The organism is Spiroplasma sp. NBRC 100390, assembly GCF_001886495.1.
Classification (GTDB): domain Bacteria; phylum Bacillota_I; class Bacilli_A; order Mycoplasmatales; family Mycoplasmataceae; genus Spiroplasma.
Map to the genome: position 1 here is coordinate 230687 of NZ_CP018022.1, position 57671 is coordinate 288357.

Annotated in this window: 72 protein-coding genes and 1 riboswitch (2 of these 73 running past the window's edge); of the genes, 69 read left to right on the top strand and 3 right to left on the bottom strand. The window is 30.6% G+C overall.

What is annotated here, in order from left to right; genetic code table 4:
• From dnaB to S100390_RS01015, 3 genes are all read left to right on the top strand, one after another.
• On the top strand, positions 1-571 hold the end of the coding sequence (gene dnaB / locus S100390_RS01005) for a replicative DNA helicase (RefSeq protein WP_070406453.1). 803 nt of this gene lie to the left of the window's left edge; the window shows 571 of its 1374 coding nt (coding positions 804-1374); its start codon lies off the left edge, out of view; the stop codon is at positions 569-571.
• A 65-nt stretch (positions 572-636) separates the two neighbouring features.
• Positions 637-1851 carry a lipoprotein gene (locus tag S100390_RS01010; protein ID WP_070406454.1) on the top strand — a complete coding sequence of 405 codons (1215 nt, stop codon included), beginning with the start codon at positions 637-639 and terminating at the stop codon, positions 1849-1851.
• Entirely contained in the window at positions 1851-2318 is a 468-nt protein-coding gene (locus S100390_RS01015; protein WP_070406455.1) for a 23S rRNA (pseudouridine(1915)-N(3))-methyltransferase RlmH, read from the top strand. The genes S100390_RS01010 and S100390_RS01015 overlap by 1 nt, the downstream gene beginning before the upstream one ends.
• Positions 2319-2354: 36 nt before the next feature.
• Here S100390_RS01015 and S100390_RS01020 read toward each other — a convergent pair whose 3' ends face one another.
• Positions 2355-2840, bottom strand: coding sequence for a hypothetical protein (locus tag S100390_RS01020; RefSeq protein ID WP_070406456.1), 486 nt, complete (start codon positions 2838-2840; stop codon positions 2355-2357).
• Between the two features lie 309 nt (positions 2841-3149).
• Between S100390_RS01020 and rpsJ the strand changes: the two genes are divergently transcribed.
• The 30 genes from rpsJ (at position 3150) to S100390_RS01170 (ending at position 19068) form a co-directional block, all read left to right on the top strand.
• Complete coding sequence (rpsJ, locus tag S100390_RS01025; RefSeq protein ID WP_040092918.1) at positions 3150-3458, top strand: 30S ribosomal protein S10; 309 nt, start codon at positions 3150-3152, stop codon at positions 3456-3458.
• A 64-nt stretch (positions 3459-3522) separates the two neighbouring features.
• Positions 3523-4293, top strand: a complete 771-nt coding sequence (rplC, locus tag S100390_RS01030; protein WP_070406457.1) for a 50S ribosomal protein L3 — start codon at positions 3523-3525, stop codon at positions 4291-4293.
• A gap of 22 nt (positions 4294-4315) precedes the next feature.
• Complete coding sequence (gene rplD / locus S100390_RS01035) at positions 4316-4942, top strand: 50S ribosomal protein L4 (protein WP_070406458.1); 627 nt, start codon at positions 4316-4318, stop codon at positions 4940-4942.
• Positions 4942-5229, top strand: a complete 288-nt coding sequence (gene rplW, locus S100390_RS01040) for a 50S ribosomal protein L23 (protein ID WP_070406459.1) — start codon at positions 4942-4944, stop codon at positions 5227-5229. Before rplD ends, rplW begins: the two co-directional genes overlap by 1 nt.
• 55 nt (positions 5230-5284) lie before the next feature.
• The gene (gene rplB, locus S100390_RS01045; protein ID WP_070406460.1) at positions 5285-6121 is read left to right on the top strand and encodes a 50S ribosomal protein L2; all 837 of its coding nucleotides are present in this window, start codon (positions 5285-5287) and stop codon (positions 6119-6121) included.
• A gap of 85 nt (positions 6122-6206) precedes the next feature.
• On the top strand, positions 6207-6482 hold the full coding sequence (gene rpsS / locus S100390_RS01050) for a 30S ribosomal protein S19 (RefSeq protein WP_040092927.1): 276 nt from the start codon (positions 6207-6209) through the stop codon (positions 6480-6482).
• A 28-nt stretch (positions 6483-6510) separates the two neighbouring features.
• Positions 6511-6849 (top strand): 50S ribosomal protein L22, encoded by a 339-nt coding sequence (gene rplV, locus S100390_RS01055; RefSeq protein WP_070406461.1) that lies wholly within the window; start codon positions 6511-6513, stop codon positions 6847-6849.
• 19 nt (positions 6850-6868) lie between these two features.
• Positions 6869-7627 (top strand): 30S ribosomal protein S3, encoded by a 759-nt coding sequence (gene rpsC / locus S100390_RS01060; RefSeq protein WP_070406462.1) that lies wholly within the window; start codon positions 6869-6871, stop codon positions 7625-7627.
• Entirely contained in the window at positions 7627-8040 is a 414-nt protein-coding gene (gene rplP, locus S100390_RS01065; protein ID WP_070406463.1) for a 50S ribosomal protein L16, read from the top strand. The genes rpsC and rplP overlap by 1 nt, the downstream gene beginning before the upstream one ends.
• Position 8041: 1 nt before the next feature.
• Positions 8042-9160 (top strand): 50S ribosomal protein L29, encoded by a 1119-nt coding sequence (gene rpmC, locus S100390_RS01070; protein WP_070406464.1) that lies wholly within the window; start codon positions 8042-8044, stop codon positions 9158-9160.
• Positions 9157-9417, top strand: coding sequence for a 30S ribosomal protein S17 (gene rpsQ, locus S100390_RS01075; RefSeq protein WP_197490518.1), 261 nt, complete (start codon positions 9157-9159; stop codon positions 9415-9417). Before rpmC ends, rpsQ begins: the two co-directional genes overlap by 4 nt.
• 19 nt (positions 9418-9436) lie before the next feature.
• Positions 9437-9805, top strand: coding sequence for a 50S ribosomal protein L14 (gene rplN, locus S100390_RS01080; RefSeq protein ID WP_070406466.1), 369 nt, complete (start codon positions 9437-9439; stop codon positions 9803-9805).
• 13 nt (positions 9806-9818) lie between these two features.
• A complete protein-coding gene (gene rplX, locus S100390_RS01085; RefSeq protein ID WP_070406467.1) occupies positions 9819-10139 on the top strand; it encodes a 50S ribosomal protein L24 in 321 nt (106 codons plus the stop codon).
• 21 nt (positions 10140-10160) lie between these two features.
• Complete coding sequence (rplE, locus tag S100390_RS01090; protein ID WP_070406468.1) at positions 10161-10703, top strand: 50S ribosomal protein L5; 543 nt, start codon at positions 10161-10163, stop codon at positions 10701-10703.
• Positions 10704-10715: 12 nt separating this feature from the next.
• Positions 10716-10901: a type Z 30S ribosomal protein S14 gene (locus S100390_RS01095; protein WP_070406469.1), complete on the top strand. Its 186-nt coding sequence runs from the start codon at positions 10716-10718 to the stop codon at positions 10899-10901.
• Positions 10902-10920: 19 nt separating this feature from the next.
• A complete protein-coding gene (rpsH, locus tag S100390_RS01100; RefSeq protein WP_070406470.1) occupies positions 10921-11310 on the top strand; it encodes a 30S ribosomal protein S8 in 390 nt (129 codons plus the stop codon).
• 24 nt (positions 11311-11334) lie between these two features.
• Positions 11335-11874: a 50S ribosomal protein L6 gene (gene rplF / locus S100390_RS01105; RefSeq protein ID WP_070406471.1), complete on the top strand. Its 540-nt coding sequence runs from the start codon at positions 11335-11337 to the stop codon at positions 11872-11874.
• Between the two features lie 21 nt (positions 11875-11895).
• Positions 11896-12261 carry a 50S ribosomal protein L18 gene (rplR, locus tag S100390_RS01110; protein ID WP_070406472.1) on the top strand — a complete coding sequence of 122 codons (366 nt, stop codon included), beginning with the start codon at positions 11896-11898 and terminating at the stop codon, positions 12259-12261.
• Positions 12262-12279: 18 nt separating this feature from the next.
• The gene (gene rpsE, locus S100390_RS01115; RefSeq protein WP_071890198.1) at positions 12280-12897 is read left to right on the top strand and encodes a 30S ribosomal protein S5; all 618 of its coding nucleotides are present in this window, start codon (positions 12280-12282) and stop codon (positions 12895-12897) included.
• 12 nt (positions 12898-12909) lie between these two features.
• Positions 12910-13347 (top strand): 50S ribosomal protein L15, encoded by a 438-nt coding sequence (gene rplO, locus S100390_RS01120; RefSeq protein ID WP_070406473.1) that lies wholly within the window; start codon positions 12910-12912, stop codon positions 13345-13347.
• Positions 13347-14774 carry a preprotein translocase subunit SecY gene (gene secY, locus S100390_RS01125; protein ID WP_070406474.1) on the top strand — a complete coding sequence of 476 codons (1428 nt, stop codon included), beginning with the start codon at positions 13347-13349 and terminating at the stop codon, positions 14772-14774. Before rplO ends, secY begins: the two co-directional genes overlap by 1 nt.
• Before the next feature lie 18 nt (positions 14775-14792).
• Positions 14793-15431, top strand: coding sequence for an adenylate kinase (locus tag S100390_RS01130; protein ID WP_070406475.1), 639 nt, complete (start codon positions 14793-14795; stop codon positions 15429-15431).
• Between the two features lie 24 nt (positions 15432-15455).
• Positions 15456-15674: a translation initiation factor IF-1 gene (infA, locus tag S100390_RS01135; RefSeq protein WP_040092948.1), complete on the top strand. Its 219-nt coding sequence runs from the start codon at positions 15456-15458 to the stop codon at positions 15672-15674.
• A gap of 40 nt (positions 15675-15714) precedes the next feature.
• Positions 15715-15828 carry a 50S ribosomal protein L36 gene (rpmJ, locus tag S100390_RS01140; RefSeq protein WP_004028447.1) on the top strand — a complete coding sequence of 38 codons (114 nt, stop codon included), beginning with the start codon at positions 15715-15717 and terminating at the stop codon, positions 15826-15828.
• 17 nt (positions 15829-15845) lie between these two features.
• Positions 15846-16211 carry a 30S ribosomal protein S13 gene (gene rpsM / locus S100390_RS01145; protein ID WP_040092949.1) on the top strand — a complete coding sequence of 122 codons (366 nt, stop codon included), beginning with the start codon at positions 15846-15848 and terminating at the stop codon, positions 16209-16211.
• Positions 16212-16229: 18 nt separating this feature from the next.
• Positions 16230-16619: a 30S ribosomal protein S11 gene (gene rpsK / locus S100390_RS01150; RefSeq protein ID WP_070406476.1), complete on the top strand. Its 390-nt coding sequence runs from the start codon at positions 16230-16232 to the stop codon at positions 16617-16619.
• 15 nt (positions 16620-16634) lie between these two features.
• The gene (locus tag S100390_RS01155; RefSeq protein ID WP_070406477.1) at positions 16635-17588 is read left to right on the top strand and encodes a DNA-directed RNA polymerase subunit alpha; all 954 of its coding nucleotides are present in this window, start codon (positions 16635-16637) and stop codon (positions 17586-17588) included.
• 18 nt (positions 17589-17606) lie between these two features.
• Positions 17607-17966, top strand: coding sequence for a 50S ribosomal protein L17 (gene rplQ, locus S100390_RS01160; RefSeq protein ID WP_040092952.1), 360 nt, complete (start codon positions 17607-17609; stop codon positions 17964-17966).
• Between the two features lie 70 nt (positions 17967-18036).
• Positions 18037-18780, top strand: coding sequence for a type I methionyl aminopeptidase (map, locus tag S100390_RS01165; protein ID WP_070406478.1), 744 nt, complete (start codon positions 18037-18039; stop codon positions 18778-18780).
• A 105-nt stretch (positions 18781-18885) separates the two neighbouring features.
• Positions 18886-19068, top strand: a complete 183-nt coding sequence (locus S100390_RS01170) for a hypothetical protein (RefSeq protein WP_231918058.1) — start codon at positions 18886-18888, stop codon at positions 19066-19068.
• A 41-nt stretch (positions 19069-19109) separates the two neighbouring features.
• Here S100390_RS01170 and S100390_RS01175 read toward each other — a convergent pair whose 3' ends face one another.
• A complete protein-coding gene (locus tag S100390_RS01175) occupies positions 19110-19598 on the bottom strand; it encodes a hypothetical protein (protein WP_070406480.1) in 489 nt (162 codons plus the stop codon).
• Between the two features lie 127 nt (positions 19599-19725).
• Between S100390_RS01175 and S100390_RS01180 the strand changes: the two genes are divergently transcribed.
• The 29 genes from S100390_RS01180 (at position 19726) to S100390_RS01320 (ending at position 45608) form a co-directional block, all read left to right on the top strand.
• Positions 19726-20697 carry a glycosyltransferase family 2 protein gene (locus tag S100390_RS01180; protein ID WP_070406481.1) on the top strand — a complete coding sequence of 324 codons (972 nt, stop codon included), beginning with the start codon at positions 19726-19728 and terminating at the stop codon, positions 20695-20697.
• A gap of 6 nt (positions 20698-20703) precedes the next feature.
• Positions 20704-21465 (top strand): RDD family protein, encoded by a 762-nt coding sequence (locus S100390_RS01185; RefSeq protein WP_231918059.1) that lies wholly within the window; start codon positions 20704-20706, stop codon positions 21463-21465.
• Positions 21466-21503: 38 nt separating this feature from the next.
• Positions 21504-23696, top strand: coding sequence for an ATP-dependent helicase (locus S100390_RS01190; protein ID WP_070406482.1), 2193 nt, complete (start codon positions 21504-21506; stop codon positions 23694-23696).
• A gap of 15 nt (positions 23697-23711) precedes the next feature.
• On the top strand, positions 23712-24620 hold the full coding sequence (locus S100390_RS01195) for a LacI family DNA-binding transcriptional regulator (protein ID WP_070406483.1): 909 nt from the start codon (positions 23712-23714) through the stop codon (positions 24618-24620).
• An 84-nt stretch (positions 24621-24704) separates the two neighbouring features.
• Complete coding sequence (locus S100390_RS01200) at positions 24705-24968, top strand: HPr family phosphocarrier protein (RefSeq protein WP_070406484.1); 264 nt, start codon at positions 24705-24707, stop codon at positions 24966-24968.
• A gap of 134 nt (positions 24969-25102) precedes the next feature.
• Complete coding sequence (gene tsaD / locus S100390_RS01205; RefSeq protein WP_070406485.1) at positions 25103-26059, top strand: tRNA (adenosine(37)-N6)-threonylcarbamoyltransferase complex transferase subunit TsaD; 957 nt, start codon at positions 25103-25105, stop codon at positions 26057-26059.
• 6 nt (positions 26060-26065) lie between these two features.
• On the top strand, positions 26066-26881 hold the full coding sequence (locus S100390_RS01210; RefSeq protein ID WP_070406486.1) for a MurR/RpiR family transcriptional regulator: 816 nt from the start codon (positions 26066-26068) through the stop codon (positions 26879-26881).
• A 3-nt stretch (positions 26882-26884) separates the two neighbouring features.
• Positions 26885-27715, top strand: a complete 831-nt coding sequence (locus tag S100390_RS01215; RefSeq protein ID WP_070406487.1) for a MurR/RpiR family transcriptional regulator — start codon at positions 26885-26887, stop codon at positions 27713-27715.
• A gap of 78 nt (positions 27716-27793) precedes the next feature.
• Entirely contained in the window at positions 27794-28504 is a 711-nt protein-coding gene (gene deoD, locus S100390_RS01220) for a purine-nucleoside phosphorylase (protein WP_070406488.1), read from the top strand.
• 21 nt (positions 28505-28525) lie between these two features.
• Positions 28526-29893 (top strand): asparagine--tRNA ligase, encoded by a 1368-nt coding sequence (asnS, locus tag S100390_RS01225; protein ID WP_070406489.1) that lies wholly within the window; start codon positions 28526-28528, stop codon positions 29891-29893.
• A 122-nt stretch (positions 29894-30015) separates the two neighbouring features.
• Positions 30016-30333 (top strand): helix-turn-helix domain-containing protein, encoded by a 318-nt coding sequence (locus tag S100390_RS01230; protein WP_070406490.1) that lies wholly within the window; start codon positions 30016-30018, stop codon positions 30331-30333.
• A gap of 162 nt (positions 30334-30495) precedes the next feature.
• On the top strand, positions 30496-30984 hold the full coding sequence (locus tag S100390_RS01235) for a hypothetical protein (RefSeq protein WP_070406491.1): 489 nt from the start codon (positions 30496-30498) through the stop codon (positions 30982-30984).
• Positions 30984-31460, top strand: a complete 477-nt coding sequence (locus S100390_RS01240) for a hypothetical protein (protein ID WP_070406492.1) — start codon at positions 30984-30986, stop codon at positions 31458-31460. Before S100390_RS01235 ends, S100390_RS01240 begins: the two co-directional genes overlap by 1 nt.
• Entirely contained in the window at positions 31460-31951 is a 492-nt protein-coding gene (locus S100390_RS01245; protein ID WP_156768767.1) for a hypothetical protein, read from the top strand. The genes S100390_RS01240 and S100390_RS01245 overlap by 1 nt, the downstream gene beginning before the upstream one ends.
• A gap of 32 nt (positions 31952-31983) precedes the next feature.
• Positions 31984-32805 (top strand): hypothetical protein, encoded by an 822-nt coding sequence (locus tag S100390_RS01250; protein ID WP_070406494.1) that lies wholly within the window; start codon positions 31984-31986, stop codon positions 32803-32805.
• A 219-nt stretch (positions 32806-33024) separates the two neighbouring features.
• Positions 33025-34500, top strand: coding sequence for a hypothetical protein (locus S100390_RS01255; protein WP_070406495.1), 1476 nt, complete (start codon positions 33025-33027; stop codon positions 34498-34500).
• Between the two features lie 483 nt (positions 34501-34983).
• A complete protein-coding gene (rpsP, locus tag S100390_RS01260; protein ID WP_197490520.1) occupies positions 34984-35274 on the top strand; it encodes a 30S ribosomal protein S16 in 291 nt (96 codons plus the stop codon).
• Between the two features lie 30 nt (positions 35275-35304).
• The gene (locus tag S100390_RS01265; RefSeq protein ID WP_070407245.1) at positions 35305-35556 is read left to right on the top strand and encodes a hypothetical protein; all 252 of its coding nucleotides are present in this window, start codon (positions 35305-35307) and stop codon (positions 35554-35556) included.
• On the top strand, positions 35557-36048 hold the full coding sequence (gene rimM, locus S100390_RS01270; RefSeq protein ID WP_070406497.1) for a ribosome maturation factor RimM: 492 nt from the start codon (positions 35557-35559) through the stop codon (positions 36046-36048).
• Positions 36049-36774 carry a tRNA (guanosine(37)-N1)-methyltransferase TrmD gene (gene trmD, locus S100390_RS01275; RefSeq protein WP_070406498.1) on the top strand — a complete coding sequence of 242 codons (726 nt, stop codon included), beginning with the start codon at positions 36049-36051 and terminating at the stop codon, positions 36772-36774. It begins immediately after the preceding gene.
• A 35-nt stretch (positions 36775-36809) separates the two neighbouring features.
• A complete protein-coding gene (rplS, locus tag S100390_RS01280) occupies positions 36810-37166 on the top strand; it encodes a 50S ribosomal protein L19 (RefSeq protein WP_070406499.1) in 357 nt (118 codons plus the stop codon).
• Between the two features lie 65 nt (positions 37167-37231).
• Positions 37232-38080, top strand: a complete 849-nt coding sequence (locus S100390_RS01285) for a ribosome biogenesis GTPase RsgA (protein WP_070406500.1) — start codon at positions 37232-37234, stop codon at positions 38078-38080.
• A gap of 55 nt (positions 38081-38135) precedes the next feature.
• Entirely contained in the window at positions 38136-39014 is an 879-nt protein-coding gene (gene ylqF, locus S100390_RS01290) for a ribosome biogenesis GTPase YlqF (protein WP_070406501.1), read from the top strand.
• 3 nt (positions 39015-39017) lie between these two features.
• A complete protein-coding gene (locus S100390_RS01295; RefSeq protein ID WP_070406502.1) occupies positions 39018-39641 on the top strand; it encodes a ribonuclease HII in 624 nt (207 codons plus the stop codon).
• 77 nt (positions 39642-39718) lie between these two features.
• The gene (locus S100390_RS01300) at positions 39719-40456 is read left to right on the top strand and encodes a DNA-processing protein DprA (RefSeq protein WP_070406503.1); all 738 of its coding nucleotides are present in this window, start codon (positions 39719-39721) and stop codon (positions 40454-40456) included.
• 124 nt (positions 40457-40580) lie between these two features.
• A riboswitch (purine riboswitch) is annotated at positions 40581-40678 on the top strand.
• A gap of 114 nt (positions 40679-40792) precedes the next feature.
• Positions 40793-41311 carry a hypoxanthine phosphoribosyltransferase gene (gene hpt / locus S100390_RS01305; RefSeq protein ID WP_070407246.1) on the top strand — a complete coding sequence of 173 codons (519 nt, stop codon included), beginning with the start codon at positions 40793-40795 and terminating at the stop codon, positions 41309-41311.
• On the top strand, positions 41312-42850 hold the full coding sequence (gene guaA / locus S100390_RS01310) for a glutamine-hydrolyzing GMP synthase (protein WP_070406504.1): 1539 nt from the start codon (positions 41312-41314) through the stop codon (positions 42848-42850).
• Between the two features lie 297 nt (positions 42851-43147).
• The gene (locus tag S100390_RS01315; RefSeq protein WP_070406505.1) at positions 43148-43735 is read left to right on the top strand and encodes a hypothetical protein; all 588 of its coding nucleotides are present in this window, start codon (positions 43148-43150) and stop codon (positions 43733-43735) included.
• 367 nt (positions 43736-44102) lie between these two features.
• Positions 44103-45608 (top strand): uracil-xanthine permease family protein, encoded by a 1506-nt coding sequence (locus tag S100390_RS01320; protein WP_070406506.1) that lies wholly within the window; start codon positions 44103-44105, stop codon positions 45606-45608.
• 68 nt (positions 45609-45676) lie between these two features.
• On the opposite strand, the gene S100390_RS01325 is transcribed toward S100390_RS01320, so the two are convergent.
• Positions 45677-46504, bottom strand: coding sequence for a serine protease (locus tag S100390_RS01325; protein ID WP_070406507.1), 828 nt, complete (start codon positions 46502-46504; stop codon positions 45677-45679).
• 260 nt (positions 46505-46764) lie between these two features.
• Between S100390_RS01325 and S100390_RS01330 the strand changes: the two genes are divergently transcribed.
• The 7 genes from S100390_RS01330 to S100390_RS05515 all read left to right on the top strand — a co-directional run.
• Positions 46765-49719 (top strand): chromosome segregation protein SMC, encoded by a 2955-nt coding sequence (locus S100390_RS01330; RefSeq protein ID WP_070406508.1) that lies wholly within the window; start codon positions 46765-46767, stop codon positions 49717-49719.
• 92 nt (positions 49720-49811) lie between these two features.
• On the top strand, positions 49812-51134 hold the full coding sequence (gene ptsS / locus S100390_RS01335) for a phosphate ABC transporter substrate-binding protein (RefSeq protein ID WP_070406509.1): 1323 nt from the start codon (positions 49812-49814) through the stop codon (positions 51132-51134).
• Positions 51135-51136: 2 nt separating this feature from the next.
• A complete protein-coding gene (gene pstA, locus S100390_RS01340; protein WP_083258384.1) occupies positions 51137-53239 on the top strand; it encodes a phosphate ABC transporter permease PstA in 2103 nt (700 codons plus the stop codon).
• Positions 53239-54048, top strand: coding sequence for a phosphate ABC transporter ATP-binding protein PstB (gene pstB / locus S100390_RS01345; RefSeq protein ID WP_070406510.1), 810 nt, complete (start codon positions 53239-53241; stop codon positions 54046-54048). The genes pstA and pstB overlap by 1 nt, the downstream gene beginning before the upstream one ends.
• A gap of 20 nt (positions 54049-54068) precedes the next feature.
• A complete protein-coding gene (phoU, locus tag S100390_RS01350) occupies positions 54069-54728 on the top strand; it encodes a phosphate signaling complex protein PhoU (RefSeq protein WP_070406511.1) in 660 nt (219 codons plus the stop codon).
• 130 nt (positions 54729-54858) lie between these two features.
• Complete coding sequence (locus tag S100390_RS01355; protein WP_070406512.1) at positions 54859-56535, top strand: phospho-sugar mutase; 1677 nt, start codon at positions 54859-54861, stop codon at positions 56533-56535.
• Between the two features lie 39 nt (positions 56536-56574).
• Positions 56575-57671, top strand: the beginning of a protein-coding gene (locus tag S100390_RS05515; protein ID WP_070406513.1) for a 2-oxo acid dehydrogenase subunit E2. It continues 1159 nt past the right edge of the window; the window shows 1097 of its 2256 coding nt (coding positions 1-1097); it begins with the start codon at positions 56575-56577; its stop codon lies beyond the right edge, outside the window.

Genomic DNA, 57671 nt, shown 5'->3' on the forward strand with positions numbered 1-57671 from the left:
AGGTTTACAAACGCGTGATTGAGAAAACATTACCAAAGCTGCTGATTTTTTAAAACAAACTAAATTGTTTATTGATGATACGCCAGGATTAAAAGTTATTGAATTACAATCAAAACTTCGAAAACTATGTCGTGAAAATGAAGTTGGATTAGTTGTCATTGATTATTTACAATTATTAAGTACAGGAACACATTTTGGTGATTCACGTCAGCAAGAAGTTTCAACTATTTCACGACAATTAAAAGCTTTAGCACGAGAATTAGAAATACCAATTATTTGTTTATCACAGTTATCACGATCAGTTGAAAAACGAGAAGATAAACGGCCAATTATGTCAGATTTACGTGACTCGGGGGCAATTGAACAAGATGCTGATATTATTATGTTTTTATTTCGAGAAGACTACTATGCAACACATGATCCAAATAATTTAGATGTTCCATTGGAAACAGAAAAAGCACAATTAATTTTATCAAAACATCGAAATGGGCCAACAGGTAGTGTTGAATTATTATTTGTAAAAAAACATGGTTCATTTGCTGATTATGGTTTGCAAAATTCTAAAATTTAGGTTAACATTTTAGATAGTAGCAGATGCAATTATATTAAATAAACGCTTAGGAAAAGAGGTCTAAAATGCGTAAATTATTATCACTTTTTACAGCAACAACTTTAATCACAACATCAACAACTTCACTTGTTGCTTGTAATACAACACCGCAAGGAAATCCGGTGCCTGTTTTTGTATATAATGGGAATCAAAAATTCAGTCATGCGCCAACAGTAACTGGAAAGTCAGTTAATGGAATTGATAATGCCGCTGAATCCGGGAAAGATGAAACAGGAGCTCCTTATGAATATGGTTTACAAGGGGGAAGAATGGGATTAATTAGTAATGTCATTGTTCCATTTTTAACGGGAATAAATTTAACAAAAGACAATAGTAAGACAACGGGAAAAGGAGCAAACTGAACACCTGAACAAATTGCGGCAGGATTGCAAGGACAAAAAGATAATATTATTACAAATGCAAAGACTGATGGTTCTGATCCGTTTGATAATACAAAAAAGATTGACCAAAAAACATTATGAAAAGAATTCTTTGCCAACTATTCAACTAGTTATGATTCATATTTTGAACAAGTAGGTGTAGTTGCAAATGAAAATCCAGCTGTTTTAGATCATACTAATCAAAATTTGATGACAATGACTGGTAATGCAGAAAAAACATCAAATAAGGATTGAGTGAAAGATCATACTTGAGGTACTAAGAAGGGGCCATACACACCGCCATCATTAAAAACTTTATCTCCAGTTGCGACAATTTTAGACTGATTAAATGATCCAAATAATAATTATAGTAAAGGGTTTGACCAAATTAATGAAAACCGTGGGTATCAATCAGCTCGTTATATTGCAATAACAATTCCAAATGTAACAATTCGCTTTGAATTTCAGGGTGAGCATAAACGCTTTACTTTTTCAGCGACAATTGATAAATTAGTTGCTTATGCTAATTACTTGGTTTATAAAAATCCAAATAGTAGTACGGACAAACCAACATATGCACATCAATGGTTTTTCCTTAGTTATGGTTTTTATGATTTTAGTACATTAAAAAATGATGATTATCATGACTATAATTTTAAGATTCCAGGTCTTAATATCGATCCAAATATTAGTATTGCCTTAGGATATGTTAAAAAGGGTGATAAGGATGGGATTTTAACAGCTGATGAAGATAAGAAAGTTGATAAAGAAGGTCAATTTCCGACATTATCACCAGATTATGCCTTTCCTGATTTAAAATGAAGAATTAATGTTGATTCAATGACAGATCAATACAATTAATGGATATTAAAATTTTAACAGTTGGTTCATTAGATAAAACTTTTTTGGTAACTGGATGTGCAATGTTTCTGGAACGCATCAAACATTATGCTAAAATAGAAGTCATTGAGATTAAAGAAATTATTAATAAAAATGAACAAGTGGCAATTAATGAACAAACAGCATTAGTCATAAAAAAAGTTTTAGATTATCCGGATTATTACAAAGTATTATTAGCTTTGAATGGCCAACAATTAACAAGTGAAAAAATTGCTGCTTTAATAGCAGATGTCAAAGATTTTAAAAAAGCAAAGTTAATGTTTATTATTGGTGGTAGTCATGGTTTTAATTCGGTAATCCAAACACAGGTTACTTTTCAATTAAGTTTTGGTGCAATAACATTACCGCACCAATTATGCCGTTTAATTTTATTAGAACAAATTTATCGTGGTTTTAAAATTATTAATAATGAAGTTTATCATAAATAAATTAGCAGTATAAAAAGTTCCCCTTTTTATATTTTTTTATTTTTTGACTCTTTTTTTCGGTTGTGTTCCTTGTCTCATCATTTCAATTTTTCGTTTTCGTGCTAATTCAGAAAGACCAGTTGTATTTTTTTCTAATAATAATTGACGATAATACGGACTATTTTTTTTCGCTAGTTTAACAACTTTAACACGGTCGGCAACAGTCATATTATTAACATCAATATAATTAGGGTCATCGGTTTTAAAAGCTTGTTTTCTTAATTGGTTATTCTTTTTTTGGGCATTTAATAGGATTTTATACATTGGATTATTTTTATCAATTATTTTTTTCTTATCAAGTTGTGGTTTTTTAGTTGTCTTGCGGTATACTTCATGGGCTCGTGATGTTTTACGTGCTAAATTATCAAACTCAATTTTAACTATTTGGGCTTTAAATTCCTGGATTTTTTCATAACGTAAATCATGCTCAACATTTGTTGATTTTTTTCATATGATGGTTTTATCATCTTTTTTGTTTGCCATTTTTCTCCTCACCTTTTGTTACTTTTATACAATAATAATTATAACGAGATTAAAAAAAGAATAAAAGGTAAGATAATATTTTTCTGTTATTGGGTATTATGAGCACAATAAGGACCATTAATTTCACTGCTTTTTAGATATTAATTTTTATTATTTTTTTCAAAAAATACTTGCATTATTGATTTTTATCCAATAAAATAAATTAGCATGTATATTCTGTGGAAACATCTTTTGTGGTCTATCTTTGATACACTGATAGGCGTTGTCAATGTTTACACAAAAAATATAAATAAATTAGGAGGAAAAGTAATGGCTCAAACTAAAATGAGAATAAAATTAAAAGGTTATGATCACCGTGTGGTTGATCAATCAATTCAAAAAATCATTGAAGCAGCCCAAGCCGCAGGAGTAAAAGTTAAAGGACCAATTCCTTTACCAACTGATCGTGAAATCATTACTATTTTACGTGCAACTCATAAATACAAAGATTCGAGAGAACAATTTGAAATGAGAACACATAAAAGAATTATTGACATCATTAATCCTGATGGTCCAAAAGTAATTGATACTTTAAAACGTGTTCAATTACCAAGTGGTGTTGAAATTGAAATGAAATAAATAACCGTTCTTAAATTTAATTTATCAGCAAGATATACATGACGTATTTTCAAGGAGGAAAGAAATGAAAGGAATCTTAGGACGCAAAATTGGTATGACACAAGTTTTTGCTACCGATGGTAGATTAATACCAGTTACAGTAGTTGAAGTACAACCTAATGTTGTTTTACAAGTATTAACTAAAGAAAAAAATGGTTATCAAGCACTTCAAATAGCTGTCGAAGATAAAAGAATTAACTTGGTTTCAAAACCAGACCAAGGACAATTTAAAAAAGCGAATACAACACCTAAGCGCTTCGTTAAAGAAATCAGAAACATGGATGGCTATAATTCTGGCGATATTATTAAAGCTGATATCTTTACTGCTGGGGAATTCGTTGATGTAACCGGAACTTCAAAAGGAAAAGGATTTACAGGTTCAATCAAACGACACAACTATTCGCGTGGACCAATGGGCCATGGGTCAGGATACCACCGTGGAGTTGGGTCAATGGGACCAATTGCTCCAAACCGCATTTTAAAATCGAAAAAAATGCCAGGACATATGGGAACTGAAAAAGTAACAATTCAAAATTTAGAAGTAGTTGCAATTGATACGGTAAAAAACGCCTTATTAGTAAAAGGTTCAATTCCGGGACCAAACAAACAGTTTGTAGTTATTAAAGAAACAATCAAAGGTTTAACACCAAAAACACCAACAGAGCTAATTAAAAGAACTGTTGACCCAAAAACACCAGAATCCGAAATTAAAACAGAAAAACCAGTTGACACAGTTGCTGAAGCACCTGTTGAAGCAGCACCAGCAACTGATGCACCAGCATCGGTTGCAGAATAGTTTTGTAGAAAGGAATTTTAGAATGAAATTACAAGTACTTGATGCGAAGGGAAGTAGCATTAAAGAAATTAGTGTAAATAAGACAATCTGAGGGATTGAGCCACATCAACAAGCAATGTTTGATGCTGTTGTCGCGCAACAAGCTTCAATGCGTCAAGGCACACACAAAACTAAAACAAGAACTGAAGTATCTGGTGGGGGAAGAAAACCTTGAAGACAAAAAGGTACTGGTCGTGCTCGCCAAGGGTCAATTAGAGCACCACAATGAAAAGGAGGAGGGATTGTATTTGGTCCAACTCCAGAAAAAAATTACTTGAAACATGTTAATAAAAAAGTAAGAAAATTAGCAATTAAATCGGCGTTATCATTAAAAACACAAGATAAAAATTTAGTGGTAATTGATCAATTTGGAATTGAACAACCTTCAACAAAAGCAATGGTTGAGGTTTTAAATAATTTAAAAGTTAATGATGAAAAATTACTAATCATTACAACAGAAGGTGATGAAGTTAATTTTAAATCATCACGTAATATTAAAAAAATAAATATAATTACATCCGCTGGAATTAACGTTTATGATTTGCTAAATGCTGACAAGTTATTAATAACAGAACAAGCAGTAAAAGCAATTGAGGAGGTGTACGCATAATGCATATTACAAATGTCATTAAAAAACCAATTTTATCAGAAAAAACATATCGTAATATGGCTGATGGTGTTTACACTTTTGAAGTAGCACGTACTGCTAACAAAGTTCAAATTAAAAAAGCTTTTGAGAAAATCTTTGAAGTAAAGGTTGAAAAAGTTAATGTTATTAATTATGACCCAAAAGAAAAGAAAATGGGAAAATTTGTTGGAGAAACAACTTATACAAAACGTGCAATCATTAAATTAAAACCAGGAGAAAAATTAGATTTATTAGGAGAAGATAAATAATTCCAGGAGACACTATCTGGGACTGTTTATTGGCGAAATAGGAGGATAAATAAAAATGCCAATTAAGAGTTTTAAACCAGTTACACCGAGTCGTCGTAATATGACAACATTAGATTATTCCGTACTAACAACTGATCGTCCGGAAAAATCATTAATTGAGACTCGGAAAAGACATGCTGGTCGTAATAACCAAGGGGTTATTACCACAAGACATAAAGGTGGCGGTCATAAAGTTAAATATCGAATTATTGACTTTAAGCGAAATAAAGATGATATTGTTGGCAAAATTGTCACAATTGAATATGATCCAAATCGTAATGCCTTTATTTGTTTAGTTAATTATGTTGACGGTGAAAAAAGATACATCTTAGCACCAAAAACAATTAAAGTTGGAATGCAAATTATTAGTGGTGAGAAAACTGATATTAAAGTTGGAAACTGCATGCAATTAAAAAACATTCCAGAAGGGACAGTACTTCATAATTTAGAATTACGTCCTGGCAAAGGTGGACAATTAGCGCGTGCAGCGGGTTCATCAGTTCAATTACTAGGGAAAGATGAAGATGGTAAATATGTTACAATTCGACTAACTTCTGGTGAAGTTCGCAAGGTTTTAGCTGAATGTCGAGCAACTATCGGAGAAGTTGGAAATGAAGACTATGGCTTAGTAAATTGAGGAAAAGCAGGACGTAACCGTTGACGCGGAATTCGCCCAACTGTTCGTGGATCAGTTATGAACCCGAATGATCACCCACATGGAGGAGGAGAAGGAAAAGCTCCTGTTGGGCGTAAAGCACCAATGACACCATGAGGTAAAAAAGCATTAGGAGTAAAAACTCGTAATAAGAAAAAAGCTTCAACTAAACTAATTGTTAGAAGACGTACTAAATAATCTTGCTAATTAGAGTCAAATATGACTAACAGTAGTTGAAAGTAAAGATTAAAATTAGAGAGATTATTTAAAAGGAGGTACAACAATGTCACGAAGTCTAAAAAAAGGACCATTTGTTGATAAACATTTGCAAAAAAAAGTTGAAGCATTAAATGCAATAAATAAAAAAGAAGTTGTTAAGACTTGATCAAGAAGAAGCGTTATTTTCCCTGAATTTATTGGTCATACATTTGCCGTACATAACGGGAAAGAACATATTCCCGTTTATGTTACTGAAGATATGGTTGGTCATAAATTAGGAGAATTCTCACCAACGAGAAAATTTGGTGGCCATGGCGATGATAAGAAAAAGAAAAAATAATTAAATTCAGAAAGTGAGTATTATATAAATGGATGTAAGAGCAAACTTAAGAAGTATTCGAATATCGCCACGAAAAGTTAGATTGGTTGCCGATTTAATTCGTAACAAAAAAGTGGGAGACGCAATAGTTATTCTTAACAACACAAACAAAAAATCATCAGTACCAGTTCAAAAATTAGTAAAGTCAGCAGTAGCAAATGCTGTTAACAATAATGGGTTGGATGCTGATCGCTTATTTATTAAAGAAATCTTCGTTAACGAAGGACCAACATTAAAACGATTCCGTCCTCGTGCCCACGGACGAGCATATGAAATTTTAAAGAGAACAAGTCACATCACAGTTACTGTTAGTGATGGGCAGCAATAAGAAAGGAAGATAACAAGATATGGGTCAAAAAGTTAGTCCAACTGGATTACGTGTTGGAGTTATTAAAACATGAGATTCAAGATGATATGCTGAAAAGCAAGATTATGTGAATTGATTGCATCAAGATATCAAAATTAGAAAAGCTCTAATGAAAAAATTAAAAGGAGCTAGTGTTTCTAAAATTGAAATTGAGCGAACAAAAAAAGAAATTGTTATCTTTATTAGAACTGCTCGTGTTGGTGTTGTCTTAGGGCAAGAAGGAAAAAACATCGCAGAATTAGTAAAACTAGTAAGAGTTACAATTGGTGATCGTAAAATGGAAGTAAAAATTAATGTTGTTGAAATTAAAAACCCTGATACTGATGCACAATTAGTCGCAAATACAATTGCGGAACAAATTGTTAATCGTGCATCATTTAGAACTGTGCAAAAGTTAGCAATTAAAAAAGCAATGAAAGCTGGTGCTCAAGGGATTAAAACTTCTGTCGCAGGACGTTTAGGTGGCGTTGATATGGCTCGTACCGAAGGATATACCGAAGGAACAGTGCCATTAGCTACTTTGCGTAGTGATATTGATTATGCTTTGGCTGAAGCTTTGACAACTTATGGTCAAATTGGTGTTAAGGTTTGAATTTGTAAAGGTGAAATTTTAAGTAAAGATTTAGTCACAACTAGTGATGAAAAACCAAAATTTGAACGAAGAGATTTTGATCGTTCAAATAATAATCGTCGTGAGTATCCACCAAGATCACATTCTGCTCCTAAGGAGGCAAAATAATGTTAGTACCAAAAAGAACGAAATATCGTCGTCCACATCGGATTAAATACGAAGGAAAAGCAAAAGGGAATACTAAGGTTGATTTTGGAGAATTTGGATTACAATCACTAGACGGAGCATGAATTACAAACCGTCAAATCGAAGCAGCACGGATTGCCATGACTCGTTATATGAAACGTTGAGGAAAGGTTTGAATTAGAATTTTTCCCCATATGGCAAAAACCAAAAAACCATTAGAAGTACGGATGGGATCAGGAAAAGGTTCACCAGAAGAATGAGTAGCAGTAGTTAAAACGGGAACTGTTATGTTTGAAGTGGCAGGAGTTTCAGAAGAAACAGCCCGTGAAGCGTTACGTTTAGCAATGCATAAATTACCGGTGAGATGTAAGATTATAAAAAAAGGAGAAGAGTAAGATGAATGATTTAAACAAAAAATCAGTTGAAGAGTTAAAAAAACTGGAAGAAGAATCACGCGCTGAATTATTTGCTTTAAGATTTCAATCAGCTATGGGAAACTTGGAAAAACCACATCGCATTCCTGAATTAAGAAAGCAAATTGCTCGCATTTTAACAATCTTATCTTCTCGTAAAAAAGCTGGTGAAAACACGGCAATTAATGTCAAAATTAATTTAAGTGAAACATACGCTAAAATTGAAAAAGAATCACAGGAATTTGCAAAACAACGCAAAGCTAAAATTGATGAAATAATGGCAGCACAAGAAGCTTCAGAAGACAACATGGCAAGTTTAATGGATTTACCATTAACTGATGCGATGGAAATAAGTGATGAAGCAGTAAATCTTGAAACATCTGCTCAAGCGGATGACAAAAAATCAGCAGCGCCAAAAGCAGAGACAACAAAAAAAGTTGAGCCAGCGCTGGCTAAAAAATCAGCAGCACCATTGAAAGAAAGTAAATCAGCTGCTGAAAAAACAACAGAGCCAGTGGTAAAAAAACCAGCGGACAAAAAATCAGTAGCCCCTGTGGCAAAGAAAGAAGCTGACCAAGCGGCGTCAAAAGCAGCACCAAGGGTGAAAGCAACGCCAACAGCAGCTTCAAAAACCCCTGTGGCAAAGAAAGAATCTGCTAAACCAGCAGGGGCAAAAGATGCTGCTTTAAAATCTTTAATTAAAAAGAACGAAGCAGCAAAAGCAGCAAGTAAACCAACTGCTCCAACAACAAGTAATAAATCAACAGTAACCGTTAAATCAGTTACTTCGGCAAAAGCAGAAATTGAAGTGTCAAAAGTAACAAAAAAACCAGCGGGAACTAATACTGCAAAAAAAGATGTGGAACTTAATGCTAAAGAAAAATTAGCCGCAATGAAAAGTTCAATTTCAATCGGAACTGCAAAAGGTCGCGGCACAGGTGTTAAAATCAATTTAGATTTAAAAGCAAAAGACCCAAAAGCATCAGAGTATACTTATGGGACAAATTGAAAAGAAAACCGTGATAAAATTTTAACTGCAGGAAAAACAACAAAAAAAGCCGATGATAAAACAACCACTAAGAAAGGGACAGGGAAAAAATAATGGAAAGAAATAGTCGAAAAGTGCTACAAGGCCGCGTTATTTCAGATAAAAGTGAAAAAACAATTACTGTTTTAGTTGAAACATACAAAAACCACCCATTATATAAGAAACGTGTTAGATATTCAAAAAAATATTTAGCACACGATGAACTCGAACAAGCACATATTGGTGATAAGGTAAGTATTATGGAAACACGACCTTTATCAAAAACTAAACACTTTCGTTTAATTGAAGTTATTGAAAAAGCAATTGGTTAATTAAGAAGAGGAAAAGAAAATGATCCAACAAGAATCAAGATTAAAAGTTGCCGATAACTCCGGAGCAAAAGAAGTGTTAGTAATTAAAAACTTAGGTGGTTCATGACGTAAGTTTACTAATATTGGGGATATTGTTGTATGTACCATTAAAAAGGCCACTCCCGGTGGAATTGTTAAAAAAGGGCAAATTGTTAAAGCAGTTATTGTTCGCACAAAACGCGGATTAAAAAGAACCGATGGAACACAAATTCAATTTTCAGAAAATGCAGTAGTTTTAATTAAAGACGATAAAACACCACGGGGAACACGTATTTTTGGTCCAATTGCCCGTGAAGTTAAGGATGCTGGATTTGGAAAAATCGCATCATTAGCACCAGAAGTATTATAGGAGGGACTAAGTTATGAGTAAAGTTAAATTTAAAAAAGGTGACTTAGTCAAAGTTGTAACGGGAAAACACAAAGGGACTGAAGGACCAATCATCCGTGTTTTACGTGAAAAAAATCGTGTTGTAATTGAAGGAATTACCAACATTAAACATGTTAAACCTTCACAAGATAACACAGAAGGAGGAATTCAACAAGTTCCTGCTTCAATTCATATTTCAAATGTTGCATTAATTGATCCAAAGAACAAAAAAGAAATTACTAAAATCAGTTATCAAGTTGCTGATAGTGGTAAAAAAGTTCGCATTGCTCGTAAGTCAAAAGCGCATTTAGCGTAAAGAAAGGAATAATTATTAATAATGAATGTTGATTTAGAAAAAAAATATAAAGATGTAATTGTTAAAGAGTTATTCAAAGAGCAAGGTTATCAGTCAATTATGCAAGTTCCTGTTGTTAAAAAAATTGTTGTTAACATGGGAGCTGGCGATGCAGCACAAAATAGTAAAGTAATCGAAGATATTACAAATGAATTAGCGTTAATTACTGGGTTACATCCAGTTGTTACCAAAGCAAAAGGTTCAATTGCGGCTTTCAAATTACGTGAAGGAATGCCAATTGGAGCAAAAGTTACATTACGTGGTAAAAAAATGTATCAGTTTTTAGATAAACTAATTAATATTGCTTTACCACGAGTAAGAGATTTCCGTGGAGTTAGTTTAGACGCTTTTGATGGGCGTGGAAATTACACCCTAGGAATTAAAGAACAAATTATTTTTCCCGAAATTGACTATGATAAAGTTAAAAAAATTCGCGGAATGGATATCACAATTGTCACAAATGCAACTAATAATAGCGACGCTCATGCATTATTAGTCAAAATGGGAATGCCATTTAAAAAATAGGAGGAAAGAAATATGGCCAAAAAATCATTAAAAGTTAAACAACAACGCCATCCAAAATTCAAGGTAAGAGGTTATACTCGTTGTGGAAACTGTGGGCGACCTCATGCTGTGTTACGTAAATTTAATTTATGTCGTTTATGCTTTAGAACTTTAGCATACAAAGGACAAATTCCTGGGGTTAGAAAAGCTTCATGATAGAAAGAGAGACTAATTAATTATGATGATTGATACAATCGCTGATATGTTAACAAGAATTCGAAACGCTAACCAACGTTTACACAAAAGTGTGAACATGCCTTCAAGTAAAATGAAAGTAAGAATTGCTGAGATTTTAAAAGAAGAAGGTTACGTTGAAGATTTTAAAGTATCAGGAGATGTGAAAAAAGAATTAAGTTTAACTTTAAAATACAAAGGAAAAACAAAAGTTATTTCAGGATTAAAAAGAATCTCAAAACCAGGATTAAGAGTTTATGTAACCGTTGAAAAAGTACCTCAAGTTTTAAATGGGATGGGAATTGCAATTATTTCAACAAGCCAAGGAATTATGACTGACAAAGCAGCAAAACATGCTCACTTAGGTGGGGAAGTTATTGCTTATGTTTGATAGCAAACTTTAAAGGAGAACAGAAAAATGTCTCGAATTGGTAATAGAGAGTTAAAAATTCCAACAGGTGTCGAAGTAACAATTCAACCAAACAATGTTATTGTCAAAAGTACAAAAGGGCAATTAGAACAAGCAATCCCAAGTGTTATTACAGTTAACGCAAAAGATGGCATTGTGACAACAGAAAGAGCAAATGACGTGAAACATAGTAAGCAACTACACGGAACCATCAATTCTTTAATTCAAGGAATGTTGGAAGGTGTTAGCAAAGGTTTCAAAAAAGAATTAGAAATTAATGGGGTTGGTTATCGTGCTGCTTTAGCAGGTGATAAATTAACCTTAAACTTAGGATATTCACATCCAATTGAATATAAAATTCCACAAGGAATTACCATTACCCTTCCCAAACCAACACAAATTGTTGTTGAAGGAATTTCAAAACAATTAGTTGGGGAAGTAGCAGCTAACATTAGAAATTATCGTAAACCTGAACCTTACAAAGGAAAAGGGGTTAAATACAAAGATGAACATATTATTCGTAAAGAAGGGAAATCTGCTGGTAAATAGCAGAAGAGAGGAAGAACAACAATGGCAAATTCACAAAGTCAAAGTCGAAGCGCAAAACGTAAAAAAAGACATTTCCGTGTTCGCGCAAAAATTAATGGTACTTCTGCAATTCCCCGTCTAAATGTGTTCAAGTCAAATGGGCATTTCTATGCCCAATTAATTGATGATGTTAAGCAAACAACAATTGTTGCTGCCTCAACATTAAAAATGGCAGATTTAAAATCAACAAGCAATATTGTTGCAGCAAAAAAAGTTGGAACTGATATTGCAAAAAAAGCACTTGATAAAAAAGTTACAACGGTAGTATTTGATCGTGGTGGGTATTTATACCATGGTAAAGTAAAAGCATTTGCAGAAGCTGCGCGTGAAGCAGGATTAAAATTTTAAAAGGAGCAATAAGAAAATATGGCAGAGAATAAAGCAGGTTTAACACCAAATACTGGGACACCAACATCAGGGCAACCACCAAAAGGCGATTTTTCACGAAATAATCCTCGCCAACCACATCAACGTTCAGAACGAAACTTTGATCGTCGTGGTGAGGATAATATGTTTGAAGAAAAAGTAGTAACAATTCGTCGTGTGACAAAAGTTACTAAAGGAGGACGCCACTTCCGTTTTGCGGCAGTTGTTGTTATTGGTGATAAAAAAGGTCGTGTTGGGTTTGGAACTGGAAAAGCAAATGAAGTTCCTGATGCAATTAAAAAAGCAATTAAAGAAGCAAAAAAACAATTAGTAAAAGTGCCTTTAGTTGGAACAACAGTTCCCCATGAAATTATTGGTCATTTTGGAGCCGGCAAGGTTTTAATTAAACCAGCGCGAAAAGGAACCGGAGTTATTGCCGGGGGACCAGCGCGGGCAGTAATTGAACTAGCAGGTTTAGCAGATGTTTATACAAAATCATTAGGATCAAATACACCAATTAATATGATTAGAGCAACATTAGATGGTTTACGCAATTTACGAACAGTTGAACAAATTGCTAAATTACGTGGTAAAACCCCTGAAGAATTACAAGGATAAGAGGTAAGGAAGATGAAATTAAACGAATTACAATATACCGAAGGGGCTCGTCACAGTAAAAAACGTTTAGGACGAGGAACTTCATCAGGACTTGGAAAAACTTCAGGGAAAGGTCATAAGGGGCAAAATGCTCGTACTGGAGGTGGAGTTCGCCCTGGTTTTGAAGGGGGACAAACACCGATCTTTCGTCGGTTACCAAAAGTTGGGTTTACTAACATTTCAACAAAAACTTATGTTTTATTAAATTTAAATGATTTAGAAAAACTAGGTTTAAATGATGTTAACCATCAAACATTAGTTGCAAAAAAAGTGCTAAAAAATGAAAAAGAATTAATTAAAATCTTAGGGAATGGTACAATATCTAAGAGTGTTAATGTCAAAGTTAACAAAGTTTCACAAACTGCAAAAGCAGCAATTGAAAAAGCTGGAGGAAAAGTGGAGGTAATATAGTGAAAACTAAGGTGAAAAAAAGAAAAGCAATCCGTAAAAATGGTGATGTTGATATTGTTAAATCATCAAATTTCTTTGTTAAAAATAAAGATTTGATGAAACGAATTGGCTTTACCTTATTAGTTTTAGTTTTAATTCGCTTGGGAAGTTATTTAACAGTCCCAGGTGTGACAATTTCACAAAACTTCCAAGATTTATCAAACAATGATCAGTTCTTTAGTTTGATTTCAATGTTGGGAGGAGGAACGCTTGGGAAGTTTTCAATTTTAGCTTTAGGAGTTTCACCATATATTACTGCTTCAATTATTGTGCAGTTGTTATCAACGGACGTTATTCCCCCTCTATCACGTTGAGCAAAGAGTGGGGAGCGCGGGCGTAAAAAATTAGATCGTTTAACAAAATGATTAACAATTCCTTTTGCAATTATGCAAGGAATTGCAACAATTTTTACTATGGCAAACCAAGGAATCATTTCACCAAAATGAGATTCATCTGATTTTGGAACAGGAAGTCCAATCTTCTATTATTTATTAGTACCAACCGCTTTAATTGCCGGGACAATGTTAATGTTATGATTAGCGGATCAAATGACAATTAAAGGAATTGGAAATGGAGTTTCGTTAATTATTTTTGCTGGGATTGTTGCACAATTACCAAACAATTTACAAACAACATTTAAGTTTTGAATTTCAGGACAAGAAGATATTAACTTATTATTTACTGGAATTTTAAAATTCTTAGTTTATGTTGTAATGTTCTTATTAGTGGTTCTGTTCGTTGTAATGTTAAATGAATCAGAACGTAAATTACCAATTCAGCAAACCGGAAGTGGGTTAGCATCGGGTGATGAAAATAATCGTCCTTTCTTACCCTTAAAAATTAATTCCGCAGGAGTTATTCCAGTTATTTTTGCCTCAGCATTAATTTCAGCGCCAATTACTGTCGCTCAAATTATTAGTGTTAGCAATCCAACCAATGGCTTTGTCCAATTTACGAATAATTACTTATCGTTTAGTACATGGCCAGGAATTATCATTTATGCTGTGTTAACAATTTTATTTACGTTCTTGTATTCACAAGTACAGATGAATCCAGAGAAGATTGCAGAAAACTTTCAAAAGGCCGGAACCTTTATTCCGGGGGTTCGTCCTGGGAAAGAAACCGAAAAATACATTAAAGGAACAATTAATCGTTTAAGTATTTTGGGGTCATTCTTTTTAGCGGCAATTGCGATTTTACCATATGTTATTAGTAAGTTAACATCATTACCAAGTGCGTTAGCAATTGGGGGAACAGGATTAATTATTATGGTGTCAGTTGCGCTAGAAACAATGCGTCAAGTTAAAGGTCGTATTACCCAACAAGCTTTTATTGACAAAAAGTCACAAAAATTAGAAGATGAAACAAAAGATTCATACTTATGATAGAAAGCCAGAGGACAAGCAATGCGAAACATTATTTTGTTAGGAGCGCCAGGTAGTGGGAAAGGAACCCAGTCTGAGCATTTAGTAAAACAATTTGGCTTTACGCATCTTTCAACGGGAAATATTATTCGTGATAATATTGATCGGAAAACATCATTGGGGTTGCTTTGCCAGCAGTATTCAGAGCAAGGGAAATTAGTGCCTGATGATTTGATGATTCAAATGGTAGAACAACATTTGCAAACAATCAGTGGTGATTTAATTTGAGATGGTTTTCCGCGGACAATTACGCAAGCAGAAAAATTAGACCAGTTATTACAAAAGTTAAATAGTAAAATTGATCATACTTTATATTTTGAAATTGATGAAAAAAAATTGGTTGATCGAATTGTTGGACGGTTAACTTGTCCAACTTGTGGACGTACGTATCATCAAACGGCGTTTCCACCAAAAGTACAATGAGTTTGTGATGATGATCAAACACCATTAGTACAACGTAAAGATGATAGTGAAGAAAAAATTAAGATTAGGTTAGCAGCTTATCAAAATGATACAGCACCTTTAGTACAGTATTATTTGAACCAGCAAGTACTAACCGTTATTGATGCTGATATGGAAGGACATGCTGTATGAGATCAAATTATGGCAGTTCTAAAATAACGGGGATTGGAGGTAATAGATAAAATGGCCAAAACTGATTTATTAGAAGTACAAGGAACAATTTTAGAAGTATTACCAAATACAATGTTTAAGGTGAAATTAGAAAATGGGGCAGTTATTTTAGCTCACGTTTCGGGTAAAATCCGGATGAATTACATTCGCATTTTACCCGGGGATGCAGTAGTTGTCGAAATGTCACCTTATGACTTAGAACGTGGGCGGATTATTTTTAGACATAAATAAAAGGATAACAAAAGAAAACTTTGGTAAAGGAGAATACACGATGAAAGTAAGATCATCAGTTAAAAAAATCTGCGACAAATGTCGTGTAATTAGAAGAAAAGGGCGTGTGATGATAATTTGTTCACAACCAAAACATAAACAACGACAAGGTTAAGAAAGGATGGGAAGAAAATGGCACGTATTGGCGGAGTGGATATTCCAAATGATAAGCGCGTTGTAATTGCATTAACTTACATTTATGGAATTGGAAAACCACAATCACAAAAAATTTTAAAAGAAGCAAAAATATCAGAAGATATTCGTGTAAAAGATTTATCAGAAGATGAATTAACAACAATTAGGAATGAAATTGCAAAACTAAAAACCGAAGGTGACTTACGACGTGAAGTTGCTTTAAATATTAAACGATTAATGGAAATTGGGAGTTATCGTGGGATGCGTCATCGTAAAAGCTTACCAGCACGCGGACAATCTTCAAAGCAAAATGCTCGTACGGTTAAAGGACCACGTAAAACGGTTGCTAATAAGAAAAAATAATGGATAAGGAGAAGAATTATGGCTGTTAAAAAAACAACGAATAAGAAAAAAGTTAAGAAAAATGTTCTAAAAGGAATTGCACATATTCATTCAACTTTCAATAATACAATCGTTACAATTTCCGATGAAGCAGGTAATGTAATTTCATGATCATCAGCAGGAGCAATGGGTTTTAAAGGAAGTAAGAAATCAACGCCTTATGCGGCGCAGATGGTTGCTGAAGCTGCTGGTAAAGCAAGTCAAGAACACGGAATGAATAGTGTTCAAGTTGAAGTAAAAGGACCAGGTCCAGGGCGGGATGCTGCGGTCCGTAGTATTCAAGCAATTGGATTAGAAATCACTTCAATTAAAGATGTAACGCCAATTCCTCATAATGGGGCAAGACCACCAAAAAGACCAAGAGGATAGGAGAAGGATTAGGCGATGAAACAATTTATTAGACCAGAATTTAAATTACAAGCAGAAGATAAAGCAAATAATTATGGAAAGTTTTTAGTAGAACCCTTAGAACGAGGGTTTGGGGTGACATTGGGGAATGCCTTACGCCGAACATTGTTATCAGCAACACCAGGGGCTGCTGTTTTTGCAGTTCGCATTAAAGGGGCTTCGCATGAATTTACGGCTATTCCCGGCGTTGTTGAACATGTTACGAAAATAATTTTAAATATTAAAAATTTAGTATTAAAAATTAACCAAGATATTATTCCGGATGGTGAATCAGTAATCTTAAAGGTTGTTTCTTCAAAAGAAGGAGAAGTTTACGCAAAAGATTTAGTGGTTCCAACAGGAGTTGAAATTATTAATGAACACTTATTATTAGCAACAATTGCTAAAGGTGGCGAATTAGAATTAGAATTACATGCTCGTAATTCGCGTGGTTATAAATCATTTACGGACAATAAGAAAGAAAAAAAATATGCTGATTTAATCGTGATTGATTCAAACTATTGTCCAATTCAACGTGTTGCATATAATGTTGAACCAACAAAAGTTGGGAAAAATGCGGATTTAGAAAAATTAGAATTAGAAATTCAAACTGATAGTTCAATTACACCGGTTAATGCGGTTGCAATGGCGGCAAAGGTTATTACTGAGCACTTAGAATTCTTTGTTAATTTAAACGATGCAATTAAAGCAACGCAAATTATTTCATCAGAAACAGAAACCGAAGAAGATGAATTAGATCGTAGTATTGATGAGTTAGAATTTACGCAGCGTTCACAAAACTGTTTAAAACGAGCAAAAATTGATACCCTACGTGATTTGGTTTCAAAAACAGAAGATGAAATTCAAGATATTCGAAACTTAGGAAAAAAATCACTAACAGAAATCAAAGACAAAGTGGCCCATTTAGGTTTACACTTTCGTCGTGATTAGGAAAGGAGGAATCTTATCATGTCATACCAACAAAAAAGAGGAAAGAATACCGCTTGACGAAATGGTTTAATGCGTAATTTAGCAACAGAATTAATTATTAATGAACGATTAGAAATTACTGAAACACGAGCAAAAGAATTACGTCGTCACGTTGATAAATTAATTACCTTAGGAAAGCGTCAAGACTTACATGCTCGTCGTCGTGCCGCTAGTTTTTTACGCGATATTGATGCGAATGAAAAAGAAACAGCATTGCAAAAGTTATTTAACGGTGTTGCAAAAAAATATCAAAACCGTAATGGAGGCTATACGCGCATTTTAAAATTAGATAATCGCAAAGGAGATAACGCTCCAATGGTGATTATTGAATTAGTATAAAAGAAAAACTAACAGTATCGTTAGTTTTTTTCTTTTTATGATAAAATAAAAAAAGAAATGGAGTCAAAAGATGATTACAATTAAAACTGAACAAGAAATTGAATACATGCGGCAAGCTGGTGTTGTTTTAAGACAAATTCATCAAGAATTACGAGCAATGATTAAACCAGGGGTAACAGGAATGATGCTTAATCAACGGGCAGAAGAAATTATTGCAGCGCATAATTGTCAACCTAATTTTAAGGGATTATATGGTTTTCCCGCTGCAATTTGTGTCTCATTAAATACTGTCTTAGTGCACGGGATTCCTAACAATGTCCCGTTACAAGCGGGTGATCTTGTTTCTATTGATGCGGGATGTGCTTACAAAGGATACAACAGTGATGGCGCTTTTACGGTTATTGTTGGTAATGAAGCAAATCCAGAACATGTTAAATTATTAACTGTTACGGAAACTGCTTTAGCAAAAGCAATTGCAATTTTAAAACCCGATGTTCGTATTGGTGATATTGGGGCGGTGATTCAAACTTATGTTGAAGGAGAAGGCTTTTACTTACCAACTGAATTTACTGGCCACGGGATTGGCCGTGCCTTACATGAAGAACCAATGATTCCCAATGTTGGGGTTGTTGGAACTGGGATGCGGTTACAAGCAGGAATGACAATTTGTATTGAACCAATGGTGCAAATTGGTACTAAGGCAATTAAAATGTTATCCGATGGATGAACCCCCGTTTCTGCTTTAGGATTAGGCAGTGCTCATTTTGAACATACAATCTTAATTACGGAAACTGGTTCTGAGATTTTAACATAACAATTTTTTATTATTTTAGGAATTTTTTATTTAAAAATTGAAAAGTAATTTAATATCGTGTATCATAAAGAAATAGGGCTTAATAGTTTATTATGAGGGGAGATAATGATGGGATTTAAACAAAGAAATTGAACTTGAAAAATTAATATTTTTGGTAAGCATATTAAAGCGGGGTCAGGAAAACATGATCCGTTTGATTATGGGCGTGTCAAAAAAATGGCGCGCGAAGAAGCAAAACAACAACGATTAGAAGCAAAACAAAATCGTAATAATAATTATAATTTTTAAAACCATACTTAAAATTAAGTATGGTTTTTTCTTTTTTATAATTAGAACTGTTTTAGATTAGGTAAATGATAAAGATCAGCAATTTTTTTATAAATCATGGTTTGACAATCTTCATCGGTATAACCATCGAAACAAAAAATACCAACAAAATAATAACCAATTCCCATTTCTTTTTCATTTAATTTTGCAAAGGTGACAAATTGTGTTTGCTTTTGAATTTGTTGTTCACCAAGTTTTTTTCGTTTGCTAAGTGCTTTGGTACTATCAAATTGATAAAGATATTGACCGTCAGGAGCCATATAATTGGCATAGCCCTTTTTAATTTCAGTTGCAAGTCGCTGTGGGAGTGTAATATTTGGAAATCATACTTGTTGATGATCATTAATAGTATAACCACTTCTTAAAGTTGAAAGGTGATTTTCATCGGTAAAAAGAGCACTTAAAACATCAAAGATTGTACGAAAAATAATATCATCGGTTGTTTTAATTTCTCTTTGCTGTAAAATTTTTTGTAATGTTTCATTTCCCATTTTAGAACCTCGATTTTTAGAACATTTAAGTTTAACTATGTTCTTTTGTTGTCTAATATAATAATTATACTAAAAAAGAAATTAAAATGTTATAATTATTACAAGTATAAATAGGGAGGATACTAGTATGTTTTTATCATTTCTTATTGTAACACAAAATAACCCCGTAAAACTAATGAAAACATTAATGTCAATTAAAGAACAAACCAATGATGATTATGAAATTGTTTTAGTTGATGATACTGGTTTTCAACCTAAATCACCAACGTTAGAGGTTATGAGTGAGCATTTTTATAATGTTGGCAAAAAAATGCAAGTAATCACAAATTTACGAAGTCAAGGTTTTTCTTATGGGCTTAATACTGCTATTGGTGTTGCGCATGGTGATTATTTTATGATTGTTGATGAAGGTGAAATTATTCACAAGACAGCTGTTGCTGTACTAAAAGAAAATGTAACAAAACACCAAGTTGAACATAAGAAAATTGACATGGTTGAATTTCGGTTAAATTATCCTCATTCAAAAGGAAATAGTGAGATTCGAAATAAGGCGAATGTTTTATTATCTCCAAAAACAGATAAGGAAGTTTTAGCTTATACGCATTCTTTAGTTTTTACTAAAATTTTTCGTCGTAAATTAGTATTACAAAAAAATATTACTTTACTTGATTATCGCCGTACTGATGCCTTTTTTATTTATAATATCTTGGCATATGCCAACGGCTTTTTAGCAATTGAAGATATTTTAGCTGATTATGAATTAGGGCTTGTAAATTATAGCGTTTTTGATTTAATTAAACAATGAATTTATATTTTCAATTTATATCGTGATTTAAATTTATATCGTGAATATCAAGAAGAATTAGAATATGCTTTTATTCGTTTTTGCCTTGTAACATTTTTACGTCTTGTTCGTTTACAAAATAATAAAGCCTTATCCATTAAAGCAATTCATAGCACCGAGAATAAATTAGAACGACGATATAAAAGTTTTCTTAAAAATAAATACATTAAAGATATTCAAGAACCAAAGTTTAAAGTAATTGTTAATGACATTAAGGGATTTATTAAAAGTTGAAAACTAGAAAATACTAAATAAGATTTTATGGCAAAATTAGCAGATAAAACTAATCATTCAATAGTGAGCAAAGATGCTGCGGATATGGCAATGACAGCAACAAGACGAGATGAGGATTATAACTTGCATCCATTAGCACGACCATTACGTGTTATTTTTGTGCGTTTTCTTGATATTATTTTGGCTAGTTTAATTCCGTTAGTTTTAACTTTAACAATGAATTATTGAGATGCCCAACGTACTGTCTGAGCACCAATTGTTGTTATTGGTATAACGTTTTTGTTGTTCTTCTGTTATTTTGTTCTTTTACCATATTTTTGAGATGGGAAAACTGTTGGTAAGTTTTTGTTTCAAATTAAATTAGTTAATACAGAAGAAAAGTTAAAATTAGGGGTTATTTTTACCCGGGAACTATTTATTATTTTTTTACCATGATTTATTGTGTTATTAACCAATTTAAGTTTAAATTTAATTTTTCATGTTAATTTAGGCGATTTATTCCGAACAACCAACAAAAACCCGGTGGCAATAATTGTGATTCGAATTGTGACAACAACTTATTTTTTATGATATTTAGGATTAATTTTTGCAGTTGCTTTAAATCCAAACCATCAAATTTTATTTGATCGTCATTTTCATTTGTTTAATGTTAAAACAAAACCAATTGTTAAAAAACAAAAAAAAGTTCCGAAAAAACCAATAACAAGAGCTACACAACATGTTCATTTGCAAAAAGACCAACCAGGGAATATTTCTGATGAAGTTTTAAAAGAAATTGATGAATTATAAGGTAAAATGTAATTGTTTGAAAAGAAAGGCAGAAGCGTATGGGAAATGAATTTATTGAACATTTGAATCCAAATCAGCGAGAAGCTGTATTAGCAATTAAGGGTCCTGTTCGAATTATTGCTGGAGCTGGTAGTGGGAAAACACGGGTAATTATTAATAAAATTGCTTATTTAATTAAGTATGCTAATTTAGAACCGTGACGAATTTGTGCGGTGACTTTTACTAATAAAGCAGCAAATGAAATGAAAGAACGAATTGTTGACTTAATTGGTGTTAATGGAAAACATTGTATGATTTCAACTTATCATGCTTTATGTGTGCGCATTTTACGAGAAGATATTGTTGCCTTAAATTATGAACGTGATTTTAATATTATTGATATGGCTGACCAGGATAGTATTTTACGCAATATTTATAAAACATTTAATGTTAAATATGACGCGCAAGAAGGTCGGATGGTAAAGAGTTATATTAGTAATCAGAAGAATGACTTTATTAGTCCAGCTAGCGCAAAGAGCAATGCTGTTGGTGCTGAAAAACGTTGATCCGAAGTCTATGCATATTATGAGGAACGGTTAAAAGAATTGAAGAGTCTTGATTTTAATGATTTAATTTTATTAACATATAAGTTATTAAAGCATCATCCTGAAGTTTTAGAAAAATGACAAAATCGTTTTGATTATTTTTTAGTTGATGAATTTCAAGATACGAATGAATTGCAATTTGATATTATTAAATGATTAGTTGGGGCTGCTCATAATATTACAGTTGTTGGCGATCCTGATCAAACAATTTATTCATGACGAGGCGCAAAAGTTAGGTTAATTTTAAATCTTGAGCAATATTTTCCTGGAACGGAAACAATTATTTTAAATGAAAATTATCGATCAAGTCAAAGTATTTTATCATTAGCTAATAATTTAATTGTAAATAATAAAGATCGGATTGCAAAAGATTTATTTACAAATCAGGCATTAGGACAATTACCGATTTTATATCATGCTGTAAATAGTGCTGATGAAAGTGATTTTGTGGCCCGAAAGATTAAGGACTTTATTAAACAAGAAAGTTATGATTATAAAGATATTTTGATTTTATATCGGGCAAATTACTTATCGCATGACTTAGAAATTGCTTTAGCAGACTATGGGATTTCTTATCGTATTTTTGGTGCTTTTAAATTTTATGAACGAAAAGAAATTAAAGATGCTCTTGCTTTCTTAAAAGTAATTATGAATAATGATCAATTAGCGGTGGAACGAGTATTATTATTAACACCAAAAATTGGGCCAAAAGCATTTGAACAAATTATGACCGTTTTAAAAGAACAAGAACTATCTTTTACAGTATTATTAGAACAACATTTTAATTTACTATCAACAAGTTTACAGCATAACCTAACTGATTTACGTACAGCAATTTTAGCCGCTTTAACGGAATTGCCAAAAACAAAAACAATTGAAAATCTTTTAATGTTGTTACTAAATAAAACAGGATATCAACAACGTTTACGTGATAATTTTGAAGAAGAACGTGAAGAGAATATTTTAGAATTAATTGCTTCAGTGGCAAAATTTGATCAACAAAATAATAATTTAACTGGAGTTGAATTACTAAGCGAATACTTACAATTAGTTTCGTTACAAACTGACAGTGATAGTGATAATTTAACTGATAATACTGTTTCTTTAATGACAATTCATAGTGCCAAAGGATTAGAAAAAAAAGTTGTTTTTATTGTTGGTTTAAACGAAGGAATTTTTCCAACAAGTCAAGCGATTAAAATGGGACATGATCAAATTGAAGAAGAGCGTCGAACGTTATATGTTGCGATTACAAGAGCAAAAGAATTACTATTTTTAAGTCATCCGGAAGGCTATTCATATATTACTGGAAATGAACGCTTTCCTTCCCGTTTTATCAAAGAATTAGATAGTGATTTTCATCAAAAGGTTACTAGTGAATTAATATTTAGTAAACCAAAATCTTTTTCTGGTCGTGATGGGGTAAAGACAAGTGGTGAAACAACAACATCTTTTCATTTAAATAAAAATCTTGAACCTTCTTTTCAATCTAACATGTGAAAAGTAAATGATAGTGTTAGTCATGATTTGTTTGGAATTGGTGTTGTTGTGAAAATTATTGCTCAAAATGTGCAAATTGTTTTTCCAAGCCCATATAATGTTAAAATCATCTCGGCGGATAGTCAGGCAATTAAGAAAATAAAATAATGGGGGTTGAACGAGATGAAAATTAAAAATTATAAGGAATTAGCAAAAATTGCCGGTTGTGGAGTTGGAACAATTTCTCGTTATTTTAGCGGGGGGTCAATTAGTGATGATATGCGCGAACGAATTAGTGCAATTTTACAACAAAATGATTTTTTATTTAAAAAAAATCAAGAGCAAATAAATGTTACATTATTAATTTTTGATAAAACATCAAAATGAACTTGTCAAATTATCCAGTTTTTAGCAAACAAATTAGCTAATGAAAACACTGTGGTCAATATTGTATTAGTTAATGAAGATAAAAACCTTTTTGATTTAAAATTGCAAACCTTGCAACAGCAATGAAACATGAAAATAATTATTTTTACTAGTTATTATGAAGATGTTTCAAATTTATTAAAAAAATATGAGAATAATGCAAATATCCTTGTTTTTGGACAGCAGAATAATAAGTTTCAAGCGTTGTATTTTAATTTTGAAAAAATAATGTATCAATTAGTAACAAGCACAGCTTTGCAAGCAAAAGCAATCTTGTATTTATCATTAGGAACAGAGTGAAAAACATTATATCGCGGATATTTTAAGGCGAGCAATGATTTAAACTTAATGACAAATTATCTTGTTTTAACTGGTGATGATTATGAGACAGATTTAACATTATTGACAAATACAATAATTGATAAACATATTGAAACAGTAATTTGTGTTGATGAAGAGAGTTATTTTCTTGTTAAAAGTATTAAAAAAATAGATTTAAAAATTATTAATGTTATTTTTGATCCTAATTTGGTAACTAATTATTTAATATCAAATCAAGCAATTAAAATTAATTTTAATTGAATCATTGAGCAGGTGATGACATTTCTAAGTTCAAGGATAATTTCAAATGAACAACAAGAAATTCCCATTGAAATTATTGTTTAAAAAGGTAAAATTGTTGAATGATAATATAGTTATTTTAATTTTTTTTGATATAATAATTGAGTATATTTTAAAGGAGGAAATTTAATGGCATCATTTAAAGCTGTTATAGCTGATCCTGTTGGGATGCATGCACGCCCAGCTGCATTAATTGTAGGAGAAGCTGGAAAGTACCAGTCAGATATTACTATTTTCTCAGGCGGAAAAACTGGTAATCTGAAATCAATTATGACTATTATTGCGTTAGGAATTCATCAAGGTGCAGAAGTGGAAATTGTTGCATCAGGTGCTGACGAAGAAGCTGCAATTGCAGGCATTGAAAAAGTAATGAAAGACAACAAGGTTATTTAGATTGGATTTTTATTGAATATACAAAACTAAAATAAATACTACACTTCTGTAGTATTTTTTTATTATTTTTGATAGTAACCGGTTTCTTATCATTTTATTAAAAATTATTATATAATATTTTTGAGGTGTATGTAATGGTAATTCTTGCAATTGAAACAAGTTGTGATGAAACTAGTATTGCGATTTATAAAAATGGAAAAATTTTAGCAAATATTATTTCGTCACAAATTAATGAACACACAAAATATGGTGGTGTTGTTCCAGAACTTGCGTCCCGTCTGCATTTACAAAATTTTCCGTATGTTTTATTAGAAGCTTTACAAACAGCAGGAATAAAAGTAACGGATTTACAATACATTGCTTACACAGCAAAACCGGGTTTAATTGGTGCTTTACATATTGGTAAAATAATAGCTGAAACGTTATCTAGCTATTTGGCGATTCCAATTCTCCCATTAAATCATTTATATGGTCATATTTATGCTAGTGCAATTGACAATGATTTTTTATTTCCTTTGTTAGCGGTGCTTGTTAGCGGTGGCCATACACAACTAATATTAATGAAAAAACATTTGGATTTTGAAATTTTAGGTTCAACGTTAGATGATGCAATTGGTGAATGTTATGATAAAGTTGCGCGGATGTTGGAGCTGGGATATCCTGGTGGGCCAATTATTGATAAATTAGCAGGAACTGGGATGCCAACTGCTTATCATTTACCATTGCCTTTAAATGATCAAAGTTATAATTTTTCATTTAGTGGTTTAAAATCAGCGGCAGCTAATTTAATTACAAAAGAACACGGTAAGGAAAATCTTAACCTCCCAAACTTTTGTGCCACTTTTCAAAAAACTTGTGTTGATATTATTATGCGAAAAACAAAGTTAGCAATTGAAAATTTTCAACCAAAGATGGTTACGTTAGTTGGTGGAGTTTCTGCCAATAGTGCGTTACGAACAGCAATTTTAGCTTTAGCAACATCAAACTTAAAGATAATCATTCCAAAATTAGAATATTGTACTGACAATGCGGCAATGATTGCCCGGTTAGCAGCACAAGAATTAATGGAAAATAGAATAAAAGGAGATTAGATTACAATGGCTTCGTTTTTATCAAAATTAGAGACATTTGATTCAAAAAATTTTACAAAAAAAGAAAATGAAATAATTAAATATATTAAAGAAAATATGAAAGAAGTAACAACAATGAATATTGAAATTTTAGCACAACAAGTTAATACTGGTTATAGTGCAATTTATGGTTTGTTACGAAAAATGCAAATTAAAGGTTACCGGGATTTTTTAATTGCGATTGCAGCAGATGTTGAAATCAAATCGTTGGATTTTGAGAACATGGAAAGTTTAATGAAAAAAACATATTTTGATATTCTTAATCAAAATGATGCGATGATTAATAATGATGTAATGCATCAAACAATTAATGCTATTAAAGGGGCATATCGAATTTTTGTAATTGGAATGGGCTCAACTAATGCTTTGTCACAAACTTTAGCATTAGAACTATACCGTTTTGGTTTTAATGCCTTTAATTTAAACGAAAATGAAGAGGATTTAATGGTCCGTTCTCGTTTTATGAATAAAAATGATTTAATTTTAGCTTATTCATTATTTGGTGATAATGAATCAGTTAATAAAGCCTTAACAATTGCGAAAGAAAAAGGAGTTACAATTGTTGCAATTTCTGGAAAGGATATGTCAAAAGCGGTTCAGTTATCAAATTGATCACATATTATTTCTACTCCTAATCAACGTGCTAACGACCATAAAATTTATGTCAATAAACTATTGCCTTGAATGTATTTTACTGATAATTTAATTAATAAAGTTTGATCATCAGATATTGTTGATAAAGAATTTGTTATGGCGCAACAAGATAATCGTTGGGATTATTAACAAATGGAAAATATTTCAATCCTTTCTAAGTTATCAATGATTCAAGGAAGTTGTACCAAAAAAGAAGTTAGAATTGCTAATTACATTCGTGATAATGTTCGCAATCTTCGAAATATTAAGATTGAAGAATTATCAAAAGCAACAGGTATTGGTTATTCTCCAATTTATTCTTTAATTGATAAATTAGGTTTTAAAGGCTATCGTGATTTTATTATTGCAATTGTTGCTGAACAAGAGCGCTTAGAAACTAACAATTTAAATTTAGATGCAACAGAAAATATTTTTCTATATTATCAAGATATTTTACAACGTAATAATCAAATTTTTCATAGTGATAAATTATTAGAAACAGTTACATTATTAAAAAAAGCAAAAGCAATTTATTTAGTGGGTGTTGGTAATACTGGTTTAGCAGTAAAAGAATTAGCTAATCGTTTATTTAGTTTTGGTTTTGCTTGTAGTATTTTGGTTGAAGATGAAAACAATACCATTATGCGGGCAAGTTTAATGCAGCCAGATGATTTATTAATTTGTATGAGTCTAGAGGGCAAAACACAAGCTGTTGTTGCAGCAGCAAAAGAAGCAAAAAATAATGGTGCAAATGTTGTTGCTGTTACTTCAAAATATAATTCTGATTTATCAAAATATGCTGATGTTAACCATATTGTTGTTTCATCATCATTATACGAAAAAAGTGAAATTTTTATTTCTGTTTTATTACCATTGATATATTGAAATGATAATTTAATTCAGGTGTTATTATCAATGGATAAAGAACGACAATATTTAGAAAATAAGGTTAAAAGTAATAAAATTTTAAAAAAGTATCGTTAAATTATCAGGAACTAATGTTCCTTTTTATTTTTTATAGTACAATATAAATTAAATATAGAATATTAAGAGGAGACAACAATGACACCACACATTAATGCCAAAAAAGAAGATATTGCTAAAACAGTTTTAATGCCCGGAGATCCGCTGCGCGCTAAATTTATTGCAGAAACTTTTTTAGAAAATGTAAAATTAGTAAATGAAATTAGAAATATGTATATGTATACCGGAACTTATCAAAATAAACCAATTACAATTGCCGGAAGTGGAATGGGCTGCCCAAGTATTGGAATTTATTCATATGAATTATTTAAGTTTTATGATGTTGATAATATTATTCGAATTGGGTCGGCCGGAAGCTACGATGCTTCATTAAAAGTTTATGATATTGTTAATGTAACAGGTGCTTATGGGGAAAATAATTTTGCTCAAATTGTTGCGGGTGTTAATGATAAAGTTCTTCAGGCTTCAGAAGCTATTTTTGAAACAATTGAAGAAGTGGCTCAAGCAATTAAAATTAAGACTTATCCTGGAATCGTACATTCTTCCGATGTTTTTTATCGTAAAAATGTCGATGATTGAAAAAAGATTCGAACTGAATATAATGCAGTTTGTGTTGAAATGGAATCGTTTGCTTTGTTTGCTAATGCTTTAGCATTAAATAAAAGAGCTGCAGCATTATTAACCATTTCAGATTCATTTGTTTCAGGCGAAGTTACCTCAGCTGCTGAACGTCAAAGTAATTTTCACCAGATGGTTGAATTAGCATTGCAAAGTGCACTTAAATTATAAACACAAAAAAGGAGACAAATAATGACAACAGTTTTACAATTATATCAAAACGAAATTCAAGATCAAAGTGAAATTACAATTTTAGCATGAGTACGCTCAAATCGGAGCGGTGGAAAACTAGGGTTTTTAATTGTTAATGATGGAACTATTTTTGATAATGTTCAAATTGTTTATAAGGCAGAACAACTAACTAATTTTTTAGAACTTAGTGGAGTTCGTATTTCATCGGCAGTAAAAGTTACAGGAAAATTTTGTTTAACACCAACCGCGAAACAACAATTTGAAATTCAAGCAAGTAATATTGAAATTCTTGACCAAGCAAGTGAAGATTATCCGTTACAAAAAAAAGAACATACTTATGAATATTTACGTGAAATTGCGCACTTGCGGGCAAAAACTAATACTTTTAATGCAATTTTTCGAATTCGTAGTAGTAGTGCATTTGCAGTTCATGAATTCTTTAATAAGAATAATTTTATTTATGTTCATACACCAATTATTACAAGTAATGATGCTGAAGGAGCGGGAGAATCATTTGTTGTCACAACAAGAACCGATGATAATTATGCTGAGGATTTCTTTGGTAAAAAAGCAAGTTTAACTGTTTCAGGTCAACTTCATGCGGAAGGGTTTGCCCAAGCTTTTCGCCAAGTTTATACTTTTGGTCCAACCTTTCGCGCTGAAAATTCTAATACAACAAAACATGCTGCAGAATTTTGAATGATTGAGCCAGAGGTTGCCTTTATTGATTTAACCGAAAATATGGACTTGATTGAGACAATGGTGAAATATATTATTAATTATTTATTTAATAATAATCGTCGTGAACTTGAGTTCTTAAATAATAATGGTGATAATCAGTTATTAACAAGGTTGCAAAATGTTGTTGACAATCAATTTGTACGTCTTTCATATACCGAAGCAATTACAATTTTACAAACAGCGGTAAAGAATGGCCATAGGTTTGACAATGCTGACATTTTTTGGGGAATGGATTTACAAACTGAACACGAAAGATATTTATGTGAACAAGAAACTAAGAAACCAACTTTTTTATTTAATTATCCAAAAGAAATTAAAGCTTTTTACATGAAAGTTAATGATGATAATAAGACAGTAGCTGCTTGTGATTTGTTAGTACCAGGAATTGGTGAATTAGTAGGAGGAAGTGTTCGTGAAAATAGTTATGATAAGATTATTGCACGTTGTCATGAATTACAACTTCCAACATCAGATTTACAATGATATTTAGATTTACGAAAATATGGTTATTATAAAAGTGCTGGATTTGGGCTTGGGTTTGAACGGTTGGTAATGTATGTGACAGGAACATTGAATATTCGTGATGTGATTCCTTTTCCACGCACTCCCCGTAATTTATTATTTTAATTTGATGCATACAAAAATTTTATTTAACAATAAAATTTTTTTTCTGTTATAATTTTAGCATTGCATAGATAAAGAGATATATTATTTAACTTAGTTATTTTTTATATGAAAGGAATATATAAATGAACGAAGTTATTAAGCAATTACGGATCCATAAGGGTTTAACCCAACGTGAATTAGCAAAGATATCTGGCTTACAACAATCAACAATTTGTCGAATTGAAAAAGATTGTTCAAAAACTAGTTGAAATAAAATTTTGAAATTACTAGTTGCATTAAAATTAGATGTTAAGAAATTTATTGATAAACTATCAACATATAATGAAAATAAGGTATATGAATTTTTATCCTTAATTATTGATAATCCAAAAATTCGAAAAGAACTTGATCGGAACCCACGAGTATTAGCGTTAAAGGTTTTACGAATTTTTACTAATTAATTTAAAATAGTTAGATAATATTGTCTTACCGTGCAGTTGAATCAACTATGAAGAAAAATGAAGACCAAAAGGGTCTTTTGTCTTTTTCCGCCCTGTTTTTGTAAATTAATGATATAATAATAAAAGAATAGTTATTAATGTCGTGAAATAAGGAGCAAAGCAGTGAATTGGGATTATTATTTTATTTTTGATGGAAATGGAACAACACAAACATTGCGTTGCATTTGCAAAACGGCCGCTGATGCAAAACAAGCATTGGAAGATTGTTATTTAGATAATAAATATAATACTGATATTGTTAAGCAAATTTCATTCTGCTTAATTTTTACCTTTGATAATACAACTGATAATTATGAATTAAATAAACGCGCAACGGAAGAATTCATTAAAGAATTATCGGTTTGTCAGCAATGCAACCGCGTAAAAAGTAAATTAGATCGTCATCACCTTTGTTCAGAATGTGAAAGTGAATTATTAGGAGTTGAAACATTTCAATGTGATTTGTGTAAAAAACACCGGCTTGTTCGTGATGATTTTAACCGTGAATTATTTGGCAAATTATTAGTTAATAATAAAGAATATCTTATTTGTTTTAAATGTGCAGAACAAAATTATCATCAATCACCACAACAAGAAAGGATGAAAACATAGTGAATGAGACTAAGAATTTATATATAGTGTTTTACACTGAAAATGCGCTTTATCCAGATCAAGCTAAAGTTGTGAAAATTTTTACGAACCAAGCAGAAGCTAACAAATATTTGTTAACAAAAGTGACTTTGAATGGTAAGAAAGTTTCAAAAGATAATAAATGAATTTTAAAAGTTTATGGTTATGTTGGTTCAAATGATCGTTATGAATATTCAAAATGAGAAACGGGTCAATTTAAAAATGACATTGGTAATTGTATTCATTGTCATGAATACTTTTTGCGGGAAAATAATGCAAATATGTGTGAAAAGTGTTTGGGGCAAGTTAAACAAGGACTAAAAGAATGCGAAGTTTGTCATAACTTTTTTAATCCAGTCGGAATTAAATTTGTTTCAAATGGGGATGTTTTTCCATCTTTAGCTTGTTCTGATTGTTCTAAAACATTAATTAAAAATTTGCAAATTACAATTAAATAATGAAATATCTTTTAAAACCAGGGGATATTGTTATGGCTGACCATTTCGATAAATTTCAAAATTGATCACGTCATCCCTTTATTATTATTGGCCTTGATGAACAATATGCGTTGGGATTACAGTTTAGTTCTGTTAAAAAAGGAACTGGAAAAGCAATTGGTTATTTTGATAAAATGATTTTAGATACAATGTATCAATACGAAGCATTACAGACAGGGATAAAATCTTTTGACGAACTTTGGGAAAGTTTTTTTAAAACAAGTGAGAGTAAATTTGAAACAATTGATTTAGACCATGAAGATGGGTTTGAATATTGGTCGCGAGCTAATTTGAATGATTTATATTTATTTGATTTAGAAGATGCTTCTGGATACCACTTTGATCAAAAAAGTAGTGTTTTCCCAGCAACCTTTCAAATCATTATTGACAAATTAAAGAAATACCAATGAGAAAGTGACATCGTAACAAAAATATTACAAAATATTAAGTAAAAATTAGTTAATCTAATATCGGAGGTTTTTGTATGTTTAAATGAAATAATAAAATTTTATTTTATGTCCGCTTAGGAACTTTGTTATTAGTATTATCCTTTTTAATTGTTGATTTAGTTTTAACAATTATTGATCCACTACCACAATTTAGTGGGTTAGGTTATGCGGAACGAGTATCAAATTATTATGCTTTTTTTACAACGCAAACAAATTATATTGTTGCGATATATTTTTTTATTTATTTATTTGAAGGTAAGTTTGCAAATCGAAGCCCTAGTTACTTAATAAAATTAGCAGTTACAACATATATTACAATTACAATGTTAGTTTTTTGATTAGGAATTTTTACAAATACGCAAGATGCTAATCAATATGATGCTTATTCATGAATATCAACGATTGTATTACATTTAATAATTCCAATTAGTATGATTATTAGTTATATTTTAACATCGGGGAATTTTCAATATAATCTTAAAAAACATCATAAATTGGCATTATGATTAATTTTAATTTATCCAATTTTATATTTTATTGTTATTTTAATTCGTGGTACACTACGTTATTTAGACCATAGACCACTAAATACATGATATCCATACTTCTTCTTAAATGTTTATCAAGAATGAGGATGATTAATTTTAATCTTTGCTTTCATTTGCATTTTAATATTATTTATTGGTTTACAATATTTATATATTTTTTTAAATAATAAATTATATCATAAGTATCATGGCCAAACATTGAATAAACGGGTGAATGAAAAAGTATTTGGGATTAAAGAAGATAGTGTAACATTACAAAACAAAGATGTTTTTATACCACAAACATTATTAAATATTTTTTATAAATAAGATGTTTTATTTTAACAAAAAATTGTTATAATAAATTTATGAAAACGATGAGAAATTATTTTTATTTTAAATCACTGTATTTTACTTTTTGACCATAAATTACTTACACTCTGCAAATGATTACCGAATATATTATAGTAATCATTTTTTTATTGTTAAATTTAGTAATTTTGGTAGGGTGGTTGGGTTGTATAGAATAAAAGGAATATTAATATAGATATGCAAAAATTATTAGTATGATTAGGAACAATGATAATTGTTGGAAGCGGAATAGCAAATGCTACTGCTAATAGTAACCTGTTAGGGAGGAAAGACCCTATTATTAATAACAATTTATCAACTATCCAAGGCATAAAAACTGATGTTGAGGAAGTTAATTGAAAGCAAGTTGATGAGTATTTTAAAAATCTACATAAACAATCTTCGAACAAAAGTTCACGTGAAAAAAAGATGTTTGAATTAGCAAGTGATTTTGGTAGAAAAAGTGTAAAAAAATATCAAACAATGAAAGTCCAGTCTTTTAATAACTTATTTGATAGTATGATAAATGATTTTCGTAAAGAATTTCCAAACTTTAGAAATCTTTATGACAAAGAAGTACAAAAAAATAATAAGGGAACTAAGTCATTTGATTCAAATTCAACGGTAAATCCTAATGAATTTATTAATAATACAAATTTTAGTAATACAAATAAAGATAAACAAGCTGCATTAGAATATTGAGATAAACTAAATAATATAAATACAGGATTTAAAACGGCAACTGCCATTGTGGCAATTGCAGCAGCCGGTTTTTGAGCGGCAGCCTGATTTTTTGGAATTAGTGTACCATGAGCAATTGCGGCGACTGTTGTTGCAGCATCGTTGGGTGTTACAACGGCGGGAATATCCTATTATTTAGCTCTGCATAATGAGTATGTGGACAATATTATTAAAAGTATTAATATCACTTTATCTATTAAAACATTAGCGCATAGTTTTTGAGATATTATTTTTCCAATTTTAACAGCTAATGTGACAGTTGCTAGTGGAACATCGGTAGTAATGCCGGCTTTTACTACAATATTAGCAACAACTTCTGCTTTTTATGCCTGAATTTTAGGAACAAATATCTTTTTGGAAGCAGAAAATAATGAAAAAAATAAGTTAAAGATAGAAGAAGGAAAATTAAATCCAAAAATCGATTTTAAAAAAATAGGATTTATGAGTACAGGCACTACAAGGGATTATTTTAATATTAAATTATTTAAGTGAACGGATTATGCTACTTCATGAGAAGAATTTTTAAAATATTATAATTATATTAATCTAAATAATTCAACTGCTAGCTCTGGTGGGCAGGGAACAACAGTTGAACGAGTGAATATTGGTTTGTCAACAAAATTAATTAGTTCTGCAAGAATTGATAAAAATAATTATTATAGTAGTAGCAAAAATTATTTTAAACAAAATTTAATAAGATATGAATACCGCTTTATTGTAGCTTATCAATCATCAACAATAGATATGTATTTATATCGTAGTGGGGATGAAATTCATGGCTTTTTAAATGTTGGGACACAAAGTGCTAATGCTGTTTATCGAGTATGAAATTCATTAAAAGTGGCATCATTTGATGTTACAAATAAAGATTTTTATGATCCAAGTAACAGAGATAATTGATGAAAAGAGATAATTAAAGGAATAATCGGATAAAATTATATCTTTAACATTATCAATATTTATAAAAACTAAAACTTTTTAAAACTTTGTTTTTCACAACAAAGTTTTTTTATTTAAGATATTAAAACTATTTTATATAAATAATTTAATTGGTGAAACTGATGGGTAAGGAAAAATAGTTAAATAAACAAATATTAAATTAACAACAAATATTAGTAATAATAGTAATTATTTTAAACAAAATTTAATAAAATATTAATATCGGTTTACTGGTTTACTATAACTTGTCAGACATCATTAATACATATGTATTTATATATCGTAGTGGGAATGAAATTTATGGCTTTTTAATAAAGATTTTTATTAATTAGAAATTATTAAATATTTCTTCTTGTTATTTTTGCCAAATAAAAAACTGTTAAGTTAAAAAACTTGACTCTTTTCTTAATTAGGGTATGATATATAGGATGTTAAGTTTCATAGTTTAACATAAGAAGAGAATTAGAAAGGAAAAGATTAATGGTAAAATTACGTTTAAAAAGAACAGGTAAAAAGAAAGCAGCTTTTTACCGAATTGTTGCAACAGATGCTCGTGTCAAGCGTGATGGAGAATATATTGAGTTAATTGGGACGTATAATCCTATAAATGGTGATGTGAAAATTGACCAAGATATTGCTTACAAATGATTATCAACAGGAGCGCAGCCAACTGATACCGTTCGTAATTTATTAAGTAAAGAAGGTTTAATGACTAAATTACATAATGAAAGACAAGTTTCAAAACCCAAAAAAAGCACAAAAAAATAGTTGTTGTTTAAAATTTCAACAATAAATAATATGTACATTACAGAACTTAAAAATTTAATTGAACCGTTAATTTCTCAAGACGATAACGAATTATATTATGAAATTCGACAATTGCCAGAAACAAAAACCGGTGAAGTTGACTTATTAGTAATGTGTAGTGAAGAAGTTTTTGGGTATGTTGTTGGTAAATCAGGATTGATTGCTAATAGTTTGCGAACATTATTAAATATTAGAGGACAAGTTGATCAACATAAAGTTAATATTAAATTTGAGGTTTTTTAAATGGAAGATTTACTAAAAATTTTTAAGATTAATAAACCACATGCAATTAAAGGGGAAGTTAAGGCAACCTTATTAGTTAATATTAAAGATGTAAAACAGTTAGTTAATAAGTTAATGTTTCTACAATTGCCACTGCTTTATCAACCAGTAACATTAATTAAAATTACGCCCACTAATCATGGATATATTCTGAAGTTTAAAGAGTTTAGTAATATTAATGAAGTGATGATCTTTAAAGAATGTTATCTGTTATGCCAAAAAACAGATTTGGAACTAGCAACAGTTATTAGTCAAGAAGATTTAACTAATTTTGAAGTTTTTTACCAGAATGTTGTAATTGGAACATTATTGCATCAATTTGAAACAAAAGCACATGTTGTTTTTGAAATTAAAAAAACTGATGAGACAAAAATGATGATTCCATATGTTGATGAATATGTTGAACAAATTGATTTTATTCAACAAAGAATAATTTTAAAAAAGGTGATTTAAATGAAACAGTTTATAGTATTAACTTTATTTCCAGAAATGTTCAGTAATTTTTTAACAACATCAATTATTAAAAAGGCTTTAGCAAAGAAACTGGTTGCAATTAATATTGTTGATATTCGTGATTATAGTATTGGCAAACATCACCAAGTTGATGATTACCAATATGGTGGTGGTGAAGGAATGGTTCTAATGATTGAACCATTAGTTAAAGCTATTAAGGCTCATCAAACTAAAAATACTACTACTATTTTATTATCACCTCAGGGAAAACAATATAATCAACAGCAAGCACAACAGTTTGCAAAACAAGAACAGGATTTGATTTTAATTTGTGGTCATTATGAAGGTTTTGATGAAAGAATTTTACATTATGTTGATTATGAATTGTCGATTGGCGATTATGTTTTAACAGGTGGAGAATTAGCAAGTATGATTGTAATTGATAGTGTTGCAAGACTATGCAGTGATGTTATTAATGCACAATCACATCTTAATGATTCTTTTACAAATAATCTCTTAGATTATCCTGTTTATACAAAACCAGTTGCATATGATGGGCATCTTGTTCCTGAAGTCCTGCTAAGCGGTCATCACCAGAACATTACACAGTGACGAGAATATGAGGCGTTAAAAAAAACTTGATTAAAACGGCCAGATTTATTGTCAAAAATAACTTTAACACCACAACAAGAAATCTTATTAACAAAAATTAAAAACGAAAAATAAAATAGGTTTATTAACCGTAGAAAGGAAGAATAGTTATGAATATGCGTTTAACAGAAGAAGTTACAAAAAATCAACTTCGTACTGATTTACCTGAATTTTCTTCAGGAGATACTATTAAGGTTCACTATAAAATTCAGGAAGGAAATAAGTTTAGAATCCAGATTTTTGAAGGAGTAGTAATTAAGTTACAAGGTAGTGCCATTGCTAAATCAGTTACAATTCGTAAAATTAGTAATGGTGCTGGAGTTGAAAGAAATTTTCCGTTACATTCTCCTCTAATTGATAAAATTGAAGTTGTAAAATATGGGCGTGTTCGTCGTGCTCGTATTTACTATATGCGAAATCGTGTTGGTAAAGCTGCACGGATTAAAGAAATTATTAAAACTAAATAAATTAAAAAGACTGTTAAAGTCTTTTTAATTTTTACTAAATTATAAAACAAGGAGGAAACACAATTATGTGTGACAATACGTTTGAAATTCCAAGTGAATTTATTAAAAATAATAAAAGAGCTGATAAACTAGCATTAACAGCAGACGTTATTATTGAAGTTGTTGATGCAAGAATTGCCTACTCTGGTGCTAATCTCTTGAATTATGCTAAATTAGAACAAGCAAAAAGAATAATCCTTTTTTCAAACACGCAGAAAGCTGATGTGGAACAAACAAAAAAATGAATGCAATATTATCGTGATCAGGGAATTTATTGTCAAATGTTATTAAGTCCCGATCAGCAGAGTGAGGAAGAATATCAGCAGTGTCTTAAGGGATTTAATGCCTTTTTAAAAGATTATGTTGATAAAAAAATATTAATCATTAGTTTACCACACAGTAATAAAGAAATTTTATTAGCAAAGCTATTTAACAATAGTGAAAGTTTTGAAAAAGCAAGATTAGCATTATTTGGTCGTGAAAAAGTTCATCGTTATAATAATGTTGAATTTATTGACACAGCACCGATTACTGGTGTTAATTTCAATACACCAACTGTTTATTGAAATACCCAAATTTTAGGAATTTTTGATATTGAGGATAACACAGAAGTTGTGGCCATTAAAGCCTTTAAATTATTATTAACAAAGTATCAAGAAAAATTAGAAACAGCATATAGTGTCCGTGTTCAATTAAAAACATCTGTTGATGAACTTGTGAAAGAGTTTATTAAGTTAAAGTCAGCAAATGTTTCATTACCAGAAGGTGAAACAACGGATAATTTATTATTGTGTGCTGATTTTTTAGCAGATCTTCAAAATGGCAAAAAAATCCCAGCAGTTTCATTAGAATGAGTTGAGGACTATTTTAAATAATTATTTTTAAAATAATAATTTAATAAAGGAGCATATTAAAAAGGGGGAAAAGAAGATGTCAACAAATATTCATTGATTTCCTGGTCATATGGCAAAGGCAATTAAACAAATTGATGAACAAAGTAAATTAATTGATTTGATTATTGAAATTGTTGATAGTCGAATTCCTTTTTCTTCTGCCAATCCTTTAATTGATAGATTACGGGGTTCAAAACCAAAACTAATTATTTTAAATAAAAAAGATTTAGCAGATCCAATCGTAATTAAAGCGTGGCTTAGTTATTATGAGCACCAGCAAATTGCTGTTTTACCATTAGATAGTAAACACACTAAAATTAATAAAATTATTGTTGAAAAAATTTATGCTATTTTAAACCCTAAAATTGTACGCGATAAAGCACGAGGAATTAAAACGCCAAAGTTAAAAGTATTAGTAACAGGGATTCCAAATGTTGGGAAGTCAACTTTTATTAATGCTTTAGTAAACCGTAATTCAGCGCGAGTTGGTAATAAACCAGGGGTAACAAAAGGTCAACAATGATTAAAATTAAATGAACAAATTGATTTAGTTGATACACCTGGGATTTTATGACCAAAAATTGAACAACAGCAAGTTGCTCTTAATTTAGCATTTACTCGGGCAATTAAAGAAGACATTTTACCAAAGGAAGATATTTGTTTGGCAGCGGTTAAATGAATGTATCAACATTACTTTTCATTATTAGTAAAACAATATCATTTATTGCCAACTGATCAGTTTGATGTAACTAACGAAGTTGAATTGTTTCGTTTACTGTTAACAATGCAAAAGAATCGCTTTCATAAAGTTGATGAGGACAATGTAACGAACATTGTAACTGATTTTTTAAATAAATTATGAAATAATGAATTTGGATTAGTTTCATTTGAATTTCCCCCAACAAAGGAAAGATAAATTATGAATATTTTTGAGCAGAAGATTTTAGCAATATATCCACCAGAAACAATAATGGCAGGAACAGATGAAGCGGGTCGAGGTTGTTTAGCGGGACCCTTAGTTGTTAGTGCCGTTATTTTACCAACTGATTATTTCAATCCAGCAATTAAAGATAGTAAAAAGCTAACTGTAAAACAACGAACAATGTTGGCAACAGAAATTATGAATGTTGCTATTAGTTATACAATTGAAATAATGTCAGTTAAAATGGTTGAGACACTGAATCCAAAACAAGCAAGTATTATTGGTATGCAAAATGCCATTGATAAGTTAACGGTTAAACCAGCCTTGATTTTAACTGATGCTGAGAAATTAGCACCATCTTATCATTATCAAGCAATTATTGATGGTGATAATCTTTCACAATCCATTGCAGCAGCTTCAATTTTAGCAAAAGTAACGCGGGATAATTTAATGTTAGAATACGATCAAACATATCCGCAATATGATTTTAAAAATAATAAAGGTTATGGGACTAAAAAACATTTATCTGCTTTACAAAAATATGGAGTAACAGCAATTCATCGGAAAACTTATCGTCCGGTTCGGGAAATTATTTTAAAAAATAATGTTATTGATAAATAAAAATTAAAAAAGTAAAATTCTTCGTGTTATATTTTTTATGTTAATAAGATGCTATTTATTAATAGAAAGGAAGCAAAATGCGTCGAGTTTTACTTTTTTTTGCATTAAAATATGAGGGAAATTGACTTAAGATTTATCAAGCATTAGAAACAAAAGAGAAAATTGCTTATGAAGATTTAATTGATATTGAAGCAAAAATTACTTGTCGGTATGTTACAATTATTGATCAGGATTATCCGAAAGCTCTTTGTAATATTTATCGGCCACCTTTTGTATTATTTTATGATGGTGATTTAACGATAGTTAATAATAAATGTCATAAGTTAGTAATTTGTGGAACAACAAAACCTGACGAAACAGGATTATTGATTACTAAAATGTTAACAAAAAAAATTATCAAACGAAAGTTAACTTTAATTGTAATGCTAGAAAAAGGAATTAATCAATGTGTTATTGAAAATCTTGGATTGGGCAATAGTATATTAATAATTAAAAAATGGCAAGATTATAATCACATTAGTAAAAAATATCCCGATGTTAAATTTCAAATCATCATTTCTGAATCATATGATGGAAATTTTAAAAAGACAAAGTATGAACTTTATCGAATTATGTCAGGTTTAATGGATGGTCTTATTATCGTTCAATCAACACCCGATGATGATACGCACCGCCTTGTTGCATTAGCAAATCATGATGGTAAAGAAGTCTTTTGTTTTCCCGAACGAATTACAATTGCTAATAAGAACAATAGTTTTATTAAAAATGGAGCACAGTTAATTGAAAGTGCTAATGATATTTTTTGCAAGCTATAATGTTTTATTAGTTTTTTATTTTATTGGAACATTTTTTAAATTAAAGGCATAATCAATTATAAATAAGATAGGATATAATTCAAAAATTATCTTGCATTAATAGCAATAATAAGTTATAGTTGTTGTGTGATAAAAATAAAATGCTTATATATGTTAGTGTTATGGACTAATGTTTCTACATCTTACCGTTATTAAGATACTATAGGTCATGAAGATTCTTTTGTTTTATTTTCTTAATTTAACAAAAATAATTTGCATAACCTATTTAGAATTAACTAATGCAGTTTATGCTTTTATTTTTTTTTATTTTTGTAAAGGAGATTATTAATTGTGCAAATGGAAAAACTAGAATTATATCTTTCTGAAGCCAAGATTCAGCAAGGAATTAAAACTTATGCGGAAAAAATTAATACGTTATATGCTGGAAAAAAATTATATTGTGTTGGTTTGTTGAATGGGGCGTTGTTTTTTATGAGTGATTTGTTAAAACAACTTAAAAATTATATTGTTGTTGATACAATGAGTGTTTCAAGTTATGAAAAAACAAATTCAACTAACAATATTACAATTCATAAAGATATTTCAAAAGATATTACAGGTCAGGATGTTTTGTTAATTGAAGATTTAATTGACACGGGTCAAACATTATCGGTTGTGATTGAAAAACTGCAAGCAAAAAAACCAAATAGTTTACGAGTGGTTTGTTTAGCAGATAAAATAGAAATGCATCCGGACTTTAAATATGATTATGATGCTTTATTTACATTCCCAAATGAGTTTGTGGTTGGTTATGGGTTCGACTATGATGATCAATATCGTCAATTACCCGATGTATATATTTTTAGAGGTGAATAAATGAAAACAGAAAATAAAATTATTATCTTAGATTTTGGGTCGCAATATACGCAACTAATTGCCCGTCGAATTCGTGATTTAGAAGTATATTGTGAGGTGTGACCATATAATACACCATTAGAAAAAATCAAAGCAACTCCAATGAAAGGAATTATTTTATCAGGTGGTCCTGCTTCAGTTTATGCTGATGATGCCTTTTTAATTGATTCAGAATTACTTCAGTTGGATTTACCAATTTTGGGAATTTGTTATGGGATGCAGTTAATTAGTCATTTGTTTGGTGGAAAAGTTCAACGAGCAGCAAAACAAGAGTTTGGTTTTTCAGAATTAGTTATTGATGATCAACATGATTTATTTGCTAATGTTCCAGTTAAATCACAAGTATGAATGAGTCATGCTGATCACATTGAAATGATGCCAACAGATTTTGTTCAAATTGCCCATAGTGCAAATTCAGTTAGTGCAATTAGACATAAAACCAAAAAAATTTATGGGTTACAATTTCATCCTGAAGTAACTCATACTTTAATTGGTCAACAATTATTAAAAAATTTTGTTTTTAAAATTTGTAAATGTGAATCAGATTGAAAAATTTCAGAATTTATTACTATGTCAATAACTGAAATTAAAACCAAAGTTGGGACTGACAATGTTGTTTTAGCAATATCGGGAGGGGTTGATTCTAGTGTTTGTGCTGTTTTATTACATCGGGCAATTGGTCAACAACTAACTTGCATTTTTGTTGACACGGGATTATTACGCCAAGATAGTGGTTGAAATGATTTACAAAAGTTTCAAAAACAATTTGGTTTAAATATTTTAAGAATCGATGCTAAAGAAAGATTTTTAACAGCGTTAAAAGGAGTTAATAACCCGGAACAAAAACGAAAAATTATTGGAAACTTGTTTATTGAAATTTTTAATGAAGAAGCCCAAAAAATTAAAAATGTTAAATGATTAGGACAAGGAACGATTTATCCCGATGTCATTGAATCGGTATCAGTGAAAGGACCTTCAGCAACAATTAAATCGCATCATAATGTTGGGGGATTACCAAAAGATTTGCCTTTTCAATTAATTGAGCCATTACGTGAGTTATTTAAAGATGAAGTTCGTAAAACTGGGGAAGCATTAGGGATTGACCACAAATTTGTTTACAAACATCCTTTTCCGGGACCAGGTTTAGCGGTTCGTATTATTGGGGAAATTACATCCGAAAAAGTAACATTATTACAAGCAGCTGATCAAATTTTTATTGATGAATTATATAATTTTAATTTATATGATCAAGTTGCCCAAGCCTTTGTTGTTTTATTGCCAGTTCAATCAGTTGGGGTAATGGGGGATGTGCGAACATATGGTTATACTGCTGTTGTACGAAGTGTTGACACAACTGATTTTATGACAGCAAATTGAAGTCGATTACCGTTTGAATTGTTAGAAAAAGTTTCGTCACGAATTGTTAGTGAGGTTCATGGTATTAATCGTGTAACTTATGATATTACTTCAAAACCGCCAGGAACAATTGAATGAGAGTAGCAATTACAATATTGTTTAACAAAGAAAGTATTAGGATAAAAATGGGAGAATATTAGAAATATAACCTGTTTTTTTTTTTTTTTTTGATATAATACCAATATATTAACCTACTAATTTAAAAATATAAATAATATTAATTAAATAAAAACAAAACAAATAACTACACTGTTGGATTAGAATTTATTGTAGAGTTATTTTTTTGTACACAATGTTTAACTTTGTTTTATAGAAACTATATTATATTTTTTATATTGGAATATTAAATAAATAAAATTAAAAGGAAAGAAGGACAATAAAATGAACAACATATTAAGTATTTTAGGGGCAATGGCAGTTGTTGGCTGTGGAGTACCCAGTGTTATGACCAACAGTGCACATTATATAGATAAAAATATAAGTATTTTACACACTAATTATCCTACTACCGATCAGAATTTTCATTCAACAGCTGAAGTACAATTAGATCCAGCGATAAGTGCTGGTGAAATTGATCCAAGAACTATCAATACTTGGGTTTCTACGCCAGGAAATCCTAGTAGACTAATAAATAAGGTTCATATAAAAGGCTATTTTGCAATCATTGATTGAACTAATAAAAAAGAATATCGAGAAATTACTATTTTAAAAGACTTAAATAAGTCTACTGCTAAAAAACTGATATTTACGTATTATGATGAAGCACAATATGGCAGTGATTCTGACCCTAATGGATATAGACTTGGACAAATTAAAGTTAATGTTACAATAGATCTTATAGAACCAGCAGATAATGATTATAAGGTTACAATTGAACACGAGGCTATCGGAACTGTGCGAGGAAATACACACCCACTTCGCATAACAAATTATATTAGTAATGTTATTTTTCAAGATTATTCAGAATAATTTATTGGTTTGCTAATTTAAGGATTTTTTGTTCTGATATCAATGATTAAATTAAAAAAGTGAGAGTTAGCCACTCCCTTTTTTATTGTTTAATAAAGAATATTATAAGGCAATAAAAAAGGGGATAAATTATTTGCAAATTATTTTAAAAATGATATTATTTATTTTAAGAATGTTGAGGTATAAAATGCAAGTTAAGATGCTACAAGAATTTAAAACTTTTTTACAAAAAAATAAGTTAATTCTTTTTGATATCTTTAATATTCTACAAATTAAAAATATAATGAAAATTAATAATGCAATTTACTAGTTGGTAATACTTACAAACTAGTTTTTTTATGCAATTTTAACAATGAAAGGAGAAAAAATGGAGAAAGAACAAATTACAAGTATTGATAATAATGTTAAATTATTATTAGCACCACATGAACGGCCAAAAAGTTTTTTACAATGATCAATTTTATCATTACAACATGTTTTTGCAATGTTTGGTTCCACGGTATTAGTACCCCTGATTATTAACCAAACGGCAGGTGTTGAGGTTATGAATATTTCAATGGCCTTATTTTGTTCAGGGGTTGGAACATTAATTTACATTGCTATTACAGCAGCAAAAGTACCAATGTATTTAGGAAGTTCCTTTGCTTATATGGGGGCAATGGGAGTTTGTTATCCGCTATATGGCAATGCAATTTTTATTGCTGTTATGATGGTTGGAGTTATTTATATTACATTTGGAGTTTTAGTATACTTTATTGGTAATAAATTTTTAGAGCGACTATTACCAGCAGTTATTGTTGGACCATTAATCATTATTATTGGAATGTCAGTTGCTCCGAGTGCTATTAATAATGCTGGATTTAATCCAACGGCTTGAAAAGAAAGTTATTCACATTGAATCGGGATTGGAATTGCAGTTTTTACTTTTTTAGTAACAGCAATTATTTCCTTAAAATGTAAAGGATTTGCAAAAGTAGTGCCAGTTATTATTGGTGTTGTGATGGGTTATTTATTGTGTGTTATCTTACATTTTGCAATTGGAACCCAATATCATATTTTAGACACTTCAAAAATTAGTGACCCAAGTCAATGACAATGATATCCTTCTTTTAAAAAGATTTGAGATTTAAAAGCAAATAATATTGGACCAGCAATTTTAGCAATTAGTCCCTTGGCAATTATTGCCATTGCTGAACATATTGGTGATCATATTAGTATGGGTCAAATGACAGGTAAGAATTTTGTTAAAGATCCTGGAATGCATCGAACATTAGTTGCCGATGGAGTTTCAATTATTTTTGATGGATTAATTGGAGGGCCCGCAAACACAACTTATGGTGAAAATGCATCAGTTGTTGGAATGACAAGAATTGCTTCCGTGTGAGTAACGGGTTTAGCGGCGCTGTTTGCGATAGTATTATCTTTTATTGCTCCCGTTAATCAGTTGGTACAGATGTTACCAGGTCCAGTTATGGGCGGGATTAGTATGATTATGTTTGGATTAATTGCTACGAATGGAATTCGTGTTTTAATTAATAATCGGATTGATTATACAAATATGAAAAATGTTTTTGTAACAGCAATTATGTTAGTTTTAGGATTGGGCGGAGCAATTTTTAATTTTAATATTGGTAGTGGTAATTTACAATTTACGGGTGTTGCTTTAGCTGCTTTTGTTGGAATTTTCTTAAATTTACTGTTGCCAGATCATCAAAATAATGGTTTTTTATGGTGAGAAAAGATTAAACTAATTATTAAAAAGAAAAAAGAACAACGCTCAATCAAAATAAAACAAAAAAATAAACAAAAAGAAAAAATAACCCAAGACCAAAAAGCAAACAAAAATAAGAAGTTTGATAAGGAAAAGGAATAAATTATAATAAAAGAAAAAAGCAATGAAAATTGCTTTTTTTAATGTATTTTTGAATGTGAATGTGTTTATTAATTATTTTTAATAATGTTTTGAATCCAGTCACTAAAAGCCCCAACAGCCGTAAAAACATTTGGCAATGGTGTTGTTCAGTCATAAACACCATGACTAACAATTCCCTCTGTTACTCAATGGTTATTAATTTTTTGAATCACAGGACCACCACTATCACCAAGAGCACCACTTATTCTTTTCCCTGTAATTGTTCCACCTAAAAAATCATAGTTTTGATCAAAATTAGAAATTTGGTATTTTGGATCTTTGGCAATTGCTGGATCTTGAATTGGCATTAAAGCTTTTTTCATATGTGTTGGTCAAATTGCATGACCTTGAGAATCAACGCCACTAATTCCAAATCCAGTTACAGTTGCATTTTGCCCTGGTTGGGGAATTTGCAACTTACTTGCAATTTGAATTGGTGTAATATCAGTTACTGGATGATTTAATTTAACCAAGGCAATATCTTTTGTCATATCATAATGAATACCACCATAGACAAAATATTGATTAGCATATACTGTTTCTGGTTGATAAGGTTTTATTGTATCATAAATACCAAAGGTAATTTGCATTGGCATTTGTGCAAATTGAAAATCACTAGCAACATGAGCAGCTGTTAAAAGTCAATTTGGGGCAATTAGAACACCACCACCTGCACCAGTGGTTGTAATTGGAGCACCTTTGGCATTTATAAGACCATATCATGGGAATTCACCATTTTTAACGTCAACACCATTCGTGACTTTAACATTATTATTTTTATTATTGATAACGATTGTACTAATTGTACTTGTACTAGTCATTGCTAAACTAGTAAAAAGAACCAGTATCTTTTTCATAGTTCCATCTTCTTTCTTAAATTATTGGTTCTGAGGTGAGGGTGGTTAATCCTCACTTATTTTATAACCGGCTTCATTATATGCTTAATAACGTGCAAAAAAATTGTTTTATCTTTTTTTATTGTAAAAATTATTTCCATAATTTTATTTTTTATAAATGATTTTAAAAAATTTAGTTGCAAATAGTTAACTTTTGTAGAATAATTAATAAGGAATAATTCGGTTTGTTATTAGGTTGAATTTTAAGGAAGTGAAAATCAGTGTTATTTTTGAAAAAACTGGAGGCTTTTGGATTTAAGTCATTTGCTGACCCATTAACTGTTAATTTTGATCATGAAATGATTGGAATTGTTGGTCCTAATGGGAGTGGAAAATCAAATATTAATGATGCAATTCGTTGATGTTTAGGTGAACAATCAATTAAATCACTTCGCGGAAATAATAGTGAAGATGTTATCTTTAATGGTTCTGAGACAAAATCAGCTTTAAATATGGCAGAAGTGAAATTAACTTTTGATAATACAAAACGGATTTTTGCAATGGATTATGATGAAATTGAAATTATTCGTCGTGTTTTTCGAGGGACAGGAGAAAATGAATATTTTATTAACAAACAACGTGTGCGCTTAAAAGATATTCAAGATTTTGCGATGGATAGTGGTTTAACAAAATCATCATTAGCTATCATTTCGCAAGGAAATATTAATGGTTTTGCAGAAGCAAAACCATTAGAGCGGCGTGCTTTGTTTGAAGAAGCGGCAGGAGTTGCAAAATATAAACGACGCAAATTAGAGTCATTAAAAAAATTAGAACGTTCAAATGAAAATTTGGCTCGTTTAAAAGATATTTTAAATGAAATTGAACGAAAGTTGCCAAGTTTGAAACGACAAAGCGAAAAAGCTTTAAAATATACTGCTTTAAAAGACAAATTGAATGAAATTGAATTAGCAGTTTTAGTTAAAGATATTACTTTTTTTAATGATAAATTACTTGAATTACGTGAACAACAAAAAACAATCACAAGTACCAGACAAGAAGCTGATCGTGAATTAAAAAATAACGAAATTGAATATAATGAATTAAATAAAGAAAATTTTAACTTAGATACAAAAATTAGTGTCTTAAGTAAAGAATTTCAGAGTTTGGTTTCAGAAATTAGTGACTTAAAAGTACATAAAATTGAATTAGATAATAAAGAAGTTGCTTTAAAAATGTCAAATAACGATATTACAATTACTAATATGCTTAGTGATTATAATGAATTAACTTTTAATCTACAAAATGAACAAGAAAAATTAGAGATTTTGGAAAAACAACAACTTGAATATCGCACTAAGCGAAATGATTTTAATGCAGCCCAAGCTAAATTAAATGAAGATTTAGGATCAATTAATAAAACAATTGTGCGTTTAGAGAGCGATTTAGAACGAGCACAACATAAATTTGAAAATCAAGATAATTTACATGAAGGGGTTAAAAATATTATTAATAATAAAAATGTTTTGCCAGGTATTATTGGATTAGTACAAGAAGTAATTAATGTTGATGACAAATATGAACAAGCAATTGTAACAGCTTTAACGGGACGGTTGCAAGACATTTTAGTTAAAAATGTTGATAGTGCGAAACGAGCAATTTTATATTTAAAACAAAATCGTGCTGGACGAGCAACTTTTATCCCATTGGATGTTATTTCACCACGTTATCTTAGCGGTGATGAAGAATTTGTGATTAAGTCAGTACCGGGATATTTGGGACTTGGAAATAATTTAGTTAAAACTAGCAAGGAATATCGTATTGCGATTGATTATTTATTAAGTCGTTATATTATTTGCAATGATTTTGATAGTGCTCAAGAAGTTGGAAAATTAACAAAATATCGTTACAATATTGTTACTTTAGATGGCGAAGTAATTCGCCCCCAAGGTGCTGTTTCGGGTGGGTCGCGCCGTGCCAAAATGACAATCGTGAATCCGGAAAAAGAACTTAATGAGATTAACGGGAAATTAGCACTTAAAGGTGATGAACAACAAGGAATCATCCAACAATTAAGTACAATTCGTCATCAATTGGATGAAGTTAATGAAATTATTGCTGAAAGCCAAGCTTCAATTGGGGCAGCAAAACGGCAAATTGAAATTATTAAACATGATCAGATGAAATTACAAAGTGAATATCATTTGTTGACAGCAAAAAATATTGATGAAACAAAATTAGAAGAAAATCAAGAAATTTTGAATATTGTTGATAAAATTCAACAAAAAGAACTTTTAAAAACAAAATTAGAACAACAATTAAATGTTGCACGTAGTTTAAAAGATAAACAATCATTTAACATTAATGAATTGAATAATTATATTTCAGAAAAACGTTATTATGTTTCCGCGTTACAAGAACAAATTAGTAAAATTAATACTGATTTATCAATTATTAATGTTAAAATTCAACAAAATTTAACACACTTAACAGAAGAATATCAGATGACATATGATCATGCCAAAACATTGGAATTAAAAGTAATTGATAACGAAGACTTAATTCGGGACGAAATTAAACAATTACGAAGTGATTTAACTCAAATTGGTAGTGTTAATTTAGAAGCAATTGATGAATATAAGGAAGAATATGAACGTTTTCAGTTTATGAATAATGAGTATAATGATTTATATGCTTCTGTTAAAAATTTATTAAAGTCAATTGATGAAATGGATGCTATTATGGAAGAACAATTTGACAAAACAATTAAAGAAGTTAATAAGAATTTACCATCAACCTTTGAAGTTTTATTTGGTGGTGGGTCGGCAAAAATTATTTATACTGAACCAGAAAATTTATTAGAGACTGGTGTTGATATTAAAGTATCACCACCCGGGAAAAATATTACTAATTTAAATTTATTATCTGGTGGTGAAAAATCATTAGTTGCATTGTCAGTTTTATTTGCGATTTTAAAAGTCCGTCCAATTCCATTAGTTATTTTAGATGAAGCAGAAGCACCATTGGATCCAGCAAATGTTGAACGTTTTGCTAAATATATTCGTACGTTTGTTGAAACAACACAGTTTATTGTTGTTACTCATCGAGTTGGAACAATGGAAAATTGTGATGTGTTATATGGTGCAACAATGCAACAAAAAGGGGTAACTAAGATTGTAGGAATTAAATTGCAACAAGCAGAGGAAATGATTAAAGATTTTGAAAATAAAAAAGCATAAGATATTTTATGATTTTTTATTTTTTTTGATACAATTAATGTAAACAAATGAGCAGAGTTTAAGATATATCACAGCAGGAGGAAACTTAACGGATGAAGCCAAACGAATCTACTAAAGCTGTTTCAAAAAAGAAAGAAAAGAAGAATTTCTTTAAAACTTTAGTAGGAGAGATTAGCAACCATAAAATGATTACTTTAATTGGTTTTGTTTTAGTGTTAGTAATATCAATTGTTATTTGAACAGTTGCTTCTGCGAGTAACGTTATTGTTGCGGGGGGAAGTACCTCTGTTGCACAAGTGATGGCAAATATTACTGAACAATATAAACGTGATAAAAAAACAGACATTTTATATAATTCATTAGGAAGTGCAGCTGCCTTAGTTGGGGTTAAAGGTGAGGCTTATGCTTTTGGCTTTTTATCAAAAGATGTTAATTCAACGCCAACCCAAGGCGATAATCATGCTAATGCACAACAATTATGAGAAGACTATCAAATATCTCGTTTTGTATTTGCCCGTGATTATATTGTATTGTTTTATCATTTACCAACTGGTTGTCAAATTGATCCTAAGCAACACTCATTACAATTTAAAAGTTTTTATGGCGGAGAAGGAACAGAATTAATTCGTCGAATTTATACTGACCCTAACTTCACTTGACAACAAGCTTTTGGTTCACAATTAGCTTGTAGTAGTGGCAGCAATAAGTTTTATACTTTAACACGAGAAGCAGGAAGTGGAACAAGAGATTTCTTTGAGTCAGCAGTAATCCAAACCAAAAACTATGATACAAATCAAGTTGCGGCTTCAAACGGAGCAATGTATCAAGCCGTTTCAACTACACCAGGATCGATTGGTTTTATTTCATTTTCCTATCTTAAAACAATTATTGCTGATAACCGTCTTGGAACACAATCAATTGCTAGTGTAATTGGAAAAAATACAACCGTACCTGAATTACCATATAAAATTGTTGATGAAAACTTAGAATTTAATCCGGCGTATTCTTTAACGCGACCATTTACCGGAATTATTAATTATCGTGGGTCGCAATTTGACCGAGCATTAGCTTTTATTGCTTGAATGTTAGATCCGTTGCCATATGCAAAAACAAAAAAATATTTGCGTAATGGGCAAGTTAATCCGTATTATGACCCAAATTTTAAATTAAGTGCTCATGATGCAGCATATTGATATATTGAAGAGGGAGAAGAACCGTTAACATTTGATGATATTTTCTTTCGAAAATATAATAATAATACAGAATTTGCAAAAAGCGGGAAAACAACACCTGATGAAAAAGTACCTTGGAATTTTAAAACAAACTATAGTAGTATTTGAGATACTATTTTACAAAAATTCCCTGGTACATATCAGGCGTATCCTGGTTATGAATATAACGGATTGGAGAACTAACGATGGCAAATAAAGATGTTAAAGAAGTTATCACAGCAGATAAAAAACCAATGCGGGAAAAAATGCGTATGTTACGCATTCGTTTTGCCAATAATTTTCGTGGCCGAAAACAGCTGATTGATTTTGGGTCTAAAATTATTATTTATAGTTTTGCGATTTTAACAATTTTAATTTTATTAACTTTAGTTGGCTTTATTATTTATAAATCAATTTATTTCTTCCAGCATTATCCTGGTGGTTTTTGAGGATTTTTATCGGGTCAAACATGAAATGCTAATAATAATCAATTTGGAATTTGACGAATTATTATTGCAACTTTCTTTGTTTTGTTAATTGCTTTACTTTTTGCAATTCCGTTAACAATTTTTTCTTCGTTATATATTTCAGAATATTTAAGTCCAACCCTTAAACGCCGTGTAATAGGAATTATTCAATTACTGGCAGGAATTCCTTCGGTTGTTTTCGGGTTATTTGCCTTGGCTATTTTGGGACCATTATTTATGTTAATGGGAGCACCATCAACATCAAACTTGTTGGTGACATCAATTACATTAGCATTTATGGGTTTACCAATTATGATTTCTTTATCAATAAATGCGTTAGAAAATGTTCCTGATTCATATCGTTTTGGGTCATTGGCATTAGGATTAAGTAAAACCCATACTACTTATCGAATTGTGTTACGATCAGCATGGTTTAAAATTATTACAGCCATTATGATGGGGGTTGCACGAATTATTGGAGAAACAATGGCTGTTATGATGATTGCTGGAAATGCACCTGATGGATTAAAAGTTGGGAATGGTTTTCTTAATTTTATTTTTTCATCAATTGCAACATTAGCTTCAACTATTGGGTTAGAAATGTTAGAAAATTCTGGGCCAATGCATGAGTCAGCTTTATATGCTATTGGGTTAGTTTTGTTCATCATTGTTTGTATTATTAATATTTTCATTATTTCATCACAAGCGTTTAATAAACGTAAACGAAATTATCATACTCGTAAAACAACAAAAAGTTTGCGTTTAAGCAAATCATATAATGGTAATAAAATTAATAAATTATTTTATGAACGAATTGAAAAAACACGAGGAATTAAAAAATTTAAAGATGGTTTAGGAATGTTCTTTTTAATCTCATCAACAGTAATTGTTGTATCCTTCACCTTAATTATTTTAATTACTATTATCTGAAAAGGACTATTTGGAATGGTTTGGCGAGACTTAATTTCTACATCAACATTTGATGGTAGTGCTGGGATTCTTTCAACCTTTCTTGTTACTTTGTTATTAGTTATCTGTTCAATGATATTTGCTGTGCCGTTAGGTTTAATGGTTGCCATCTATTTAAATGAATATGCTCGTCAAAGTAGTGTTTTTGCTAAAGCAGTACGCTTTGCAATTGATGTTTTATCATCAACACCAAGTATTATTTATGGAACATTTGGATTAGCATTTTTTATTGGTGTTTGTCGGTTGCCGTTATCGGTTTTAGCATCAGGATTAACTTTAACAATTGTTATTCTACCAATTATGATTCGTAGTATTGAAGAAGCTTTAGCGGGCGTTGAAAATTCAATGCGAAATGCTTCGTTAGCGCTAGGCGCAAATAAAACAGCAACAACCTTAAAAGTTGTTTTGCCAAATGCAATGCCAGGAATTGTAACAGCAATTATTTTGGCAATTGGGCGAGTAATTGGGGAATCAGCACCAGTTTATTTAACATTAGGAACGGCTGTCCGCTTGCCAATTGCAGGGTTTATGTCGCCAGGAGCAAGTATGACAACTCAAATTTTAATGTTATCCAAAGAAGGAGCAACTGCTGATGCGATGCGAATTATGTTTGAATTAGCTTTTGCAATTATGGTGTTAATTTGATTATCAAATAGTTTTGCTCATATTTTAGGGAAAAAATTTGCTCCAAATTATGTTAAAATTGGATTTAAGCAGAAGTGAAAAATGCGAATTAATAGTTTGAAATTTTTCTTTTCAAGGGAAAACTATCTCCATCAAAAAGAGAACGTTAATAATTTTTGAAAGAAATTTGTCCCTAAGAAAAAACAAGCAGCAAAAAAAGACAAAGATGATAAGAAGGGAGAACAATAATGGATCCGAAAGTAATTATTAATAATCCAACATTTGATTCATCAGATAATAATCCAGATTTAATTGAAGTAAAAAATGTTGATTTTTTCTATAAAGGAAATAAACAGGCCCTTTTTAACATTTCAATGAAAATTAAAGAAAATACGGTAACTTCTTTTATTGGATCATCAGGGTCTGGGAAATCAACATTATTACGACTATTTAACCGGATGAATGATGTTGAACCCAAATCGGTTGTTAAAGGTGAAATTCTAATTAATGGGAAAAATATTTATAGTCCTGAAACAGATATTGTTAAATTACGAACTGATATTGGAATGGTTTTTCAGAAACCTTCACCATTTCCAATGTCAATTTATGATAATGTTGCTTATGGACCACGAAACCAAGGAATTCGCGATCGAAAACTGATTAATAGTATTGTTGTTGAAAGTTTAAAACGAGCAGCATTGTGAGATGAAGTAAAAGATAATTTAAAAGATTCTGCTTTTGCTTTATCGGGGGGACAACAACAACGATTGTGTATTGCTCGTGCTATTGCAATGAAACCAAAAATTTTATTAATGGATGAACCAACAAGTGCGTTAGATCCAATTTCAACATCAAAGATTGAAGAATTAATTACTCAGTTGAAAAAAGATTTTACAATTATTTTAGTAACGCACCATATGCAACAAGCAGCCCGAGTTGCTGATTATACTGCTTTTTTTGCAAAAGGGAAATTAATTGAATATAATAAAACTAAGATTATTTTTTCACGTCCGGCTAATAAAAAAACTGAAGATTATATTACTGGTCGTTTTGAATAATGATTAAAAGGAGGGAAATGATGAGCATTAAAATTGAAAATGATCTAGCCCAAACAAAACAAATGATTATTGATATGATTGCAATGACAAAAAATCAATATGATGATATGGTTAAATGCCTTGAAGAAAATGATATTGAACTTGGGAAAAATGTGATTTCATCTGATGAAACAATTAATAAAATGCAAGAAGCTTTTATCGAAGTTTCATTATGAAAAATTGCAAAACAACAAATGGTAGCAAAAGATTTACGACGAGCAGTTGGTTTTATCTTAATTGTTAAGGAAGTTGAACGGATTGCTGACTATGCAAAAAGTATTTGTCGCTACTATATTAAATATAAACCATCAACTAAATTAATTAATTTTTTAAAAAAATTAGTTGCTAAGGTTATTGAAATGCTAACGCAAGTATCAAATATTTTTGAAGAAGAACGAATTGAATCAGCTTATAATATTTTAAAATATGATACTGAATTAGATAAAATTTATAAAATTGAAAATGATGCATTAATTGAAAAAATTCGAGAAGCAAAAACTAAAGAAGAAATTAAAGTTATTACATTAACAATGCAACAGTTACGTTCAATTGAACGAGCAGGAACGCATATTATTAACATTGCAGAAACTTTAATTTATATTATTGAAGGAAAAATCTATGACTTTGAATTACCAATTTAAAATAATCTTCTTTATGAAGATTATTTTTTATTAATAATATTATTGAAAATAAGGACTGATTTACTAGTAATTTGTTATAAATATTATAAAATAAAATTGTTAAAAAGGTGAATTTTAAAGGAGAATTAATATGTCATATTTAGATAATTTAAAGTTATGAAAAAATGCTAAAAATTTAGATCCAACCTTAGCAGCTGAATTTCAACAAATGTCTGAGTCCGAATTAATTGCTGCTTTTTCTAACGATTTGGAATTTGGAACGGCTGGATTACGGGGATTACTTGGCCCTGGAACAGGAAAAATGAATTTATATACAATTAGAAGAGCCACATTAGCGTTTATACAATATTTAAAGAAAATTTATTCAGAAGCAGATTTAAAAACAAAGGGTGTTGTAATTGGCCATGATAATCGTCATTTCTCAACGGAGTTTGCACAAGAAGTTGCTGATATTTTTGCTACTAATAATATTAAAGCAATTTTATTTGAAAATAATGATTTACGACCAACGCCAATTGTTTCATATACTATTCGTAAAATAAATGCGGTGGCAGGAGTTATTATTACAGCTAGTCATAATTCGCGTGAGTATAATGGTTATAAGATTTATGATCATAATGGTTGTCAGTTTTTGCCAGTGGCAACGGATATTATTGGAGCAAATTATTTAAAAATTAAGGAAGAGGTTTTTAATTTAATGTTGAAACCAGATCCAAATTTAATTACTTATGTTCCTACAACAATTGAAGAGGATTATGTTACTGATGTCAAAGCAATGCAGTTTTATCCAAATCAACGACGTAATATTAAAATTGTTTTTTCAAATTTGCATGGGACGAGTAAAGATTGAACACCACGGATTTTGCAAGAATGTGAGTATGAAGTTATTATTGTTGAGGAACAATTTGCCAATGATCCTAATTTCACTTTTGCGCCTAATCCAAATCCAGAATTAACGGAATGTTATGAGTTAGCCTTAAAATATGCGAAAAAGGTTGATGCGGATATTATTATCTTGAATGATCCAGATGCTGATCGATTGGGAATTGGTGTTAAAACCGCAGATAAAGGATACTATTTAATGACAGGTAATGAAACTGCACCGGTTTTAATTGAATATTTGTTTTCCCATTATCAAAAAAGCAAAACATTACCAACAAATGGTGTACTATATAATACTTTTGTAACGGGTAATTTATCAGATAAAGTTGCTGAAAGTTATGGTGTTAAAGTGATTAAAACATTAACTGGTTTTAAATGAATTGGTGATCAAATGAGTAAAACAGATGCCAATGGAATTCAATTTTTATTCGGATTTGAAGAAGCATATGGTTATGTTTTAAAAGATATTACCCGTGATAAAGATGGAATTCAATCATCGTTGGTGATAGCTGAAGCTTGTTGATATTACCACCAACAAGGAAAAACACTACTTGATGTCTTGGTTGAACAATACGATAAATTTGGATATTTTTATTGTAATACTGTTAACTTAGTTCGTGATAGTGTTGATGGGAAAACAATTATTAACAATATGTTACAAAAATTGCGTCAAGAAGAAATTCTTAGTTTGAATGGCATCAAATGTATTAAAAAGGAAGATTATCTAAAAGGGTTATATGGTATGCCAGGACAAGATTTATTAAAGTTTTATTTTGAAGATGGTAGTTGATTTGCTGTTCGGGCAAGCGGAACAGAACCAAAGATTAAGTTTTACTTTGTCTGTGTTGATAAGTCAAATAACCAAGCGAAAGCAAAAATGGAGGCAATGTATCAAGAATTAGAAACTAATTATTTAAATGCTTAAAAGTGTGCTAAGATATATTTAGAAAATAGGGGGTACTAAATGGCAAAGATTATATTTGAAGCTGATGATAATCGTAAAGGTATTATAGATAAACTTTTTGTTAAAAACCAACAAAAAGTTCAAGTAGGAGATAAAATTGCTAATGTCATCACCCAAAATAAAGTATATGAAATAAAAACATCAGAAGATGGTGAAGTACAAAATCTTATTGCTTATGAAAATAAAGTTATTAATAGTGGCGATATTTTATTAGAAATAGTACCACTAGAGCCCACTCTTAATGAACAAAAATATGAAACTAGTCAAATTTATAATACTAGTTCTTTTAGTGGTGCATCCAGATATAATGCAAATAATAATCCACCAGGTGATATTAAAAAATCAGAAACTGAAATTTTTCGGGAAGAATTAATTGAAACATTATTAGCGCGTGAAGTTGCCGGTGAGAATCTTAAAAGTGAGTTTGAACCTACGGTTGAATTAAAGCCCGAAGTATCATCATCACAACAAGTGTCGCAAAATTTGTTTCAGGATAATGTCAGTACAACGTCATTTCTTTTAAAAGACAAGGTTGAAAATGTCATTGAGAATATTCCAAATGAAAATAATATTGAAACCTTGCAAAAGGATCTTGGACAATTAAAAGATAATTTAGCAACAGTTAAAGATGATTTAGAAACAATTAACATTCAAGAAGAAATTATCGAAGACATTACTCATTTAGAACAAGATTTAGCATTGTCAGCAGAAATGACTGAAAGAACAAAAAACTATGATGAAATATCAAATACAATGATTCATCGTATGTATACGGACATTCAACATGAGTTAAATCAAGAAAGTAATGAAAAAGAATTGGTTTTATCTGATGATAATCCTGAAACAATTTATTTTAGTGAGGATTTAACATTAGAAGAATTAGGAGAAGATATTGCTTTATCTGCTTCAAATATTGATGGAATGAATCCCAATTCAAAGTTAGCACCTGATGTTTTAAATGAAATTAATGAAACGATAGCAAAACCGCATAATGATGAACATGTAACGCATGTTGAACATCCAGGACATTTAAAATCACATCCTCATCATCGCGAAACTGTTGCCCATCCGACGGAGTCAAAACCACATTCAGGAGT